This is a genomic window from Ancylobacter terrae (assembly GCF_045108345.1).
Lineage (GTDB): Bacteria > Pseudomonadota > Alphaproteobacteria > Rhizobiales > Xanthobacteraceae > Ancylobacter.
This window is the reverse complement of the sequence record NZ_JBJGXH010000003.1, coordinates 226,280-282,004: the sequence shown is the minus strand read 5'-3', so window position 1 is coordinate 282,004 and position 55,725 is coordinate 226,280. Positions and strand designations below refer to the sequence as shown.

Sequence of the window (55,725 nt, the reverse complement as noted above, 5' to 3'; positions counted from 1 at the left end):
CGTTCGATCGGGCGGCGCTGGCGCAGCGGCTGCGGGCGATGAACGTGGCTCTCGAGGTGGTCGCCGATGACGCCGGCTGAGCTCGTCGCCGCCCTGCCGGAGGGGCGCCTGCCGCCGGCGCTGATGCAGGTGGACGCCGCCGACCTGCTGCTGCTGTTCGGCGTCGGCTTCGTGCTGGCGGCGCTGCTCGCGTGGCTGGCGATCCCGTTCCTCGCGCGCCGGCCGTCGCGGCGGGCGCTCATCCGCGCCACGCGCGATCTGCCGCCGCAGGAGCGGGCGCTGGCGATCGGCCGGCTGCTGGGGCATCTGCCGCCGGAGCTTCGGGCCATGGCCTATGGCGGTACCGCGCCGCTGCCGCCGGAGGCGATCGAGCGGATCGCGCTGAAGGCGGGACGGCGGAGGGCGCGCCGGTGACCGCGGGCCTCGCCTTTCCTCTCGCGCTGCTGCTGCTCCCGCTGCCGCTGCTGATCCGCCGCCTGCGCGCGGGGCGGGCGGCGGTGACGGGCGCGCTGCGCGTGGGGCCGGGCGCCTTCGCCGCGGCGGTCCCGGCCGGCGGCGGCGGCGACTGCGCCGGCATGGTGCTGCTTTCCGCCGCCTGGATCGCGCTGGTGGTGGCGCTCGCCGGGCCGCAGGTGGCGGCGACGCGCGATCTCGTCACCGCCTCGGGGCGCGAGATCCTGCTGGCGCTCGACCTTTCCGGCAGCATGCTGAAGGAGGATTTCGTCCTCGACGGCCGGCCGCTCTCCCGGCTCGACGCGGTCAAGCGCGTCGCCGCCGGTTTCGTCGCGGCGCGGCGGGGCGACCGGATCGGCCTGGTGATCTTCGGTGACCGCGCCTATGTCGCCCAGCCCCCGACCTTCGACGTCGCCGCGGTGGCCCGCGCCATCGACATCGCGCAGGTCGGCATATCCGGCCGGTCCACCGCCATTGCCGACGGGCTCGGGCTGGCGACGCGGCGGCTGGCGGGCAGCGACGCCACCAGCAAGGTCGTCGTCCTGCTGTCGGACGGCGTCGATACATCCGGCAAGGTGCAGGCGACGGACGTGGCGCGGCTCGCCGCCGGCCATGGCGTGCGGATCCACACCATCGCGCTCGGCCCGGACGACCGCGCCGACCAGCCGGACGCGAACGACGCCGTCGACGCCGCCACGCTGCGCGAGATCGCCGAACTCGGCGGGGGCACCAGCTTCCGCGTCCGCACCATGGACGACCTCGAGGCGATGGCCGCGAGCCTCGACCGGCTGGAGCCGAACCCGATGCGGCGCCCGCCGCTGCGCTACTGGCGCTCGTTGTGGATGTGGCCCGGCGGCGCCGCGCTGGCGCTGGTGCTGCTGGTCGCGGCGTGGAGGGGGCGATGAGCGCGCTCGTGCTGCTGCGCCCGTGGTGGCTCGCCGCCCTGCCGCTGCTGCTGGCGCTCGCTCTATGGCAGTGGCGGCGCGGTGCCGCCGCCGGCGGCTGGGCGCGGGTGATGCCCCCGGCCATGGTCGCGGCGATGCGGGCGCTCGGCCATCTCGATGCCGGCGTCCCGCGGCGCGGCCTCGCGGCGCTGGCGGCGGCGCTGTGCCTCGTCCTCGGCCTCGCCGGGCCGGCGGTGCCGCGCGCGGATGCGCCCCTGCTCGCGGGCAGCGGCGCGATCCTGATCGCCATCGACATGTCGCCCTCGGTGGCCGAGGGGCCGGCGCTGGCCGATGCGCAGGCCGCCGCGGCGAGCCTCATCGCTGCCGTCGCGGGGCGGCCGGTCGGCCTGCTGCTCTATGCCGGCGAAGCCTACGAGGTCGCCGCGCCCACCGCCGACCCGGCGACGCTGGAGAGCCAGATCGCCGTGCTCGCCCGCGACACCATGCCGGGTAATGGTGGCAGCCGGCCGGCCGGCGCGCTGGCGCTGGCGCGGCAGATGCTGAGCGGCGGCGGCGAGGCCGACCTCGTGCTGATTTCCGACGGCGGCGGCTTCGACGATGCCGCGCGGGCCGAGGCCGGGCGGCTGGCCGGCGATGGCATCGACCTGTCCGTCCTGACGCTGGCGGGGGCTGCCGGCGGCATCGCCGATGCCGCCGCGATGGCCGATGTCGCGCGCATTGCCGCTCCCGCCCGCGCGCCCGGCCCGGTGCTGCGGCAACTGGCGCGGCGCGGCGGGCTCGATCGCGATCCGGCACTGGCAGCGTTGGCGTTCCTCGATCTCGGCCCCGTTATCGCCGCGCTGGCCGGCATCCCGCTGCTCGGGATGTTCAGGAGGCGCGCGTGAACCGCCCGGCGCTCATCGCCGCCGCCGGCCTCGCCTGCATCCTGCTCGCAGGGCCTGCGGCGTGGGGGCGCCTGGCGCTGCGGACTGGCGCACCCGGCCTCGCCGCCCGGCTGCTGGCGGATCCTGCCGCGCGTGGCCTCGCGCTTTACCGGGCCGGGGACGCCGCGGCGGCCGACGCCGCCTTCGCGCAGGCCGGGCGCAGCCAGACCTTCAACCGCGCGCTGACGCTGGCCGCGACCGGGCGCTATGCCCTCTCGGTCGCCTATGCCGACGCCGTGCTGTTCGCCAGCCCCTCCGACGCCGAGGCGCGCCGGGTGCGCGATCTGGTGGCGGCCATGATCCCGCCGACGCTTGGGGAATCAAGCGTGCCGGGGCGGCTGCCCGGCGCCGGCGGTCTCGGCCCGGCACCGCCGGCGGGCACCCCGCCACTGGCCGGCACGCCCGATCCCGCCTGGAAGAAGCCGATCGAGGTGCGCGGCCTCGCCGCCTCGGAGGCCTGGCTCGCCACGCTGGCCGATGACCCCGGCGAATTCCTGCGCCTGCGCCTCGCGCGCGAACATGAGCGGCGCGCTGGCCTCGGCCTGCTGCGGCCGGAGGAGGGCGAGCGATGGTGAGATGGGTCGCCCCGTTCCTGCTCGCCCTGCTGTTGTCTGCCCTGTTCGTGCCCGCCTTCGCCACCGGGGGGCGCGCCGACAGCCTGCGCCTGCTGCTGCCGCCGGACGCGAACCCCGTCGCCGGCGAGATGATCCCGGTAACGCTGCGCGGCGAATACACCAGCCGTATCGCGCTGGAGACGCTCATCTTTCCCGGCTCCGACGCCTATGACTGGATGCAGCTCGCGCGCGACCAGTGGCGGGACGAGGAGATCGGCGGGCGCACCGTGCGGGTGTTCGAGCGGCGGCTCGCCCTGTTCCCCCGCCAGGCCGGGGCGTTGACCCTCGGCCCGGTCACGCATCGTCTCACCGTGGTCGACGCGGCGGGCCTGCGCGCGCCGCTCGACGTGACGGCGCCGCCGGTCACGCTCGCCGCTGCGCCCTATCCCGGCGAGGGCGCGCCGCTCGCCGCCCGCCGCCTCGCCGTCGAGGACCGGCTGTCGGCCGAGCCGGGCGCGCTGCGCGATGGCGCGACGCTCACCCGCCGCGTCACCCTCACGGCGGAGGGGGTGCTGCCGCACATGCTGCCGCCGCGCCCGGCGATGCGCGAGCCCTGGCTCATCAGCTTCGCCGCCCCGGAACGGCGCGAGATGCGCCCCACCCCGGCCGGGCCGGTCACCACGGTGACCTGGGAGTGGCACCTGCGCCCGAAGACCGGCGAGCCGGGCGTGCTGCCGCCCGTCGCCATTCCCTGGTTCGACACTGCGTCGCGCCGGATGCGTACTGCCGAAATCCCCGCCATCCCCTTCGGCTATGCCAGCTTCCGCGACAATCGCAGCGGTGCCGCGCGGCTTCCGGCGGCGCAGGCATGGACGGGGCTGTTGGCGCTGGCGGCGGGCGTGCTCGCAGGGCTCGGCCTCGCCATCGCCGGGCTGGCACCGCGCCGCCGACGCGACCTCCTGCGGGCCTTGCAGCGGCTCTCGCCGCTCGACCCGACCCGCCGCCGGCTGGTCCGGCTCGCCCGGAGCGGCGATCCGCTCGCGCTCCGCCGCGCGGGCGAGGCCTATCTCGCCCGCCGGCGCTCGCTGGGGCTGCCGGTGAGCGGACATGAAACCGATGATCTCGACGCTTTCCTGTACGGACCGGCCGCCGGATCGGCAACGTTCGACCGGAAGGCGGCCGTCAAGGCCATTCTGCGTCACCGATCTTGCCCCTGAAGGATCTGGCGGCGGTGTCTCCGCATGGCGTTCGGCCCGCTCCTGCGGGCACGGATGGATGCTCCGGCGCCGCCTCGTCGAGACGCCGCGGCGCCATCGCTGCCGACAGGGCACGGTCGTCGCTCCGTAAAGCCGCTCCAGAACCGAAAACAGCGTTCGCGACACGATCATGTCGCCGAGAGCCTTGCGGATCGACCCGACCGGCGGCATCAGGATCGACGATACTCGTCCGAGCGCACCCATGGTCCCCGCGGGATATCAGCTCGCGTCGTCGCCCGGCGGCCTCGCATCGCTGATCAGCCAGGTTCGAAAAGCCTGCAGGGGCGGATAGTCCTCGCGGGCTGTCGGCCAGACCAGCCAGTAGGCCCCGGTTCCTTCCACCGAAGGTCGCAGCAGGGCGACCAGCCGTCCTTCCGCGAGTTCCGGCTCGACCAGATAGTCAGGCAGCAGGGCCACCCCCAGCCCGGCTATCGCCGACTGCATCATGGGCGCGAACTGGTCGAACAGCATGCCGCCGCCGTGCGGCGGGTTGCCTCCCTGCGCCTCGAACCAGATACGCCAGGCATTCGGCCGGGTTTCGAGTTGGAGCAGCGGCAGGCCGGCCATGTCCGCCACCCCGTGGACGGGATGGCGCGCGAGCAGGGCTGGCGCGACGCAGGCCGTCAGATGTTCGTCGAACAGCTTGATATGTCCGGCATCCCGCCAGTCGTCGACGCCGAAATGGATGGCGGCATCGAACCCTTCGGCAGCAAAATTGAACCGCTTGAGCCGGGTGGCGAGATTGATGGTGACGCCGGGATGCAGCAGCGCGAAGCGACCGAGCCGGGGAGCGAGCCAGCGCGTGCCGAACGCCGGAAGGATGGCGAGCGACAGGGCGCCCCCGCCGGGATTGGCGACGAACTCCATGTTGGCGCGCTGAACGAGATCCAGAGCGCGCGAGATGTCCCGGCCATATATCCGCGCCGCCTGGGTGGGCACGAGCCGCTTGCGGTGGCGATCGAACAACGGTCGGCCCAGCTGCTGCTCCAGATTCTGCACAAGGCGGCTGACCGCTCCCTGCGACAGATCGAGATCCCGGGCGGCGGCGGCCGTCGAGCCCGTACGCAGGACAGCCTCGAAGGCCGCGAGCAGGCTGATCGAGGGAAGAAAGCGGCGGGAGCGGGTCATGTTCGATGCATAAAGGTAATATTCGTGTTCATGGATTTCCTTGATTTCCAGGAAAATCATGTCATTTGGGCATGTATTACGGCGGATGTCATGTGCCGTTCAAGGCAGGCGCCTCATCCGGCGCCAAACCGACGTCCGCACCGGCAGATGCGGCCAGATCCGCGACACCCGGCCTGGTCGCTTCGGCTCGACGATCGGGGCGCGTGGATGTGCCGACGATCGGCGAGCAAAGGAAAGCGACTGGCTTCGGTCGCGCCGCAGCAACAGTGGCGAGCACACGGGACAAACTGCCGGCACCGCTGACCATGGCGGGCCTCGATAACGTCCGCTTTCAGCGAAGGATCGTGTCCAAGAGACCCGAACCGGGGATCGGCTTATCGGCATCCGATCTCGGTCAGCACGGTTCGCCGGCAAGACGTGTCCTGGGACAAGGTCATAGGCGAATGGGCACCAGCCGCTGCCCGGGGTCGGCTACAGAACCGCCCATCGTCCCTCAGAAACGCCAGGCCGCAGCGAGTGTCGGCCCATGCATGGTCGTGTTGTAGCGGAAAGACCCGGTACTGGACGTCGGGCTTGCATAATCCTCGTAGAGGTAGCGATAGCCGAGCGAGGTCGAGAAGCTCTCGGTCCACTTGTAGCCCATGCCCAGATAACCCGTGCTCGACAGCGTCGAGCCCACACCGAAGCCGCCTATGTCGGCGATGGCGGTAACGACCCATTTCTCGTTCATATTCCACTGGGCGAACAAGCCAATGGTGGGATCGATCCACCATTTCCGCTGGCTGCCGACGACAGATGGCAGGGATCCGTAGGAGTCGAAATCGACCGAGCCCTTCAAGCTCATGTAGCGAAGGCCCGCGGTCACCGCGATGTCCAGATCGGGCTCCCCGCTCGGCAGCATGTAGCCGACCGCGCCGGTTGCGATGGTCTGCGTGACACCGGCCTTGAGATAGCCGCCGCCATAGGCGTCGATGGTCCAGTCGTGCGAGAGCTCGGCGTAGACGAGATCGGCGATCAGCAGCCACGTGCCATTGTTGGCGAAGAAGGAGCCCATGACGGCACCATCCGGATCCTCCAGCACATCGGAGAACGGCACGTCGACGGAGGTCGTCGGCAGAGTGAACAGGCCCACATCGCCCTTCAGCGAGGTAGCCCACACATAGAACGACAACTGGTAGCGCCAGTCCGAGCCGGAGGCCTGAGCATCCGCAGAGGCGACCGGCGGCGTCGACATATCGGCAGCGTCGGCGGTGGCCGACACGAGGCTGGCGACGGCTATCAGAGAGGGAACGGCAGCCTTGCGCATGAACGCCCGGCAACGCGGAACAGGCGAATGGTTCTGCATCATTTCCCTACGGGACGGAAAAGGAGGTCGTCACTTTGAAGTGGCCTACTTCACATTGACCGACATGAACGTGAAAGGTTCCGCCTGCACGAAATCCTTCGCCACGTTGCCCGAGTATATGTTGCCGCCGGCGACGGTCAGTTTCTTTACCGGCGTTCCTGCCGAGAAGTCGAGATCGGCAAGGGGCACCCAGAACGTGTTGGGGCTGGTGGCGCTGTCGAAGAAATACACTCTGTTCTTCTGGTCCGCGACCGTCCGCCAGATCGTCGAGGCGATGTTCGGGGCGCCGGGCGTGGTGATGCCGAGCGGCACCGAAACCGAGCGCATGACGCTGAGGACGCTCGCGGCAGCCTGGTTCTGATAGCTGTGGTTCGGCACGGCCTTGATGTAGCCGGGGGCGATGCCGGTCGGGATCGCCCCGATGAGGAACGAAGCCCGGGCGAAGCGGTCTGCCGCGCGGTTCGTGCCGGGCAGGAAGGTCAGGCCGCCGATCTCCTGCCAATAGGCGTTCAGGGCGAGTTGCTGGTCGTAGCTCGGCGAATTGGTGAGGATTCGATACTGCTTGCCGTGATGGATGACGAGCTTGCCGCCGATATATTCGAAGATCGCGGAATCGCCGCTGGCGTCGGAGATGGCGAGGTGGAGTTGCGCCGTCTTGCCGTTGGGAAGCTGGTCCGTGACGACGCGGAACGGCTCCTTTTCGAGCACCGCGACCGCTTCGGCGACGCTGGCGAAATTGTCGAGCACATACTGCGCCCACAGCGCCATCGACAAGGCGGGCTTGCCTTCGGTCGTGCCGTAGTCCGACTCGGCGAGGAAGAGGAGATTCGCGACCAGCCCCTTCTCGTTCATGCCGTCGGCCGAACCGAGTTCGTAGCCGGACGCGACGACGCTGCCGTATTTCGAGGTCCATTTTGGCGTGTTCGCGCCGGCAGCGCCGTCCCGCGCGATCCCCCGCGGAAACGCCCAGAGGTTGGTATGCATGTCTTCCGCCCAGTCCATGGACCGGCCGGTTATGACGGTGTCGTCGGTCCCGATATAGACGGCACGGGTGCAGGCGGAGGCCGGCGAGAGGCTGATCGCTGAAAGGGCAACCACGGACATGATCGTCGCGAGCGAAACACGAAGACGGTTCACGGCGTTCTCCAAAGCCTGGACGAGGGTCGGCGCCTGAACCGTTGTGGAGCGCGGCACAGGCGAAACGGATGGCGCAGACAACATTGCCCCAGCGTCATCGCCCCAGCGTATATCGATGGGAAAGTCGACGTCGAGCGCACCGCCTTCCCAGGTCGGGTATCGCCTGGCCTGGTTCGGAGGCGACCCCTGCCTTCCTCACCCTGATTCCCCGGGGCTCAATCGGTTAGACGCGAAGGCGACGTGTCGCCTACTCGCTGATAACCTTGGCGAGGTAGACCCAAGTCGGCGCGGCGACGATGAAGCCGAGCACGCTCAGCGCCAGCGAGGACGTGCCTGTGCGGGTGTAGACCTGGAAACGGCTGGAGATGATGATTCCCGAAAAGGCAGGCGGAAGAGCGACGCTGAGCACCAGCATCTGGAGGATCTGCGAGTCGAGGCCGCCAATCCAGCCGGCGAGCAGGAACACACCCGGCATCAGGACAAGTTTGAAGAAGGTATTATAGGTAACTTCCCAGTCCAGCTCGATCGCATAGGCCGCCAGCGTCAGGCCGGCCGCGAAGACCGCGACGCTCGAATTCGCCTTGGCCAGAAGGTCGAAGGTCGGATCGACCTCCTCAGGCACCTTGATGCCGACCAGTACCAGCGCAACGGCGAGGACGGGTACCCAGACCACGGGCTCCTTCATGGCCGACACCAAAGCGTTGCTCTTGGCGCCATCCGCGGCCTTGTCGCCCCCACCGCCGGCGTGCAGCAGATAAAGGCCGATGGGAATGGTGACCGCGTTCACCACGATGGCGACGATCGCGATTACCAGGCCGGTTTCGACACCGGTCCCGTATAGCGGGTCGAGCACGGCGTAGCCGAGAAAGCCGATGGTGGGAGAGCCGGCGATCAGCGCACAAACCGCTCCCTCCGGCTTGGTGCGCTTGAAGAACCATTGAATGGTGAAATAGGAGAGCATGAACAGCGCCACCAGTCCGACGAAGGAGATGACGCTGAGCGTGGCATTCTCAACCAGCATCGCCCGGTCGGCGCGCACGATCGAGACGAACAGGGCGGCGGGCAGAGCGAAATCCAGCACCAGCTTGTTGAGGATGCGCGCCTGATCCGGCTCGAACCCGTGTCGCTTGCCGGCGGCGTAGCCCAAAGCCATCACGGCAATGATGGGTATGAGATCCGACACCAGCATCTTCGACATGAATTCTTCCATGGTCTCCCCCCTGCAGGACGTCGCGCTCGCCCGTGATGAAATAGTCGAAGCAAAATGTTGCGTGTGCGACGTAACGTCGGCGCACGATCGAGTCGTTCGTATCGAGGTAACGAGCGCACGCTGTCGTCCCGGTTACGGCATGACAGCGTGCACGTGTCGCGGAGCCCGAAAGCCAGGCGTCACCTTACGGCGCCGGCCTCACCCCTTGACGATCGTCTGGTAACCCTTGCGGAACGACGACATCAGCGGGTCACCGACGTCGAGGTGACCCTTCACCAGGGCGGGCGGGGTCAGCGCCAGCCAGTTGTTCAGGGAGACGTCCCGGTAAACGCCGGTGTGGAACACGTTCAGCACGCGGACCGGCTCGTCGCCGACGTTCTCGATGTAATGGGCGAGCGTCTTCGGCACATAGCCGACATCGCCGGCGACGTAGTCGAAGGTACGGGCATTGTCGACCGCGTCGAACACCGTCATGCGCGCCTTGCCGCTGATGTAGTACTGGATCTCGTCGGCATCCGGATGCCAGTGGATCTCGCGCATGCCGCCCGGATCGAGATCGATGAACAGCGCGGCGAGACTGGTGACCTCGAAATTCTTGCTGTCCACAACCGTGGTGGCGCCGCCGGGGAACTTGTTCGGGGTCAGTTCCGAAGCGCGAAACACATATTTGTCGGTGAAGTTCACCGCACCGAGCTCCGCGCGCACCTGAGCGATCGGGGCGGGGACGGGCTGGCGGAAAATGTACTTCTCATGCGGGGGGATGCCATCGAATGCGCTCACCGGCACGCCGAAATTCTTCGCCAGCACCTCGCGCGGCATGTGGGCGAACAGCTCGGTGACCAGCAGAGTCTGGTTCTCCGAGAAGTTGCCGTCGTTGAAGACGAGCACGAACTCGGTGCCTTCCTCGAGACCCTGAATGGCGTGCGGGAAGCCGGCGGGAGCGAACCAGAGGTCGCCGGGCCCGAGATCCTCGACGAGCGTCTGCCGCTGGTCGTCGATCAGGTAGAAGCGCACGCGGCCCTGGAGCACATAGGCCCATTCCGCTTCCTTGTGCCAGTGCATCTCGCGGACCACCCCCGCGGGCAGGCGCATGTCGACGATCGCGAGTTCCTGGAGCGAGCCCATCTCGCGCCGGGTGACCTCGCGCGCCCAGCCGCCATCCTCCAGCCGGTTGTGCGCCATGGCGAAGGGGAATTTCAGGTTGGGGATACCGCCATGATCGGTCGACGGCGGGAGCAGGATGTCGGGGTTCTGCGCCTCGATCGCGGGATTGCGCGGGCCGACAATATCGGCGCCCCGCGTGCCGCGGATCGGCTGTGTAAGTTCGCTCATCGATAGCTCCTCGTGACCGGATGGTTGGCGGCCGGCCCGGATGCCGTGGGCTCTCGGCCGCAGGGAGGTCGCACCAGAGGAGGTAAAATCGCAGCAGGTGCGAAAGCGGATCAATATCCCAAACAGAATACGCCGGGCATACCGAGTTCTCGCCGAGTATGATCGCCCAAGGCGTTATCGGGGCCGGACGGGGGCACTGGACTTCGTTACTTCTGTCGATAGCGTTAACGCGACGGGGGCAGTATCCGGAGCCACGGTCGGCTGGGTTCAGCAGGCGTGAAGGTCACGTCTGCCGGTCGCGCCCTGCGATCACCTCGATCCGGGAGAGCTGCAGGACCAGCTCCGCCTGTCGGTTGACGCTCAGCTTCTGGAAGACCTTCTGGAGGACGACCCTCGCGGTCCCCTCTGTGATGCGGAGCTTTTCGGCGGCTTCCCGGATGCCCGTGCCGCCACCGACGAGGCTTGCCAGCCGAGCCTCGCTCAGACTCAATCCAAAGACATTGCGGATGACAGCCGGATCGATGAATCCGGCTTTCTCCAGCGGCAGAACCAGCAGCAGATCCGTAGCGCTTTCCGTAAAACCGATCCGGTCCTGAGCTTCTCTGGCGATGGGAATCGACCATATCACGAGGCGGTGCCCGTCACGACTTTTGACGATCTGTGGGGACGGATGCTTTTCATCGGAACGACTTGCCGTCGAGCCGGACGTCAGCATGTGGCGCCGGGCGGCACTCCAGCTGTGTCGATCCAGTTGCGCGAATATGCTGTCGAAGTGCTGGCGCCCGTACCGGTTCGCGAGCACCGCCCGGCCGTCCGCATCGACCGCGAATATGCCGATATCCAGTGCATCCCACGCGCTCAGAAGCGTCGCTTCGTGCGACTGAAGATTGCTCAATCGCAGCGAGATCCGTAAAGCCTGCTCGACATGGCGACTGAACGCGCCGAGTAATTCCATCTGCCGGGAGTCGAGGAACGGACCCTTGTGCTTATCGCGATGGATGGCGAGCAGCACCGGTATGTCGAAATCGGGCATGATGGATGCGATCATGCACCAACCCAGCCCGGTCTTGGGAATATACTGGGCGTAGATCGGGTGAGTTTCAATCTCTGCGGGAGTCGCGACCATCTGATCGTTGAAGACATCCACGCCGCTGGCCAGCAGCATCGGCGCTCTGTGGGCGCGGATATCGTGCCGCCACCACTCCTCGTCAAAATATACCTTTGAAATGTGCTCGACGCCGGGAGAGTGGATGATGTCGACCGGCGCATCCCGGCTGACGAACATGATAAGTGCGCAGTCCGATTCGAAAAAGGCGGCCACCCGCAGCAGCGCCTCCGGCCATTTTTCCGGAACCAGGGCGGCCTCGTAAATCGAATGCAAAGCGTTGCTGAAATTCTTCATCACCGCTTCCCCTGCTGTCGCAACGATATAGTCCGGTCGAAATGCATGGTTTTTTGATTGAAAATCGATCTTGTTCGCACGCTCTACCGTGTGCTGTCTGAAACACTTTCATTTACCGCCCTAACATGCGTGACGTTGCTCCGGGTAGCCAGACCAGCTTGACGTTGGCGGGACCCTTGTGAACCCGCCGCGATAGGGGCGGCCGGCTGGCCATCTCCGGGGGATAACCGGGTCGCTGCCGGCTGCTTGCCGGTACTCCAGCGGAGGCTCCAGGGCTTTCACCCACAGCTTGTCCGGCCCTCCCTCGCACACATCATTCGGAAAATCCGAACGCTACTTATGATTTTTCGACATTGTCGAAGGCCGACCTGCCGTAGGAGCATCCGCGCAAACGCAAAAAGGAGTGCGGAGGATGCCGATGGGGCGCGACGAGATTTTCATTGATGGCCGCTGGGTGCGGCCAGTCTCCGGCGCCACGCTCGACGTGGTGAACCCGAGCACCGGCAAGGTCATCGGCCGCATCGCCCGCGGTGGCAAGGCCGACATCGACCAGGCCGTGACCGCGGCCCGCAACGCGTTCGAAGGCACGTGGGGCTCCATGGCGGCGCTGGAGCGCGGCCGGCTCCTCAGCCGGCTCGGCCTGCTCATTCTCGACCGGCTCGAGGAGCTCGCGGAGATCGAGGCGGCCGACACCGGCAAGCCGATGAAGCTCGCGCGCAACGACATCCGCGTCACCGCCCGCTACTTCGAATATTACGGCGGCGCCGCCGACAAGATTCACGGCGACACCATCCCGTTCCTGTCGGGTTATCAGGTCATCGTGCTCCGCGAGCCGCGCGGCGTCACCGGCCACATCATCCCGTGGAACTACCCGGCCTCCATGTTCGGCCGCACGCTCGGTGCCTCGCTGGCGGCCGGCAATGCCGCTATCCTCAAGCCCGCCGAGGAAGCCTCGCTCTCCTGCCTTCGCTTCACCGAACTCGCCGAGGAGATCGGCTTTCCCGCCGGCGTCATCAACGTGGTCACCGGCCTGGGCGAGGAGGCGGGCGCCGCCCTGTCGAGCCATGCCGGCATCGACTTCCTCTCCTTCACCGGCTCGCCCGAGGTGGGCACGCTGGTGCAGACCGCCGCCGCGAAGAACCACGTGCCCTGCGTCCTCGAACTCGGCGGCAAGTCGCCGCAGATCGTGTTTGCCGATGCCGACCAGGACAAGGCGTGCGAGGTGATCGTCGGCGCGATCGTGCAGAATGCCGGGCAGACCTGCTCGGCCGGCTCGCGCGTCCTCATCGAGCGCTCGATCTATGAGCCATTCATGCGCAAGCTCGCCGACCGCATGGGCTCGATGAAGGTCGGATATCCCGAGCAGGATCTCGACAGCGGGCCGGTTATCAACGCCGTGCAGCGCGATCGGGTGATGAGCTTCCTGGAGCGCGCGGCGCGCGACAAGGTCGAGGTGGTCGCGCAGGGCAAGATCCATCCCGATGCCAGCAAGGCCGGCTATTTCGTGCCGCCCACGCTGTTCGGCCTCGTGCCGCGCGAGCATGAACTGGCACGCGAGGAGGTCTTCGGCCCCGTGCTCGCGGCCCTGCCGTTCGACGACGAGGACGACGTGCTCCGCCTCGCCAACGGCACCGATTACGGCCTCATCGCCGGCGTGTGGACGCGTGACGGGGGCCGCCAGATGCGCATGGCCAAGGGCATCCGCGCCGGCCAGATCTACATCAACGGCTATGGCGCGGGCGGCGGCATCGAACTGCCGTTCGGCGGCTTCCGCAAGAGCGGCCACGGCCGCGAGAAAGGCTTCGAGGCCCTGAAGGAATACACCGTCGCCAAGACGGTGGTGATCGACCACAACAAGTGAAAAATCGACTGTCGTCTTCAGAAGAACAGAACGAAGACGACAGTTTCTGGGAGGAAATCATGAGGAAATTTCTTATCGCCGCTCTCGCGGCCGCCTCGCTTGTTGCCATCGCCCAGCCGGCGGCGGCGCAGAAGGCGCGCCTCGGCCATGTGTTCGCGCAGGGCAATGCCGCCGACGAGGCCAGTCAGATCTTCGCCAGGCTCGTGAAGGAGCGCAGCAATGGCGAGATCGACATCACGGTGTTTCCCAACAGCCAGATCGGCGGCGACGAGGCGCTGGGCCGCGACCTCAGCCGCGGCGCGGTCGAGTTCGCCTTCCTGAACGTCGGTTCGCTGACCGGGCTCGATCCGCTGCTCGACATCCACTACCTGCCCTACATCGCCACCAACAACCAGGAAGTCGACAAGATCTTCTATAACCCGGACGGGATTCTCCAGCGCACGCTCGGCGAGACCCTGGCCAAGCACAACATGGTGGCGCTCGCCTATTTCGAGCTCGACTTCCGCGCCGTCACCAACTCCAAGCATCCCGTGACCAATGCCCAGGACCTGAAGGACCTCAAGGTCCGCGTGCCGGGCTCGGCCTCCATCCGCAGCTTCTTCGAGGCCGCTGGCTCGCAGGCGGTGACGATGCCGATGCCGAACCTGTTCGTCGCCCTGCAGCAGGGAACGGTGGACGGCCAGGACAATGGCGCCAGCATCACCTACAATTCGCGGCTGTTCGAAGCGCAGAAGTACATGACGCTGACGAACCACGTCTATGCGATGGGCGCGATCACCGTCAGCAAGCGCTTCTGGGACCGGCTGACCGAGGACCAGCGCAAGCTCGTCAAGCAGGCCGCCGAGGAAGCCGCGAGCCAGGGCATCGCCCTCAACCGCGCCGCCAACGCCGCCTTCCTCGACAAGATCAAGGCCGGCGGCGTGCAGGTGCTCGTCCCCTCGCCCGAGGCGATGGCCGAGTTCGCGCGCATCGGCCAGATCGGCTGGCAGAAGCTCGAGTCGGTCTATGGCGCGGATCGCATCGCCGCGCTCAAGAAGGAAATCGCCGCGGCCCGGGGCGAGTAACAGTCATGGCCTATGACGAGACCTCGTCAATGACCGGCCACGACCCGGAGGCCGGTCCGGCGGCATCTCGAAGCACCAGTCCCCTGCTCGGCGCGCTCATGCGCGTCGAGCTCGTCCTGGGGCGGATGGAGAATGCGGTGGTCATCACGGCGATGGTGGTCGCCATCGTGGCAGTGGCGATGTCCGTCGCCATCCGGTTCTTCAACCTGCCGATCCCCGACACCGGCGAGTGGGCGATGGTTGCGATGTCGCCGCTCACCTTCATCGGCGGAGCGCTGTGCAGCCATCTGCATCGGCACCTGACGGCGGACATCGTCGAGATGCTCCCGCCCGGCCGGCTGCGCCGTTCCCTCGACGTGGTGGCGGCCGTGCTTTGCCTCGTCTTCGGCCTGTTCTTCATCGCGCTGGCCTGGGATCTGTTCGACTACGCCCGCCTCTCGGGCGAGCGTCTGATCGATCTCGGCACGCCCGTCGCGGTTCCTGCCGGCTTCGTGCTGGCCGGCGCGGCGCTGATGACCTTCCACTCGGCGCTCGACATCTGGCGCGCTTTGGAAGGCCGCGACCCTGGAGGGTACAATCCATGGCGTTGACCTTCGGCCTGATGGCCGTCTTCCTGATCCTCGGCGCGCCGCTCGCCGTCACCTTCGGCCTGGTCATCTTCCTGCAGATGGATGCCTTCGGGCTCTCCATCGCCGGGCTGAGCAACATCCCCTACGAGGAGATTTCGAGCTACCCGCTCGTGGCCATCCCGCTGTTCATGCTGACCGGCGAACTGATGAACCGCAGCGGCATGGCCGCCGAGCTGATCGCGCTGGCCGAGATGATGCTGCGCCGCGTCCGGGCGGCCTTCGGCTACATCACCGTCGCCGCGTCGGCGATGATGGGGGCGATCACCGGCTCCTCGGTCGCCACGGTGGCGGCGATCGGCGGCATCGTCAGCCCCGCCATGGCCAAGCGTGGCTATCCCAAGGGCTACATCGCCTCGCTCACCTCGTCGGCCGGCCTGCTCGGCGTGCTGGTGCCGCCCTCGATCCCGCTCATCCTCTACGGAGCCACGGTCGGCGTCTCGATCTCGCAGCTGTTCCTCGCCACGCTGGTTCCGGCGGCGCTGATGGCGATCCTGTTCCTCATCGTGCACAACGCGCTCTCGCGTCGCCTGCTGACGAACGGTGTCGAAGCGCAGCTGGAAGGCAGCGACCTGCCCGCCGCGGACAAGCCGAGGCGCCTCGTGCTGCTGGATGCGTCGTCGGCCCTGCTGCTCCCGGTCGTCATTCTCGGCGGCATCTACGGGGGCATCATGACCCCGACCGAAGCGGCGGCGATTGGCTGCCTCTATGCGGTCGGCGTCTCGCTGCTGCGGCGTCTGCTGACGGCGAAGGACTTCACCCGGGCCTTCCGTTCGGCGGCGATCACCGGCTCGGGCATTCTCATCGTCATCGCCATGACCGGCGTGTTCAACCGCGCCATGGTGCTGAACCAGGTCCCGCAGGACATCGCGCTCTGGGTCGCGACCTATATCGAGAGCCCGGTCGCCTTCCTGCTGATGGTCAACATCGTGCTGCTGCTGGTCGGCACCTTCATGGAGACCAACGCCTCCATCCTGCTGATGGGGCCGCTGCTGGCGCCGGCGGCGGAACGCTTCGGCATCGATCCCGTGCATTTCGGCATCATCACCGCGACCAATCTGGAGATCGGCCTGCTGACGCCGCCCATGGCCGCCAATCTCTATGTCGCGGCGCGGGCCGCCAATGCCCGGCTCGCCGACATGCTCCCCTACCTCGGCTGGTTCTTCGGCGCGGCGCTGGTCGGTCAGGCGATCATCACCTTCGTGCCGTTCGTGACCCTCTGGTTCCGCTATCTCTGAAAGACGTGTGATGTCCATGCTTGTGAAGGGCGAAACAATCAGCCTTCCCGAATTCTCCCGTGCCGCGGTGGTCCGCCGCTTCGGCGAGCCGGTGAAGATCGAATGCGTGCCGGTGCCGCCGGCCCCGGAACCGGGGGCGCTCATCGTGCGGACCACGGCCTGCTCGATCTGTGGCACCGACGTGCATCTCTCGCGCGGCAACCTCTCGCTGAATGTCGACCTGCCCGTCATCCTCGGCCATGAGATGGTCGGCCGGGTGGTCGCCATCGGCGCGGGAGCCGAGCGCGATAGCGTCGGTCAGACGCTCGCCATCGGCGACCGCATCCTGTGGACGCACACCGCCTGCGGCCACTGCTTCTACTGCACCATCGCCCGCCAGCCGACGCTGTGCGAGAACCGCCGCGCCTACATGTACGAGAACATCGAGAAGCCGCCCTACCTTCTCGGCGGCTTCTCGGAATATGGCTACGTGCTGCCGGAATCGGGCCGTGTCCGCGTGCCGGACAATCTCGACGACGGCGTCGCCAGCCTGTGCAGCTGCGCCTTCCGCTCGGTGATGAACGCCTTCGAGAATCTCGGCGGCATCGAGCCTTCCGAGCATGTCGCCATTCAGGGCGCCGGGCCGCTCGGCGTGCTGGCGGCGGCGGTCGCCCGGGTCAACGGCGCGCGCACCGTCAGCGTCATCGGCGCGCCGGACGCCCGCCTCGCCCTCGCCCGCGACTTCGGCGCGACGCACACCTTCACCATCGAAGGCACCACCCATGAGGAGCGCGTCGCGGCGCTGCGCGACATCACCGACGGGCGCGGACCCGACATCGTGATGGAGTTCACCGGCCACCCCAACGCCTTCGGCGAAGGGCTCGACATGGTGCGCAAGGGCGGGCGCTACCTCACGGTGGGCCAGCTCGGCAGCGGCACCACCACCTTCAGCCCGTCGACCATCGTGAAGAAGAACATCCGCGTCATCGGCTCCTTCTCCGGCGACGTGAAGTCCTACTGGAAAGCGCTGCAATTCGCCTCCGCCCATATCGACCATATCCCGTTCGGCAAGATGATCACCGGCCGCTACAGCCTCGACGACGTCAACACGGCGCTCGAACGCATGCATGCGCTGCAGGAGATCAAGCCGCTCATCGTGATGGAGTGAGGAGGCCGGCCATGCCACAGAGCATTGCGTTCACACCGGACCGGCGCGGCCCGCTCGACGGCGTGCGCATCGTCGACATGTCGCGCCTCGTCGCCGGCAACATGACGACGCATGTGCTCGCCGACTATGGCGCCGACGTCATCAAGATCGAGCGCCCCGGCAAGGGCGACGACCTCAGGAACTGGCGCGTCGAGGGCGTCGAGGTGTTCTGGAAGGTCTATTCCCGCAACAAGCGCAGCGTCGCCCTCGACATTCACCACCCCGACGACCGCGAGATGCTGCTGCGCCTCATCGATACGGCGCAGGTGCTGGTCGAGAATTTCGTGCCCGGCACGCTGGAGCGCTGGGGACTGGGGCCGGATGAACTGCTGGCGCGCAATCCCCGCCTCGTCCTCCTGCGTGTGTCCGGTTGGGGACAGAGCGGCCCGTGGCGCCTGCGGCCGGGTTTCGGGACCCTGGTGGAGGCGATGTCGGGCTGGGCGTTCATGAACGGCCACCCCGACAAGCCGCCCACCCTGCCGCCCCTCGCCATGGCCGACATGGTGGCCGGGCTGTACGGCGCGACCGCCATTCTCGCCGCGCTGCGCACGGTCGAGCAGGGCGGAGGCCCCGGCCAGGTGCTGGACCTCTCGCTGTTCGAGCCCATCCATTCGCTGATCGGAGCCGAGGCGGCGCAGATCCGCCTCACCGGCGCCCCGACGCCGCGGGCCGGCAACCAGTCCTCCCACACCGCGCCACGCAACGTGTATGCCTGCGCGGACGGCGCCTATGTGGCCCTGTCGGGGTCGATGCAGTCCATGGCCGAGCGCATCTTCGAGACCATCGGCCGCGCCGAGCTGAAGAGCGATCCGCGCTTCGTCGACAACGCCGCACGCGTCGCCCATCGCGACGAGCTCGACGCGATCATCGGGGCCTTCATCGCCACCCGCGACCAGGCCGAAAACCTCGCCCTGTTCGACGCCGCCGGGGTGACTGTCGGCCCCGTCTGCTCGGTGGCCGACCTGCTGGACCACCCCTTCGTGGAGGGCCGCGAGGCGATCGTCGAGCTGCCCGATCGCGATCTCGGCTCGGTGCCGATGCACAACATCATCCCGCGTTTTTCCGCGACGCCCGCCCCCTTCCGCCGCCCCGCGCCCGAGGTCGGCGAGCACACGGAAGAGCTCCGACACGAGCTCGGCATGACGCGCAAACAGCCCGCAGAGGTTTCCTGATGACCAGATCCGCCTCGGCATGGCGCTCCATGCTGTTCGTCCCCGTCCTCAATGAGCGCTTCCTGGCCCGGGCCGCCGAGCGCGATGCGGACTGCATCCAGCTCGACCTCGAGGACGCGATCCCGCCGGGCCAGAAGGCGGAGGCACGCCGCGCCGTGGCGGTGGCCGCCGAACGCCTCGCCGTGCAGGGCGTCGACGTGGTGGTGCGGATCAACCGGCCGTGGCGGCAGGCCATGGCCGACATCGAGGCCTCGATCTGCCCGCATGTGTGCTGCCTCACCCTGCCGAAGGTGCCCGACGCCTCGCATGTGCGCGCGATCGCCGAGATCATCGACGAACTGGAGCGCGAGCGGGGCATGACGCCGGGCCACACCCGGCTGGTGGTGATGATCGAGACCGCCGAAGGCCTGCTCAACATGCCGACTATCGCCGCGGCCCATCCGCGCGTCACCGGGATGATCGTCGGCGCCGAGGATCTGGCCGTCTCGCTCGGCGCCTCGCCCACCTATGACACGCTCTACATCCACAACGCGCAGGCGGTGGTCGCCGCGCGCAATGCCGGCATCCAGCCCATCGGCTTCGTCGGTACCGTCGCCGACTATGCCGACGAGGCGAAGTTCCGCCGCACCATCCAGCAGGCGCGGGAAATGGGCTTCACCGGCGGCTTCTGCATCCACCCCAGCCAGGTTCCCATCCTCAACGAGGTGTTCGCGCCCTCGCAGGGCGAGATGGAATGGGCGCAGGGTGCGCTCGACGTGTTCGAGCGGGCGCTGGCGGAGGGGCGGGGCGCTGTCACCTTCCGCGGCGCGATGGTGGATCTGCCGGTGGCCGATCGCGCCCGCGCCATCCTTGCCCGCGCCGCCGGCCTGGCCGATATGAGGGCGCAATGAGCGCGCGGCGCTTCACGGGCCTGGGGCGACATGGACCTTCGTGATCTGCGTGCCTTCGTGGCGATCGCCGAAACCGGATCGCTCGCCGCCGCCGCGAAGGTGCTGCACAGCAGCCCGCCCTCGCTGAGCGCGCGGCTGAAGGATCTCGAGGACGAACTGGGCACCGCGCTGTTCGAGCGCTGGGCGCGTGGGCTGCTGCTCACCGAGCAGGGCCGCGAGCTTCTCTCGCATGCCTATGCCATCCTCAAGCAGGTCGAGGACGCGAAGGCGAGCCTGCTCAGCCGCGAAAGGCCGCCCGTCGGCACGGTGCGCTTCGGCGTGCCGGGCTCGCTGGTCGGGTTGCTGACGGGGCAGCTCGTCGAGACCTGTCTCGCCCGCTTCCCGCAAGTTCGCCTGCGGGTGGTCGAGAGCATGTCCGGCTACATTGCCAGCTGGCTGCGCGAGGGCACGCTCGACGCGGCGGTGGTGTTCGGCGGCGGGGCCGCCACCGACCGCAGCGCCTCGCTGCGACCCATCGCCGAGGAGGAGCTCTATATCGCGACCTATGACCGGGCCGTGGTCGCGCCGTTTCTCAACGAGCGGGACGAGATCCGCATGCGCGACGTCCAGCATCTGCGGCTGGTGATGCCGGGTCCCGAGCACGGGCTGCGCGTGCTGGTGGAAGCGACGGCGCGGCGCCACGCGATCCCGCTCAACATCGCGATGGAGATCGACGCCTCGCCGCAGATCTTCGAATTGGTCCGCCGCGGCCATGGCGTGACGATCTGCTCGCACGCCGCGCGCCATCCCGGCTCGATCTCGAGCCTGGCCGGCCAGAGCCCGATCCATACGTTCCGCATCGTCGATCCGGGCTTCCGCCGCACCGTCTATCTGGCGATGCCGCTGAACCGGCCCTCCTCGCGCGCGACCATCGCGGTCGCCGAGGTGGCGGTGGAAACCCTGCTCTCGCTGGCCGCCACCGACGAGTGGAAAGCCAGGCGCCTGCGATAGCCGAGGCTTTGGCGCCGGCAAACGCATCCATCCCGTCCGCCCCCGCCGGATGTGTCCCTTCAAGCGATAACCGGAGATCGACCGATGACGGCTGAGCCGCTGCGCGTGGTGTTTCTCGACCGCGCCACCTTTCCGAACGACCTGTCCCTGCCGTCCTTCGCCTTTCCCAGCGAGGTGGTCCTGCATCAGGCGACCGCGCCCGAGGATGTCGGCGAACGCATCGCGCGGGCCGACATCGTCATCACCAACAAGGTGCCCGTCACCGCCGCCGCGCTGGCCGATGCGCGCCAGCTGCGGTTCATCGCCGTCGCCGCGACCGGCTATGACGTCATCGACCGCGAGGCATGTCGGGCGCGGGGCATTGCCGTGTCCAATGTCCGCAACTACGCGGTGAATACGGTTCCCGAGCACACATTCGCGCTCATCCTCGCCCTGCGTCGCAGCCTGCTGAGCTATCGCGACTCGGTGGCGGACGGCGCCTGGCAGCGCTCCGGGCAATTCTGCTATTTCGATTACCCGATCCGCGGTCTGGCGGGCGCAACCATCGGCATCATCGGCGACGGCGCGCTCGGGCGCGCGGTGGCCGACATCGCCCGGGCCTTCGGCATGCGGCCGCTGTTCTCCGCCTTCAAGGGGCGCACCGACATGGGGGCGCTCTACACCCCGTTCACGGAGATGCTCAACGTCAGCGACATCATCACGCTGCACGCACCCCTGACGGCCGAGACCCGCCACATGATCGCCGACGCGGAATTCGCGCTCATGGAGCGTCGGCCGCTGCTCATCAACACCGCCCGCGGCGGGTTGGTGGACGAAGCCGCGCTCGGGCGCGCTCTGGCCAGCGGGCAGATCGCGGGCGCCGGCTTCGACGTCGCCACCGTCGAGCCACCGGAGCCCGATCACCCGCTGATGAAACTGGTGGGCCACCCCAATTTCATCCTGACGCCGCACGTGGCCTGGGCGAGCCGCGAGGGCATTCAGGCCCTGCTCGACCAGATGGTCGAGAACATCAATCTCTTCGTCGCCGGCCGCCCGCGCCATCTCGTCTAGGACGTGGCGGGTATCGAGGCATCGCAAAACTGTAAGTCGAGCTCCGGAAATGGCGGCAGTGACAAGTTGAAACCGAAGGCGTCCGCTTCGTGCGGAACATTTCGATCTGTCCCGTGGCATGGGTGCGCAGCCTCCGCCCCCGGGCGGCGCAACTGACGGCACGTCGAGACGTGTCGACCGGCGAATCTGCACTGGGCGCAGGTTCGCGAATCCCTACATAGGGACGTTCGGATTATCGGAACGAAGGCAGGCCTGCTCCGAACGTTGGCGGCCTAGGTGTGCCCAGAGGTGGGCTGAACTGGCGGTTGAGAGAGTCGTGTGCGAACCCGTCTCACCGTTATTCCCTGCTTCGCAGGGAATTTGCAGCGAATAAGGCCTCTTTCTAGGTCGCTTTGCGAGTTTAGCATCGAGAATCGCAAGAGCATTCCGTCTCACGAAAGGTGGCGAGCAGGGAATATCCACCGCGTGCGGCGCTGGAGGATGACGGCCTGCTCGTCAGCGGCATTCTCCCTGTCGGGGACGGTCGGCCCGAAGGTCCGGACGGGGAGGGGGGCGAGGACATCTGAGCGCCGCCGCCCGGTTCCCGCCTCAGAGCTCGGCGCTGCCGGGCAGCTTCTCCGCGAGCGCATCGATGGCGAGGCGGACGCGCAACGGCAGATAGGGGGATTGCGGCCACAGCGCATGCGTCTTGAAGACGAGGCGCGGCAAATCGGCGAGCAAGGGCACCAGCGCGCCGGTGCGCACCCGGTCGCGGATCAGCCAGCAGGGCAGCCAGGCGAGGCCATGGCCCGCCTCGGCCGCATCCGCGATGGTTTCGAGATCGTCGAAGCGCAGCCGGCCCGGCGGCATAGCCTCGACCATGCCGCCGGGAAGCGGAAACGCCCAGCCCTTCGCGTGCCCGGCCCGGCCATAGTGAATGGCCTGGTGGGCGGCGAGATCCGCCAGGTTTTCCGGGCGCCCGTGCTGCTCGAGATAAGACGGGGCGGCACACACGCTCATCCGTTGCAGCCCGACCACCCGGGTCATCAGCCCGGTGCCATTGCCGATTTCGCCATTGCGGATGGCGAGGTCGAAACCGTCTTCCACCAGATCGACCAGGCGATCGTTGAACGATATTTCGAGCTCCAGCGCCGGATGGCGTCGTGTGAGCTGCGCCAGCACCGGTGCGACGCAGCGCCGCCCGAACAGGACCGGGGCGGAAACCCGCAGCCGTCCCGCCACCTCGCGGCGCCCCGAATCGAGCGCCGCCGCTCCCGCCCTCAGTTCGTCGAGCGCCCGCACGCAGCGCTCGTAATAGAGCTGTCCGTCCTCGGTGAGCGCCTGGCTGCGCGTGGTGCGGTGAAAAAGGCGCACGCCGAGCCGGGTCTCGATCCGCGCCACGGTCTTGGCGACCGCCGAGCGGGTGAGATGAAGCCTCGTGGCGGCGGCCGCGAAACTGCCGTCTTCAACCGCCGCCACGAACACGTCGATTCCGTGCAGGACGTCGCTCATTGTGTCCTCATGATCGCCAATCAGGAGATTTTATATCTCCACTGACGCCGATGCATCAACGATAAGGTTTCGCCTTCGGATCAGGGAAAGCGAAACGACGATGATGATGAAGCGCTGGGAAATGGACCGATTCGGTCGCGACCGGCTGTCACTGCGGCAGGTGCCGATCCCGTCGCCGGTGGCGGGGGAGGTGCTGGTGAAGGTGGCGGCGGTGTCGCTCAATTATCGCGACCGGCTGATCATCGAGGACGGTATGGGAAGCCCGCTCGCCTTTCCCTTCACGCCCGGTTCCGACCTTGCGGGCACGGTCGCGGCCACCGGCGAGGGCGCCTCGCGTTTCGCGCCCGGCGAACGGGTGATCTCCACCTTCTTTCCGGGTTGGATCGACGGTCTGCCGGCCGGGGATTCCGGAACCTTGCCCTATCAGTCGCTCGGCGGCGCCTTTCCCGGCGTGCTGGCGGAATATGTCGCGTTTCCCGAGGACTGGCTGGTTCGCGCCCCGTCGACGCTTCCGGATGCGCCGGCGAGCACGCTGAGCTGCGCCGGCCTCACGGCGTGGACCGCGCTCATCGAGCGCGGCCGACTGAAGCCGGGGCAGACCGTGCTGGTGGAGGGTACCGGCGGGGTTGCGCTGTTCGGCCTGCAGATCGCCAAGATGCAGGGTGCCGTGGTGATCGTGGTGTCCGGCAGCGCCGCCAAGCTGGAGCGCGTCCGCACGCTCGGCGCCGATCACACCATCGACCGGAGCGCCGGCGACTGGGTGGAGTCCGTGCGCGCATCGACCGCCGGGCGCGGAGCCGACCACATCCTCGAACTTGTCGGCGGGGCTCATCTCGGCCGGGCGGTGGAGGCGGCGGCGATTGGCGGCACCATTGCCCAGATCGGCATCATCGAGGGCTTTGCCGGTACGCTGCCGCTGGGGCCGCTGATGTTGAAGCAGGTGACGCTGAACGGTATCGGCATCGGTCATCGCCGCGCGCTGGAGGACCTCGTCGCCGCCGTCGACCGGACGGGCCTGAAGCCGGTGATCGACCGCGTCTATCCGCTCGCCGAACTGCCGGCGGCGCTCGACCATCTCGACCGGGGCCCCTTCGGCAAGATCGTCATTGCCCTCGCCTGACAGCCGGCCGCGCGGCGGCCGGCCTTCACCGCCCTAGCGCACGAAGACCCCGCGGGCGGCCTTCGGCGGGCCCTGCACGACCATGGAGGCGAGCAGCACGTGCCGCGTGCCCTCGATGTGATCGAGGATGGCCGCCCGCGCCGCCACGGCGTCCCGCTTGTCGAGCGCCGCGACGATGTCGAGATGGCTGGCATACTGGACCGGATAGGCCGTTGTCGCCTGCGCCTCGATGTAGAAGAAGCGCTCGAGCTCGTTCAGCATCTGCACGACGGAACGGTGCAGGCGCGTGTTGCGCGCCGCCATCGCCAGGCGCTCGTGGAACATGTTGTTGACGTTGTTGGATCGGTCCGGCTCCGCCCGGTAGACGGCATCGGAGATGGAGCGGGCGATGGCCCGCAGCTCGTCGACGTCCTGCGGCGTCGCCCGCTGTACCGCGAGGTCCATGGCGCCGCCCTCCAACACGATGCGCATGTCGAAGATCTCGGTGATGTCGGAGATCTTGATCGGCTCCACCATGTAGCCGCGCCGGGGATAGGATTTCACTAGCCCCTCGAACTGCAGCCGCAGCAGTGCCTCGCGAACGGGCGTCTTGCTCATCGCGAAGCGCTCGGCGATGTCGAGCTCGGTGAATTCGAGCCCCGGCTCCAGGGTGCAGGCCATGATCTCCCGGCGGATCCGGTGATAGGCCTGATCGGTCAGGGAGAGCTTGGCCGGCCGTGTCCGCCGGGCCTCGGTGGCCGCCGAATCGCTCATGACGATTTCCTCCTGATCCGCTGCCTATCCAAAACAGAACCGGCCCGCCGGGAAAATGGCGCGCTGCACAAAAAACGTGCTTGCGCAGCGCAGCATCATTCGTAGCATATCACTAAATATATCACGTGATAGGCCTCGGCCGTCACCATCGGCGCGGACGACCGGCAAGACGGCGGCGCGGGGAACAGTTGAGCGGAGAGCCGGCACGTGGGCAGCTACGTGATCAGACAGGTGTGCCTTGCCGCCGGCGTGCTGCTGACGGCCATCATCATCCTGTTCTGCCTCATCTATCTGGTTCCGGGCGACCCCGCGACCATCGCGCTGGGCCCGCGCGCCTCAGCCGAGCAGAAGGAAATGTTCCGCCAGCAGATGGGCCTTGACCAGCCGGTGCCGGTGCAGGCGCTGCGCTTCCTCGGCAATCTCGCGCGCGGCGATCTCGGCACCGACCTGCTCACCCGGCAGCCGGTGTCGACGCTGGTGCTGAGTGCGCTGCCGAAGACCATCGTGCTCGCCCTGGTCGGCCTCGGCTGGGCCATCCTGCTCGGCATTCCGCTCGGCTGCGTATCGGCGCTGCGCCCCAATGGCGCGATGGACCGGCTGATCGGCCTGTTCTCCACCGGCGTCATCGCCCTGCCCTCCTTCCTGCTGGCGATCTATGCGCTGATCCTGTTCGCGGTGGTTCTGGGCTGGCTGCCGGCCATGGGCGCCGGAGAGCCCGGCGACCTCGGCGACCAGATCGCCCATCTCGTCCTGCCCGCCTTCGCGGTCGGGCTCGGCTGGGTCGGGTATATCGCCCGGCTGGTGCGCGCCGCGCTGCTGGAGACGCTGCAGGAGAACCATATCCGCACCTACCGCGCCTTCGGCGTCTCGGACATGCGCATCGCGCTGCGCTTCGCCCTGCCGATCGCGATGATCCCGGTGGTGGCGGTGATCGGGGTGGGGCTGGGCAACCTGCTGTCCGGGGCGGTGCTGGTGGAGGTGGTGTTCTCCCGCCCCGGCCTCGGCTCGCTCGCCCACACGGCGGTCACCTCGCGCAACTCGCCGGTGCTTGTCGGCACGGTGCTGGTCACGACCTGCCTCTATGTCGGCGCCAACCTCGCCACCGACCTCATCGCGGCGCTGCTCGACCCGCGCATGCGCAAGGAGGGGTGAGCATGGCGCTGAGCAGCGAAATCGGGACGGCAAGCACGCCGGCAAGACCGGCCGCGACGCGCGCGGATTGGAGCGGGGCGCGGCGTTTCCTCGCCAACCCCGCCGGCGTCATCGCCCTCGTCGTAGTGCTGGGTCTGGTGATCTGCGCGGTCTTCGCCCCGTGGATCGCGCCCTATGATCCCGTGAAGATCGCCCCGCGCTTCCGCTTCGAGACGCCGTCCCTCGCGCACTGGCTCGGCACCGACCAGCTCGGTCGGGATGTGCTGTCGCGGGTGATCTTCGGCGCCGGCGTGGCGCTGAAGGTGGCGCTGTCGGGCACCCTGGCGGCACTGGCTCTCGGCGCCGCCCTCGGCATCGTCGCGGGACTGGGGCACCGGGCGGTAGACAGCGCGCTGCTGCTGGTGTGCGACGCCATGCGCTCGCTGCCGCTGATCCTCTTCGCGCTCGCCATCGTCGCGATCTACGGGCCCAGTCTCGCGACCCTGATCGGCATCATCGCCTTCTCCATGGCGCCCGGCTATTTCCGGGTGGTGCGCAACCAGGTGCTGGTGCTGCGCAGCATGGATTTCGTGGTCGCCTCGCAGTCCATGGGCGCCTCGGTGCCGCGGATCGCCGTGACCCACCTGCTGCCCAACCTGCTCGGCCCGATCATCGTGCTGATCGCCATGGACATTCCGGCGGTGATCGGGATCGAGGCGGGTCTCTCCTTCCTCGGCCAGGGCATCCAGCCGCCGGATCCGAGCTGGGGCACCATGCTGAGCGACGGCTACAGCTTCATCCGGCAGGCGCCGCATCTCGCCATTGCCGCCGGCCTGCCGGTGGTGGTTGCCACCGTCGCCTTCACCTTCCTCGGCGAGGCGCTGCGTGACGTGCTCGATCCCAAGAGCGGGCGGGGGCGCTGAGATGGCCGCCATCGTCGACCTGCGCGACGTCTCGATCACCTACGGCACCGTGCCGGCGGTGCGCGGCATCACCCTCGCGCTGGAGCGCGGGCGCATCCTAGGCCTGGTCGGCGAAAGCGGCTCGGGCAAGTCGAGCCTCGTCAGTGCCATGCTGGCGCTGCTGCCGAAGGGCGCCACGGTGGGCGGCCGGATCGAGCTCGACGGGCGCGACCTCTACGCGTTGCGCGAGGGCGAGCGGCGCGCCCTGCGCGGGCGCGACATGGCGACCGTCTCGCAGGACCCCTTCACCGCGCTGAACCCGGTCATCCGCATCGGCCGGCAGCTCGTCGAGTTCCAGCACCGCCTGACCCATCTCTCGCACGGTCAGAAGCGGGAGCGGGCGCGGGAGATGATCGCCCGGGTCGGCATTTCCGACCCCGCGACGCGGCTCGAACAGTACCCGCATCAGCTCTCGGGCGGGCTGCGCCAGCGTGTCGCCATCGCCGCCGCGCTGCTGGTGCGGCCGAAGCTGCTCATCGCCGACGAGCCCACCACCGCGCTCGACGCCACCACCGAGGCCGAGGTGATCGAGATCATCCGCGACATGCGCGGCGAGGTGGATGGCTCGATCATCCTGGTGACCCACGACATGGGCGTGGTCGGCCGGCTCTGCGACGACGTCGCCGTCATGTATGCCGGCGAGCTGGTGGAAAGCGGGCCGGTCGAGGCCGTGCTCGGGCGCCCGCAGCACCCTTACACGCGCGCCCTGCTCGCCTGCGATCCCGCCCGGATCGAGACGCCCTCGCGCCACCTGCCGACCATTCCCGGCACGGTGCCGAGCCCGACCGCGCTGCCCCCAGGCTGCATCTTCTCCACCCGCTGCCCGGAAATGCGGCCGGTCTGCCGCGTAGAGAAACCCGGCTACGCCCCGGTCGGCGCGTCCCGCGCCGCCTGCCATTTCGCGGGGGTGGCATGACGGCGCTGCTGGAGGTGAACGATCTCGTCGTGCGCTACCCGTCCGGCTCGCTGCTGGACCGCCTCCGCGGCGAGCCCCGCGACGTGACGGTGCTCGACGGCGTCAGCCTGACGCTCGGTGCGGGCGAGACGCTCGGCCTGGTCGGCGAGAGCGGCAGCGGCAAGACCACGCTCGGCCGCGCCATCGGCGGGCTGACGCCGATGGCATCGGGCTCGATCACCCTGGCCGGCACCAGCGCCACGGGCACGAAGGACGTGTTCTGGCGGGAGATGCGCCGCCAGGTCGGTTTCATGTTCCAGGACCCGATGGCCGCGCTCGATCCGCGCATGCGGCTCGCCGCCTCGATCACCGAGCCGCTGGCGGTCAACGGGACCGGCCGCGCCGAGCGCCGGCGCCGTGCGGGCGAACTCCTCGCCGAGGTCGGCCTGTCGCCGGACTTCGCCGCCCGCTTCCCGCACCAGATATCGGGCGGGCAGGCGCGGCGGGTGACCGTGGCCCGCGCGCTGGCGCTGCGCCCCAGGCTCGTCATCGCCGACGAGCCCACCGCCGGGCTCGACCTCTCCGTGCAGGGGGAACTGCTGAACCTCTTGAACGCTATCCAGGCGGCGTCCGCGGTCAGCTTCCTGTTCATCACCCACAATCTCGCGGTGGCCCGCCACGTCACCGACCGCGTCGCCGTCATGTATCTCGGCCGCATCGTCGAGAGCGCGCGCACGGCGGACATCTTCGCCAGCCCGGCGCATCCCTATACCCGCGCCCTGCTCGCCGCCCATGGCCGCGACGGGGCGCCGGCGCCGCTCAAGGGCGAGATACCCGGCCTGAAGCGACGCCCCGACGGTTGCGCGTTCCACACCCGCTGCCCGCTCGCCGTCGACCTCTGCCGGCGCGAAGCGCCCGCCGAGCGGCTTGTCGGTCCGCAGCATCAGGTGCGCTGCCATTTTCCGCTGGCACAGGCCGGCGGTGCCGTTCCCGACGCCTCCCCGATTTCCCTCGAACCCGCCCGGAGCACGCCATGAAGTCCCCCGTTCTCGATCGCCGGCAATTGTTGAAGACGCTCAGCGCCGCCACGCTCGGCGCGGTCGGCTCGAACCTCATCGGCGCCGGCGCCTCCTTCGCCATCGAGGGCAAGACGCTGAAGATCCGCAACGACGGCGACATCCGCAATCTCGACCCGGCCACGCGCGGCGGCTGGTACGACGAGACGGTGATGTTCGCCATCTTCGCCGGTCTCGTGCAGTTCAAGGCCGGCGACGAATGGGGCTGGCAGCTCGATGCCGCCGAGAGCATCGACGCCACAAACCCGCTCGCCATTGCCTTCAAGCTGCGGCCGGGCCTGAAATGGACGGGCGGCTATGGCGATGTCACCGCCGAGGATGTGAAGTATTCCTACGAGCGTTTCGCCGACCCGAAGGTGAACGCCGTCTATGCCTCGGACTGGGCGGCGCTCGACAAGGTCGAGGTCACCGGCAAGCTGACCGGCATCATCCGCCTGAAGAAGCCGTTCGTGCCGCTGTTCACCTCCACCCTGCCGCACGCCTCCGGCCTCATCGTCTGCAAGGCGGCGGTGGAGAAGAATGGCGGACTGATCACCACCGATCCGCTCGCCACCTGCGGGCCCTATGTGCTGTCCAAGTGGCAGCCCAAGGAGCGCATCACGCTGACGCGCAACCCCGACTGGCCGGGCCCGAAGCCCTATTTCGACGAGATCCAGCTCTACCCGCTGGCCGACAAGGTGGCGGCCGAGACCGCGTTCGACGCCGGCGATCTCGACGTCAGCCAAATCAACATCTCCTCCATCGATGCGCGCCGGAAGAAGTCGAAGGACGTCCTCACGGTGAAGCCGGCGCTCGCCTACACCTGGATGGGCATGAACATCGAGAACCCCAAGCTGGCCGACGTCCGGGTGCGCCGGGCGATCCAGCGGGCGATCAACGTGCCCGAGGTGATCGAGGCCACTTTCGGCGAGGCGGTGCAGCCGGCCTTCGGCGTCATTCCCCCGCCTTTGCTCGGCGCCCGCGACAAGCTGCTCTACCCCTATGATCCCGCCGCCGCCAAGGCGCTGCTGGCCGAGGCCGGAGTGAAGGACCTCAAGATCAAGGTCGAGTTCGGCACCGACGCCGACCTGCTGGTCGCCGCGCAGGTGATGCAGGCCCAGCTCGCCGAGGTCGGCATCACGCTCGACGTGCGCCAGATGGACGGGGCGACCCTCACCGCCCAGCAGCAGGACGCCAAGGGCGGCACCTGGAAGGATGTCGAGCTGTTCTTCGTCACCTTCACCACCGCGCCGGATCCGAGTTGGGTGACGGAGTGGTTCAAGTGCGACCAGGTCGGCGTCTGGAACTTCCAGCGCACCTGCGATGCCGGCTGGGACGCCGCGAATGCCAAGGCCTCGGAGGAGGCGGACGCGGAGAAGCGGGCGGCGATGTATGTCGACCTCCAGGACAAGCTGGAGGAGACCGGCGCCTATGTCTTCCTCTACCACGGCGTGAACGCCTGGGTGTCGCCGAAAACGCTGAAGGGCGCCTGGACGCCGGACGGCCAGTGGGCGCTGCTGCGGGAATTCGCCGTCAACTGATCGAAGTGCCCGGCAGGGGCGACCCTGCCGGGATCCCGCCCTCGCGTCCGGTCCGGCCGGGCGCAAGGGCGCCATTGGCGTCGCGTTCATGACCATTGCTGCACAAGAACCTTTCCCGAGCTGGCGGCACAGGGCCGGGCGCGCGCTGCGCAACCCGCTCTACCGGCGCTATTTCCTCGCCCAGATGCCCCTCGTCGTCGGCTCGTGGATCCACTCCATCGCCATCGGCTGGCTGATGTGGCGGCTGAGCGCCTCGCCCTGGCTGCTGGGCCTGCTGGCGCTGTGCGACCTCGGCCCGACCTTCTTCCTCGGGCCGCTGACTGGCACGGTCGTCGACCGTCTGGATCGCCGGCGCCTGCTGGTGCTGACGCAGGCGGCCTATGTCGTGCTGGTCTCGCTGCTGGCCTTCCTCACCCTCGCCGACCGGGCGAGCGTCGAGACGGTGCTGCTGCTGACCCTCTCGCTCGGCGTCCTCGCGGCGTTCGACAGCCCGGCCCGGCAGGCCTTCGTCGCCGAACTGGTGGGCCTCGACGACCTGCGCAACGCCATCGCGCTGAATTCGATGCTGTTCAACGCCGCGCGGCTGGTCGGCCCGGCGGTGGGCGGGGCGATCGTCGCCACCTTCGGCGAAGGCTGGTGCTTCATCCTCAAGGCGCTCGCCTATCTGCCCATGCTGGTCCTGCTGATGCGGATCCGTGTGCCCGCCGCGGTCCGGCCGGTGCGCGAGTCGTTCCTGACGGAGATGCGGGCGGGCTTCGCCTTCGTGCGCGGCCATCCGAGCGCGGCGCGGATCCTCGTCCTCGTCGGCATCTGCAGCTTCACCAGCGTGCCCTACTTCTCCTTCCTGCCGGTGCTGGCCGACACCATGCTGAAAGCCGACGCCAGCGTCGCCGGCATGCTGATGAGCATCACCGGCGTCGGCTCGGTCATCGCCGCGGTGACGCTGACGGTGTTCGACCGGCTCTCCATCCTGCGCCTCTATCCCGCCTGGTCGGCGCTGCTGCTGGGGCTCACCCAGACCGGCATCGGCCTCTCCACCAGCCTGCCCGTCACCGCCGCCCTCGCCCTGCCGATGGGCTTCGCCATCCTGTCGCAGAACCTCGCCTCGAACACGCTGCTGCAGCAGTTCAGCCCGCCCGCCTTCCGCGGCCGGGTGATGGCGATGTACGCAATGATGATGCTGGGCACGGTGCCGTTCGGCTCGCTCATCGTCGGCGCGGTCGGCGACCGGCTCGGCATGCCCTTCGCCTTCATCGCCGGGGGCATCGCCTGCTCGGCCGGCGCACTCGCTCTCGCGCTGCTGCCGCGCCCGCCGGAGAAACCGGCCGAACCCCTCCCCGCCTCTCCCGTCGCATGAAAGACCGCACCATGGACAACGCCTATCTCCATGACGAGCCCGCGCCCTATGAGCAGATCGCCATCACCCTGTCCGACGGCGTGGTGCTCACCGGCCGGTTGTGGCGGCCGGAACAGCCGGCGGCGGACAAGGTTCCGGTGGTGCTGGAATGGATTCCCTACCGCCAGTCGGACAACACCGCGATCGGCGATTCCATGGTGCACGGCTATTTCGCGCAGAACGGCATCGCCTCGGTGCGGGTCGACCTGCGCGGCAGCGGCAATTCCGAGGGGCTGCTGTTCGACGAATATCTGAAGCAGGAACAGGACGATGCCTGCGAGGTCATCGCCTGGCTGGCGGCGCAGGAGTGGTGCAACGGCAAGGTCGGGATCATCGGCATCTCCTGGGGCGGCTTCGCCGGCCTCCAGATCGCCGCGCGCCGCCCGCCGGCGCTCAAGGCAATCGTCACCTGCTGCTCGACCGATGACCGCTACGCCGACGACGTCCATTTCATGGGCGGCGGCCTCTTGATCGACGGCATGCAGTGGGGCGCCGGCCTGTTCGCCCAGCTCGGCCGGCCGGCCGATCCCGCCCATGTCGGCGAGCGCTGGCGCGACATCTGGCTGAACCGGCTGGAGAACCTCACCCCGCCGCTGGCGAGCTGGTTCGCGCATATGGAGCGCGACGCGTTCTGGAAACACGGCTCGGTCTGCGAGGACTACGGCGCCATCGACTGCGCGGTCTACGCCGTTACCGGCTGGGCGGACGGCTATTCCGACCCGGTGCTGCGGCTGATGCAGAACCTCAAGGGTCCGCGCAAGGGCTTGATCGGCCCCTGGACGCACATGTACCCGAACTGGGGCGTGCCCGGCCCGACCATCGGCTTCCTCGATGAATGCATGCGCTGGTGGCGGCACTGGCTACTCGACGAGCCGACCGGCATCATGGACGAGCCGATGCTGCGGCTGTGGGTCGGCGAGGATTTGAAGCCGCATCCGCGTTTCCCGCAGATCGGCGGTCGCTGGATCGGCGTGCCGGGCTGGCCCTGCGAAGGCGCGCCGCTCGCGCTGCACCTCGACGACCGCATGCTGGCGCCCGAGCCCGCCGTCAGAGCCGCCGCGGTGCGGGTCGATACGCCCCAGCACCTCGGCGCCTATGCCGGCGAATGGTGCCCGCTCGACGGCGGCGGCGACGGACCGGAATTCCAGGCGGACAACCGGCCCGACGACGCGCTGTCGCTGTGCTGGGACACGCCCGTGCTCGCGGCGCCGGTCGAGATCGTCGGCATCCCGCGCCTCACGCTCGACATTGCGATGGACGGCGCGCGGGCGACCGTGATCGTGCGGCTCAACGAGATCGCGCCCGACGGCACCTCCGCGCGCGTCACCTTCGCCATTCGCCGCGTGAGGCGCCCGCAAGGGGTGGCGGCGGGCGAGCGCTTCGCCTGCGAAATTCCGCTCAAGGGCGTCGCCTACCGCTTCCGGCCGGGAAGCCGCATAAGGCTGGCAGTCTCGACCACCTACTGGCCGATGGTCTGGCCGGAACATCGCGATGGGGCGATCACGCTCTATCCCGACGCGACCGCCCTCCTGCTCCCCGGCATGCCCGAGACGGCGGTGCACGACCTGCCCGGGTTCAGCCCGCCGGTCTCGGCGGCGCCGATCCCGTCCGAGGACATCGAGCCGGGAGACATCATCCGCCGCGTCACCTGGGATGCGACCAGCGGCGCCAGCGAACTCGTCAACACCAACCAGCGCAAGACCTGGAAGCTCGGCGAGCTGACGCTGGGCGGGCGCGGCCTGCACGGCTATGCGATCCTGCCGGACGATCCGGCCTCGGCAAAGGCGTGGTTCGAGAGCGTCCAGCGCTATGAGCGGCCCGGCTGGGCCATCCGGCTGGAAACCCGGACGGATGTGTTCTGGGAGGATGGCAGGCTGATGCTGGAATCGGACTACAAGGCCTTCGAGAACGGCGCGCCGGTGTTCTCCCGCCATTGGCGCCACGGCTTCGACTACTGAGCGGGCCGCGCGGCCGGCGCGTTGCCGTCCCGGCGGAGCGCCGGGCGTCTTGAAAGGCCGCGCGGTTTCGCCCCATCTGTCGCGCCGGGTTTTCCTTGCCAGCGACGTGATACCATGACCACCCAAAAGCGCAACGACGGGCGCCACCGAGAGCCGCTCCTCCCAGCCAGGGAATTGTGGCGCGGAAAACTCCAGCTTCAAACGGTCCAGTTTTCAGGGATCAGATCACACCGGACGCGCCACCCGCTTCTCCGTCATGGACATCATGCGGGTCCGCGACGGGCGGATCACCGATCACTGGACCGTCGCCGACGGCGGCGGGCTGATGGCGCAGATCCGCGGCGACCGCTGAACCCCTTCCCATTCCGTGGCTGCGCACCAGCGACCGCGTATCTCTCAGCCCCTGAAAGGACTGGACCCATGTTGAACACCCTGTCCCTCGCCGGCAAGGCGGCCCTCGTCACCGGCGGCTCCCGCTCCATAGGCGCGGCCATCGCCAAGCGCCTCGCCGCTGATGGCGCCGCGGTCGCCATCACCTATAGCGCCTCGCCGGACAAGGCTGCGCAGGTGGTCGCCGGTATCGAGGCGGCCTGCGGCAAGGCCATCGCCATCGAAGCTGATGCAGGCAAGCCGGAAGCGGCGCGCGCGGCGGTGGCGAAGACCGTGGAGGCGTCGGCGCCATCGACATCCTAGTGAACAACGCCGGCCTCGGGCTTGGCGGACAGATCGAGGACATCTCGTTTGAGACCTATGAGCGGATGATCGCCGTCAACGTCACCGGCGTGTTCGTTGCGACGCAGGAGGCGGTGCGCCACATGACGGCCTGCGGACGCATCATCCAGATCGGCTCGTCCATGACACGCTATGCGGCCTTCCCCCACCGCCTCGCTCTACACGCTCACCAAGGGCGCCGTCGCCGGCTTCAACCGCAGCCTAGTGCGCGACCTCGGGCCGAAGGGCATCACGGTGAATACCGTGCATCCCGGCCCGACCGACACCGACATGAACCCGGCGGATGGCCCGGTGGCTAAGATCGTCGGCCCCGGCATGGCGATCGGGCGTTACGGCCAGCCGCACGAGATCGCCGGCGTCGTCGCCTTCCTGGCGAGCCCCGAGGCCGCCTTCGTCACCGGCGCCGAGATCGTCGCCGATGGTGGGCTGACCGCCTGAACACGCCCCACGCGCAAAGGACCATTCCCATGCCGAGCATCGGCATCATCGGCGCCGGCAACATCGGCCGCGCCTTCGCCATCGCCCTTGCCCGCAACGGCATCTCGGCCATCCTTTCCAACAGCCGGGACCCGAAGAGCCTAAAGGAGGCGGTCGCCGCCATCGGCCCGACCATCACGGCCGGCACCCGCGAGGACGCCGCCGCGCAGGATATCGTGCTCGTCGCGGTGAACTGGTCGAAGCTGCCGGGAGCACTCCACGGCCTGCCCGACTTCGGCGGGCGCATCGTCATCGACGCTAACAACCCGATCGAGGCGCCGCTGTTCAAGCCGGCGGAGCTCGACGGCCGCACCTCATCGGAGGTGTTCGCCGACCTCGTGCTCGGCGCGCGTGTGGTGAAAGCGTTCAACCATCTCCGGTCCGGCCTGGTCGAATTCCTGAAACGCCTTCGCCACGGATGACTGGTTCGGGATGGTCAGCATCCGCATCCATCGCCCGAGCACGCGCAGGGCGTTCACCGCGTTGAATGATTGGGAACCGCCGCTCACCTGCATCACCGCGAGCGTCCGGCCTTGGGTGGGGCGAACCCCACTCACCTCCAGCGGTATCCAGTCGATCTGGCTTTTGAAGATACCGGTGATGGTCCCGTGCCGCTCTGGGCTGCACCACACCTGGCCCTCAGACCACGCCGAAAGTGCACGAAGTTCCTGCACCTTGGGGTGATCGGACGGCACACTGTCGGGCATCGGCAGGCCGCGTGGATCGAAGATTTGGGTCTCGGCGCCCATGCGCTGTAACAATCGCGCGGCTTCCTCCACGAGCAGCCGGCTATAGGAGCGCTCACGCAGCGAGCCATAGAGCAGCAGTATGCGTGGCGGGTGGGTCGAGGGCTCGCGGCCAGCCAACTTGGCGTGGTCCGGCAAGTCGAGATGGGCCACGTCCAGGGCGGGGAAGGTGTCATCGGATAGCATATCGGACGGCATGACGAGACCTATGCGGGTTGGACAGCCCGACGGGACAGTGCCGCCGCGGACCAGAAGCCGAGCGCGAGCACGAGCGTGCCGGCCAGAAGGGCGAGCAGAACCGCGTCGTACGAGCCCGAAGCGGACCAGAGGAGCGCGGCGCCCAGGGGCGCGACGGCCCGACTCACCGAGGCGGGCGCGGTCAGGGCGCCGTTGACCGCCCCATAGGCTTGCCGCGTCAGCATCTCCGGCACGGCGAGGCCGCGTACGATGGTCATGATGCCGTTCGCGGCGCCGTACATCGCGGCCACGATGGCGATGATCGCGAAGTGCGGCGGTAGTTCCAGCGCGAGCAGGGCGAGCGGGAACACCATCACCACCGCGCATCCGATGATGCGCACCGAGGCCCCCGGGGCGAGCAGCCAGATGGCGAGCCTTCCCGCGACCTGCGCCGGGCCGATGATGGCCATCGCCGCGACCACGGTCGTGCTGTCGAAGCCGCGCTCGCCGAGCAGCGGATACAGGTGGAAGGTGAAGGCCGAGAAGGTCGCCGCATAGGCGGCGAACGCCGCGGCTAGTGCCCAGAACACCGGCTGGCGCATAGCCCAGCCTACGACGGAGGTACCGGACCACAAGCCGTGCTGCGCGCCCATGTGCGACCCTGTCGGATGATCCCGCTCGGGACGGATGGCGCCGGCGTAAAGCGCCGCGCAGAGCATCATGTTGATCCCGCCGAGCACCATCAGCGTGTGCCGCCAGCCATAGAGGTCGAGCAGCAACTGGACCAGCGGGATGAACACCGTGGACGCAAAGCCGCCCCACAAGGTCAGGGCGGTGATGCCGGCCCGGGCATGACCCGCTCCCGCCCGGCGGGCGACGACGGCGAAGGCGGGCTCGTACAGCGTCGCTGCCTGTAGGGCGCCGATGCCGGCCGCGCAGACGTAGAAGACGAGCAGGCTGGCGGCCTGCGACCATGCGATGAGTAGAGCGCCCGCGAGGACCGAGCCGCCCGCCATGACGAGACGCCCGTGGCCTCGGTCGATGGCAGCGCCAACCGGGTAGGCGGCGACGCCCGCAAGCGCCAGCCCGAGTGTCGCGGCGCCGTAAAGCTCCGTCTTGGAACAGCCGAGGTCGAGCCGCATCGCCTCCGCGATCAGCGGAAAGCTGTAGTAGAGCGAGCCCCACGAGCAAATCTGCCCGATGCCGAGCCCCGTGATGAAGATGCTTCGCGGACTCGGCGGCCTCGTCTCCACCGAGGTCATGACGGGCGTGCGGGCCGCTGGGCCGGGTGTTCGGCCGGGCGCCGCTCGTACCAGTCCTTGGACCGGTTCACGAGCCAGACCACCGTCAGCATCACCGGCACCTCGATCAGCACCCCCACGACGGTGGCTAGAGCCGCGCCGGACTGGAAGCCGAACAGGCTGAGGGCCGCAGCCACCGCAAGCTCGAAGAAGTTTGACGCCCCGATGAGCGCCGAGGGGCCAGCGACGCAATGCTGCTCTCCGCTTATTCGGTTGAGCAGGTAGGCGAACCCGGCGTTGAAATAGACCTGGATCAGGATGGGCACCGCCAGCAACGCGATGACGAGCGGCTGAGCGAGTATTTGCTCGCCCTGAAACCCGAACAGCAGCACCAGCGTCGCCAGCAGCGCGACCAACGACAGCGGCTGGAGGCGAGCAAGAAGGCGGGGGAGAGCCGCTTCGCCGCCACGAGCAAGCAAGCTCCGGCGGAGCGCCTGTGCGAGGAACACCGGCACGACGATGTAGAGCGCGACCGAGAGCAGCAGGGTGCCCCACGGCACGGTAATGGCGGAGAGACCCAGCAGCAGCCCGACCAGCGGTGCAAAGGCGAACACCATGATGGTGTCGTTTAGGGCCACCTGAGACAGCGTGAAGTGTGGCTCGCCCTTAGTGAGGTTCGACCAGACAAACACCATGGCGGTACAAGGCGCGGCGGCGAGGATGATGAGCCCGGCAATGTAGCTGTCGATTTGATCGGCGGGCAGATACGGCCGGAACAAGTAGCCGATGAACAGCCAGCCGAGAGCCGCCATGGAGAACGGCTTCACCGCCCAATTGATGAACAGCGTGACCCCGATGCCGCGCCAGTGCTGCGCGACCTGTCCGAGAGCGGAGAAGTCGATGCGCAGCAGCATCGGCACGATCATCAGCCAGATGAGCGCGGCCACCGGCAGGTTGACCTTAGCGACCTCTGCTGCGCCGACGGACTGAAACAGGCTGGGGAAGAGATGGCCCAGCGCGACGCCGGCAACGATGCAGAGACCAACCCAGATGGTCAGATAGCGCTCGAACGTCGACATGGAGCCTCAGAGCATGATGCGGCGGGTGAGAAGCGGGGCGGTGGCCGGGCAGAGCGAGACGGCTTGCGCCGACTGCCGGATGGCATCAGGAGCCGCCTCGCGTGCTGACGCTACGAAGCCGAGCTTCTCGAAGTAAGCCGCCGCCGAGGTTGTGAGCAGCCACGCCGTGCGGCCTCCGAGGTCGAGCGCCCGGCTCATGAGCAGCAGCGCTATGTTGCGGCCGATGCCCCTGCCGCGTGCGGATGGCACGACGAGCAACGAGCGGAGCAGGATATCCTGTCCGTTCGCCTCGAAGCCGCCATGGCCGACCAGCGTACCGCCGAGGGTGCGGAAGCTGTAGAACCGCCCCGATGAAGAGCGCAGGTCGTCGGTCGGCAGGTCTGCGTCACGTAGTGCCTTGGCCAAGCGCGGGTCGGTTGCTGCCACCTGCTCGTCGCGTAGGAAGGGGCTTCCGTCGTCCTTGTCGAGGTCGGCACTCGGAACCACGGGCAGCACATCCAGAACCGTTTCGGATGGCCGGCACAGCTTGACCCCGAGAGGGGTCACCACGATTGGCCGGTTGATGAAGATGGGGTGTTCCTTGATCGCCGCGAGCAAGGGCGCATCGTCCAGCGCCGGATTGTCGAGCCCGATTTCCTTGAACGGCGTTCCCCGCTCGCGCAGAAGGCTCCGCAGCGGCCAGTTCATGCGGCTCGCAAGCTTTAGGAGCAGGGCCGGCGCGGGCGGCGTCTTGAGATATTCGACAACGTGCGGCTCGATCCCGGCATGGCGGATCATCGCCAGCGCGTTGCGCGACGTGCCGCAATTCGGGTTGTGGTAGACGACGACGTCCATCGTGTTCACGCCACGTCCGGCCGCCGAGCAGTCCCGCCCTCAAGCTGGCCAATTTCACGTAGCTTCGTGCCGAGTGCGACATTGTCGAGGCTCTTGAGCGGCAGGGCGCTAAAGATTGAGATGCGGTTCCTGAAATAGCGGAACGCGTCGGCGAAGGCGGCTTCCTGCTGGATGTCCGAGCCGGCTACCGCGGCCGGATCCTCGATGCCCCAATGCGCGGTCATCGGCTGTCCCGGCCATACCGGGCAGGCTTCGCCGGCGGCGTTGTCGCAGACGGTGAACACGAAATCCATGACCGGCGCACCGGGCGCGGCGAACTCGCTCCATGATTTGGATCGGAGGCTATCCACCGGATAATCGAGGCTTTGCAGCGTCTTGATGGCGAGCGGATGCACTGCGCCCTTTGGCTGGCTGCCTGCTGAGTGAGCTCGGAACCTGCCCGCGCCGAGCTTCGTCAGAATGCTCTCGGCAAGGATGGATCGGGCGGAGTTGCCCGCGCAGAGGAACAGCACGTTGTAGATGCGGCCGGAGCCGATGGCGTCAGTCATGGACTGGCTCATTCTTGGCAGTGGCGGGAGGGCAGCAGGGCGACAGTTCCGCAAGCAGCGGCGCACATACTTCGGGCCGGCCGGCGCAGCAGTTCTGCACGAGGAAGCTCGCGAGCTCGCTCACGGCGACGAGGCGGGCGCGATAGATGATCGTCCGGCTGTGGCGTTCGGCGGCGATCAGACCGGCCCGCGACAGCACTGCGAGGTGGGTCGACATGGTGTTGTGCGGCACCGCAAGCCGCCGGGCGACTTCACCGGCTGGCAAACCTTGGGGCTCATGCTCGATCAGCAGCCGGAACACGTCGAGGCGCGTTGGCTGTGCGAGCGCGGCAAAGGTGAGGATAGCTTGTTCCGAGTCCATATGTCGACATTGATCGACATATGGACTCAATGCAAGACTGGGATCTGACGACAGACCGATTGTTGAGAATTTACGGAGGGGCGCTTACGAGAACGGTAGACGAGGTCGACGCGCTGCTAGCCTGAATTGCGGAGCTGAATAAGGGGTCTATGCGCCAGAAGCGGAAGTCCATTGCGGCGACGACGAACAGCCGGTTTGGGGCCGTTGGCGGACCAGCGGCTTTGGCTGCCGTTGTGCGGATAGTGGCCGTTCTGCAGTCGCCTCCATCGGCCAATCGTCACCGCAGCAGCGAACTTCTGCCACTGGCGTGAGGCGGCCGCATGCGGGGGTGAGCGACTATGCTTTCACCGCGCCGGCCGTCAGCCCCGCCACAAAATGCTTCTGCATCAGGAAGAACAGGCAAACCGGCGGCAGCGCCGCGAAGAGGGCCGCAGACGAGATGAGGTTCCACGCCGTGAGCCACTCGCCCTTGAGGCCGGCGATGCCGAGGGTCAGCGGCTTGGCGGAATCGCTCTGCACCAGCACCAGCGCCCAGAAATAGTCGTTCCACACGAAGGTGAAGATCAGCACGGCCAGCCCGGCCAGCGCGGGGCGCAGCAGCGGCAGGACGATGCGGTGCAGGATCTGCATCTCGGTGGCGCCCTCGATGCGAGCCGCCTCGAACAGCTCGTTCGGCAGCGATATGATGAAATTGCGCAGGAACAGCGTGGCGAAGCCGGTCTGGAACGCGGTGTGGAACAGTACCAGCCCCCACACGGTGTCATAGAGCCCAACCCCCAGCACCATGTTGCGCACCGGGATCATCAGAATCTGATAGGGGATGAAATTGCCGCCGATGAACATCGCGAACAGCAAGGTACTGCCCGGGATGCGGTATTTCGCCAGCGCCACCGCCGCCATGGTGGCGAGGATCAGCACCAGCATCACCGTCGTGCCGGTGACCGTCACGCTGTTGAGGAAGAAGCCCCACATGGGCGAGGTCGCGAACATCTCGCGGTAATTGTCGACCAGCGCGAAACGCGACGGCGCGCCCCAGTAATTCCCCTCCAGGAGATCCGACTGCGAGCGGATCGCCGTCATCATGATGGCGAGGAGCGGCAGCATCCACACCAGCATCGCCGCATAGAGCGCCAGGCGATAGCCCAGGCGCACCCCGGCGGAGCGTTCGGTGACGGGAGTGGGATACATCAGGCGCCCCTCTGTTCGCGACGCAGCGTGTGCCGCAGGAAGAAGGCGATGTAGATGCTCATGATGAGGAACAGCACCGTGGCGATCGCCGCGCCATAGCCGGCGCGGTAGCTGAAGATGGTGGCGTCGTACATCTGGTAGGCGAGGACGGTGGAACTGCCATAGGGCCCGCCCTGGGTCATCACCGCGATAAGGTCGAAATTCCGCAGCGAGCCGATCACCGTGATGATGGTCGCCACGAAGGAGACGGCGCGCAGCTGCGGCAGCACGATATGGCGCAGCAGTGTCCAGCCGGAGGCGCCGTCGATGCGGCCAGCGGCGATCAGCTCGCCGTCGAGCTGGGAAAGCCCGGCAAGGAACAGCACGAGGCAGAAGGCGGTCTGCGCCCACAGCGCGGCAAAGACGATGCCGAAGGTGACGAAATGCTCGTCCGAGAGAATGGCGAAGGGCTCGAAGCCGAAGAACCGCATCACGATGGCGAGGATGCCGAAGGTCGGGTCGTAGAACCAGGTGAACACCACGCCGATGATGACATTGGCCAGCACCAGCGGGATGAAGAACACGGACTTGACGACGCGCATCTCGCCGAGCGGCTGGTTGAGGAACAGCGCGAGAGCAAGCCCGAACACCGGCGCCAGCAGGAACAGCACGATCCAGATGATGTTGTTCTTCAACGAGGTGAAGAACTGCGCATCCGCGAACAGCTCCCGGTAATTGTCCAGCCCGACGAAGGTGGCCGGACCGGTGCCGTCCCACTCATAGAAGCTGATCGCGATGCTCTGGAGGATCGGCCAGACGATTATCATCAGGAACAGCGCCAGCGGCAGCAGCAGCAGGAGGATCGGCGTCAGCCAGGACTGGTTTCGGCGCCAGATGCGCAGCATGGGAACCTCGGGCGGGAAGGGACGGGTCGCCCCGTCGACAGAGGGGCCCGCCGCGGCGGGCCCCCGTCGGGTCAGTTGAAGATGCGCTTGCGGGCCGCGTCCAGCCGATCGAGGATCGCGTCCTCGCGGTCGGGCTTGGCCAGGAACTCCTGGAAGCCCTTCATGCCCACCTGCGCCATTTCCGGGTCGGTGTCGCGGTCATAGAACTGCGACGAACCGGCGGAATTGCGCACCTGCTCCATCTGGACCGAGGCGAAGTCGTTCGGGTCGATCTGGATGTCGGTGCGGGCGGGCACCACCGAACCACCCTTGGCGAAGGTGGACAGGTTTTCCGGCTGGGCCAGGAAGGCGAGGAACTTCAGCGCCAGCTCCTTGTTCTTCGCCCCCTTGGGGATGCCGACGCCATTGATCGAGACCTGCTCGATATTGGGCACGGAAGGGTCCACCGTCGGGAACGGGAAGAAGCCGATGTTCTTGCGGGTTTCCTCAGGGAGCGAGGTCAGCACGTAAGGACCGAGCAGATACATGGCCGCCTTGCCCTGGGCCAGGAACGGAATCGCTTCCTGCCAGCCATAGGACGAGGCGTTGTCGAGGAAGTACCCCTTCTCGATCGGCACGCGCCAGGTGTCGAACACCTTCTTCATGCGAGGATCGGTATAGCTTTCCTTGCCATCCATCAGGCCCATGTAGAAATCGAGGCCATTGATGCGCTTGGTGAGATAGTCGAACCACAGGGCATTGGCCCAGAGATCGCGCGTGCCGATGGTGAACGGCACGATGCCGGCGGCCTTGGCCTTTTCGGCGATAGCCATCAGCTCGTCCCACGTCTTGGGCGGTTCGACACCGAGTTTGGCGAAGACGTCCTTGTTGTAGAAGAAGCCCCACGTGTTGAAATTGGTGGGCATCATGTACTGCTTGCCGTTGTCAGTAACGGCAGCAAGGAAGGGGGCCATCGGCTTTTCGAGGTTGTTCTGCTCGTAGAAGCCGCTCATATCCGCGAACAGATCGCGCTTGGTGAAGGCGCGCATGCGGGCGCCGGTGAACCAGAACGCGACATCCGGCGGGCTGGCGACCAGGAAGTTGCGGATCGACGTCTTGTAGGATTCGACGTCGCTGTAGTTCACCGTGACCTTGACGCCCGGATTGGCAGCCTCGAAATCGGCGACGATCTTGTTCATCGCCGCCTTCTGGCCGGCGCCGCTGCGATCGGTATTGATCACCAGCGTTTCCTGCGCCGCCGCCGGGGTGGCGAAGGGATGGAGCAGGCCACAGGCCAGAGCGAGCGCACCCGCCCCCATGATCAGGGCGCGACGCGGCAGGGAAAGCGTCATTGTCATTCCTCCGTTGCTGGGCCGGTTTCGATCTCGCATCCGCATTTCTCGGGACGCTTCAAATTCGCGGCAAGGGTGCGGCCCATCGCTTGTCGCGCCTTATGTTGACGAAGTCAAAACTTACTTATCGATAAGTTAATTTCCGGCCGTGTTGACCCCGTCTGGGAAGCGGATCAGCTGACGCGGCGCCCCGTCGTCCGGTCGAATAGATGCACCTGTTCGGCATCCGGCAGCACGCGGATCTTTTCTCCCGCGCGAACCGCGACCCGACTGCGGAACAGGCAGTTGAACTCCGCCCCGCCGACGCGGACCAGAACCTCCGTCTCGGAGCCGGTCGGCTCGACGACCACCACGTCGGCCTCTATCCCGGCCTCGTCGAGGCGGAAATGTTCGGGGCGCACGCCGTAGACCGCATCACCTTGCGGCGCCGCCTTCCACCGCGCGCCCGCCGGCAATGTCATGCCCTCGCCCGCACGAAACCCGCCATTCTCGAAGCGGCCTTCCAGGAAGTTCATGCTCGGCGAGCCGATGAAGCCTGCGACGAACCGGTTGTCGGGCATGTCGTAAAGATCGAGCGGTGCGCCGATCTGCTCGATCGCGCCGTCACGCATCACCACGATCTGGTCGGCCATCGTCATCGCCTCGATCTGGTCGTGCGTGACGTAGACCGTGGTTGTCTTGAGCCGCTGCTGCAGTTCCTTGATCTCCGCCCGCATGGCCACGCGCAGCTTCGCGTCGAGGTTGGACAGCGGCTCGTCGAACAGGAACACCTGCGGGTCCCGCACGATGGCCCGGCCCATGGCGACGCGCTGGCGCTGCCCGCCCGAGAGTTGGCGCGGATACCGGTCGAGCAACGGCATGAGGCCAAGAATCTGCGCGGCTTTCTCGACCCGCTGGCGGATTTCCTCCTTCGGCACGCTGCGCAGCGACAGCGCGAAGGCCATGTTCTCGTAGATCGACATGTGCGGGTAGAGCGCATAGCTCTGGAACACCATGGCGATGTCGCGGTCCTTAGGCGACACATCGTTCACGACCCGCTCGCCGATGCGGATCTCGCCCGCCGTTGCCTTCTCCAGTCCCGCGATGGTGCGGAGCAGGGTCGACTTTCCGCATCCCGAAGGGCCGACGAGGATGACGAATTCCCCGTCCGCGATGTCGACCGACACGCCTCGCAGGATGTGGGTCTCCCCGAACTTCTTGTGGACGTCGCGGATGGTCACCGATGCCATGAAGAGGGTCTCACGATCTTGGGTCCGTCGCCCGAGGCAGGCGTGGCGCTGCGTTTCCAGCGCGCCTCTTGTGCCTTCGTCAGGCCGGCGCTCGGTCAGAGAGCTAGCATTGACCTCGGAGGCGGTCAATGCAAAGTTACTTATCGATAAGTAAGTTTATGGAGAGCCCGCCGTGCCCGCCACCGCAACGACCCTGCTTTCGCCCGCCGGCGCGCTGGCTCCCGGCCTCTATGGCTATGACGACCTGACCGAGGGCGCCTTCTTTCTGACCTCCGGCGTCACCGTGACCGAGGCCCACATCGTCGGCTATGCCGGCATTTCCGGGGACCTGTTCGACGTACACATGGACGACGACTTCGCGCGCGAACAGGGCTTCGCCGGCCGCATCGCCCACGGCCTTCTGGGGCTCGCCCTGATCGACGGGCTCAAGACCCGTTGCCCGGTCAGACTGCAGGGCATTGCGACGTTGTCGTGGAACTGGTCGTTCAAAGCGCCCGTCTTCATCGGCGACCGCATCGCCGCGCGCTTCGAGGTGGCGGCCAGGCGCGAAACCCGCCGCGAGGACCGAGGCATCGTCACCTTCGACGTTAAAGTTGTGAACCAGAGCGGCATGGTGGTGCAGGAAGGCCAGACACTGCTGATGATGGGGGGACGAGAAACGAGGGCCGGTGCGTTGGCTTGACCGATTGCCGCCGCTTGCTCATCTGTTTGCAGCACGCGAACACGACGCGTTTGGGGGAGTTACCAGTCGATGGCGCGCAAGACCGACGGAGAAACCGCGGCGACCAGCCGCCTGTCCATGCGCGACAACATCAAGAAGGTGGCGACCGAACTGCTGATCCGCCACGGTTATCACGGCACCAGCTTCCGGCACATCGCCGACCGGCTCGACATCACCACGACCAACATCCACTACCATTTCGGCAACAAGGAGAAGCTGGTCGAGGAGGTTGTGCGCGACTACGTCACCAGCACCTGCGCCAAGCACAAGGCGATCTGGGAAGCGCCGGATCATTCGCTGCCGCAGAAGCTGATGGACGTCGCCGTCTTCAACCGCACCCGCTACAAGGCGTTCAACCGCGGCCGCAAGAGCGGGCAGCCCTGGAGTCTCATCGGGCGACTGCGGCTGGAAGGCGAAGTGCTGAGCCCGGGCGCGCGCGAATCGCTCACCTCTTTCACGGACAATGTGCATGCCGCTGTCCGCGTCGCGGTGCAGATCGCCTATGACCGCAGCGAACTGGTCAGCGACGCGCCGCTGGACGACATCGCTTTTCTCCTGGTGAACATCGTCAACAGCTCGTCGGTCTTCACCCAGGACGCCGGCAATTTCGAGCGGCTGGAACAGTTCTTCGAGGCCTTCTCGCGGGTGATCATCTCCGCCTACGCGCCGACGAGCCGGCCGGACGTCGCGGCCCAGTAACGTCCGGCGCGGTCCCGGCCCGCCGCCGTGCGGGGCTGCGCACTCCCCGCGTCATTCTCCCCCTTGCGCCGAAGAGTCGCCTTGGGGGAGGCGCCGCCGCTGCGAAGGCGTGTGAAACACAGGGTTGCGGATCGCCGGATTCTGACTTACTGATAAGTAAGTTTAAGGGCAATTGGTGCCTTCCATCCTTCTGGAGTTCTGGGATGAAGATCCTCACGGCGTCGGCCGCAGCGGCGCTCGTGCGCGATGGCGACACGATTCTCATCGGCGGCTCGGGGTCCGGCCATGCCGTGCCAGAAGCCCTTATCGCCGCCGTCGAACAGCGTTTCCTTTCGGAGCAGCAGCCGCGCCGCCTCACCACGATCCATCCGGTCGGTCTCGGCAATCGCGCCGAAGCGGGCGCCTCGCGTTTCGCCCATGAGGGCCTGATCCGCCGCGTGGTCTGCGGCACCGTGGTCGATGCGCCGCCTCTCGCCGCGCTCGCGAGCCGCGACGCCATCGAGTGCTACACGCTGCCACAGGGTGCGCTGTCCCAACTCATCCGCGAGATCGCGGCCGGCCGGCCGGGGCTGCTCACCCATGTCGGGCTGCACACCTTCGTCGATCCGCGGCTCGCCGGCGGAAAGCAGAGCGGGGCGTGTTCTGAGGACCTCGTCGAGCTGGTGACGCTGAAGGACCGCGAATGGCTGTTCTACAAGCCTTTTCCCGTCGACGTCGCCTTCCTGCGCGGGACCACCGCCGATGAGGACGGAAACATCTCGATGGAGGACGAGGCGATCTTCGGCGAGATGCTCTCCATGGCGCAGGCGGCGCGGCGCTCGGGAGGCCTGGTGATCGTTCAGGTCAAGCGCCTCGCGCGGCGCGGGACGCTGCCGGCCAAGTCCGTGAAGATCCCCGGCATGCTCGTTGACGCCGTGGTGGTCGATGCCGAGCAGAAGCAGACCTACCAGACCTTCTTCGACCCGGCCTTTGCCGGCCAGCTCCGAATGCCGCTCGACGGCTTCCCGCGGCTGCCGCTGGACGAACGCAAGATCGTCGCCCGGCGCTGCGCCATGGAGCTGCGGCGCGGCGCGGTCTGCAACATCGGATCGGGAATCTGCACCGGCATCGGCCTCGTCGGGGCCGAGGAGGGGTTGCTGGACGAGGTGGTGCTCACCAACGAGCAGGGGCTCATCGGCGGCGCGCCGGCCTCGGGTCTCGACGCGGGTGCCTCGCGCAACTACTGGGCGATGATCGACCAGCCCTATCAGTTCGACTTCTATGACGGGGGTGGGCTCGACATCGCCTTCCTCTCCGCGGTGGAAGTGGACCGTGTCGGCAATGTGAACATCAGCCGCTTCGCCGGCCGTGTCGTCGGGATCGGGGGCTTCGTCAACATCAGCCAGAACGCGCGGACTATGGTGTTCGGCGGCACCTTCACCGCCGGCGGGCTCAAGGTGCGGGCCGAGAACGACGAACTCGTCATCGTCGAGGAAGGAAAGCACCGCAAGTTCGTCGAGGCGGTCGAGCAGGTCGCCTACAGCGGCCCCTATAGCCGCTCGCGCGACCAGAACACGCTGTTCGTCACCGAGCGCGCCGTGTTCCGCACCGGCGAGGACGGGCTCGAACTCATCGAGATCGCACCCGGCATCGATCTGGAACGCGACGTCCTCGGCCAGATGGCCTTCGTGCCCCACATCTCGCCGACGCTGAAGCGCATGGATGCGCGTCTTTTCCGCCCTGAGCCCATGGGGATCGCGGCCGAAATGCCCGGCGAATGGCGCGTGCATGAGCGGCTGCGTGCCGCGTCCTGAACCTTCAGCAGGGGAAACGTCATGACCACGACCACGACGGGCTCTTCCGGCCTCGCCCTTTCGCTTCCACGCGCCGACGGTACGTTGGAGACGTACCGTCTCGTGGGTACGCCGCTGTCGGCTGAGCCGCCCGAGCGGCCTTTCACGCGCATCGCCTATGCCGCCGGCCACGTGGTCGTCGACCCGCTTGCCCCGGTCGACCCCTGGGAGAGGGCCGCCGTGGACTGGGACCGCACTCTTGCTTTTCGCGAGCATCTGTGGAGCCTCGGGCTCGGCATCGCCGAGGCGATGGACACCGCTCAGCGCGGCATGGGTGTCGACTGGCCGACCTCGCTCGAACTGATCCGGCGGACCAGCGCGGCCGCCGGTCCCGGTCGCCTAGTCGTCTCCGGCTGCGGCACTGATCAGCTCGCTGCGAACGACGCACGCTCCCTCGACGACGTCGTGCGCGCCTATGAGGAGCAGATCGAGGCGATCCAGGCCACCGGCAGCCGTATTGTCCTGATGGCTTCGCGCGCGCTCGCCCGCGTCGCGAGGGGACCTGACGACTATTTCACCGTCTATGGACGCCTGTTGCGGCAGGTCGACCAGCCCGTCGTGCTGCACTGGCTCGGAGACATGTTCGACCCTGCGCTTGCCGGCTACTGGGGAAGCGATGACATTCCAGGCGCCATGGATGTGGTCGCGGACATCATCGCCGACCAAACGGCAAATGTCGACGGCATCAAGATATCCCTGCTCGACGCGGCGCACGAGGTTGCGCTCCGCCGCCGCCTGCCGGATGGCGTGCGGATGTATACGGGTGACGACTTCAACTATGTCGGGCTCATTGAGGGTGACGGCACCCATCACTCGCATGCGCTGCTGGGCGCTTTCGATGCCACAGCGCCGGCCGCCTCCGCCGCGCTCGGTCGCCTCGCGGCGAACGATGTCGAGGGCTATCGCGCGCTCCTCGAGCCGACCGAGGCGCTCTCGCGGCACCTGTTCGCTGCGCCTACCCAGTTCTACAAGACCGGCGTTGTCTTCATGGCCTATCTGAACGGCCATCAGGATCATTTCACCATGGCCGGCGGGCTGGAGAGTGCGCGCTCGGCCCCGCATCTGGCCGGGATATTCCGCCTGGCCGATGCCACCGGCTTGCTTCGCAACCCTGATCTGGCGCTGCGGCGGATGAAGGCGGTGATGGCAGTGCGCGGAGTGGGCGCGTGAGCATGTCTGATCTGCCCGATATTGCCGGTCTGCCGCTTCCCCTCTCGGGAGCCACCCGGCTCTACGCCATCGTCGGGGATCCGATTGCGCAGGTGGGCTCGCCGGGCTTGTTCAATGCTGCGTTCCGGCGCAGGGGCGTCGAAGCCGTCCTTGTCCCATTTCACGTGGCGCCCGCCTATCTCGCGGACCTGGTCCGCATGTTCCGCATCACCCGGAACTTCGACGGGCTGGTCGTCACTGTCCCCCACAAGATCGCGATTGCGAAATTGATCGACGATGTCGCCCCGATGGGGCGCCGCATCGGTGCGGTGAACGTCATCCGCAAGAGCGGCGCCCGGCTTGTCGGCGACAATTTCGACGGCGTCGGCTTCGTGAGAGGCCTTCACGACAAGGGACACGCATTGGCCGGCCGCTGCGCGCTCATTATCGGGGCCGGCGGGGCGGGCCGCGCGGTGGCGCACGCGGTCCTCGACGAGAAGCCGGCGCAACTCCGCCTGTTCGATGTCGATGCCTCCCGGGTCGAGGGGGTGGTCGCCGAACTCAGGCAGGTCAGCCCCCACCTCGATGTCGGCGTCGGCGACCCCGATCCTTCCGGTTTCGACGTGGTGGTCAACTGCACCTCGATTGGCATGCGCTCGAGTGATCCATTTCCGCTCATGATCGACCGCCTCGCTGCCGAGACGCTGGTGGTGGACATCATCCTCAAGCCGGCGGTGACGCCACTGCTATCGGAAGCCGCCCGGCGCGGCTGCGCCACCCATGCCGGCGCCCATATGCTGGAAGGGCAGGTGGAGGCCATCTGCGAGTTTTTCGGGCTCACAGGCACATGAGGCTGACGCCGGAACGCTGCTCGATCAACACCGCGACGCTCGGCTACAAGGAGCCGATCTGCCGGGTGATCGACACGGTTGCCCGCCACGGCTTCGGCGCCATCGCGCCATGGCGCCGTGAGGTCGAGGGCGGGGACGTCGTCGCGATCGCCCGGCAGATACGCGAGGCGGGCCTCTCGGTTTCGGGATACTGTCGCAGCTCGTACCTCCCCGCCGAGGGAATCGCCGAGCGGCAGGCTCGGTTCGAGGAGAACCGACGCGCCCTCGCGGATGCCGCGACCCTTGAGGCGAAATGTTTCGTCATCGTCGCCGGCGGGCTCCCCGGAGCGAGCCGCGATATCGACGGTGCCCGGGCGCAGGTCGAGGAGGGCCTCGTCCGCCTGCTGGCAGAAGCGCGCGCGCTCGGCGTGCCCGTTGCCATCGAGCCGCTGCACCCGATGTACGCGGCCGATCGCTGCTGCGTGAACACGCTGGCGCAGGCACTCGATCTCTGCGCGCGTCTCGACCCGGACCATGAAGGCGGTATCGGCGTTGCGCTCGACGCTTATCATGTCTGGTGGGACCCCGACCTCGTCGCCGGCATAGGACGCGCCGGGTGCGAGCGCCGGCTTGACGCTTTTCACATTTGCGACTGGCTGGTTCCGACCACCGATCTTCTAATGGATCGCGGCATGATGGGCGATGGCGTCATCGATCTCGCCGCCATGCGCCGCAATGTGGGGGCCGCCGGTTTCGCCGGGTATGCCGAGATCGAGATATTCTCGAGTCGGTGGTGGTCCATAGACAACGAGGAAACGCTACGGGTGTGTGTGGATCGCTTACGCACCTTATAGCGGAATGTATGCTTGGATGACGTAATTGACGTCCGGTGGCAAGATTCGGCAACACACACCTCGGGTGTCTCAACAACGTCGCTGCCAAGAAGAAAGCATTGCCCCCGAGATTAAGGTTCGGGCGGCTAATCTAGCCGTTGCGGCCGCTTTCGACGCTACGTCTTAAGTTCCGCCTTACGGCGCATCCATGCCCCGTAAGGCGGAAGCAGCAACGTCTGGTCTCAGGAAAACGCAGGTCCAATCGCTACGGCCGAGATGGCGGGGCGCGAAGCGGACATATCGCCGTTGAATGCCCCGGGGGCCGGAATTGACCCAAAGCGCGGTTGGGAAGGTCTTCTGTCAGTGGGTGCTCTCACTGGCTCGTACCGCGTCGGGTCGCTAGATGCTGACGGGCCGACGGGCCGCTATTCCTAAATGAAGGTGTCGCGATTTATTCGGTCTGAATCTCGCTCGATCCTGTCGGCGCGGCCTCGTCCTCCTCCCCCCAACGGGGAAAGACCTTCAGGTCGAGGTCGAACAGATCGAGCACCCGCCCGATTGTATGGGTGACCATGTCGTCCAGAGACGCCGGCCGTGAATAAAAGGCCGGCACCGGCGGCGCGATGATGCCGCCCATTTCCGTCACCGCCAGCATGCTCTTGAGGTGGCCGGCGTGAAGCGGCGTCTCACGCAGCATCAGCACCAGCCGACGGCGCTCCTTCAGGCAGACATCCGCTGCCCGGCTGATGAGCCCGGACGTCACGCCATGCGCGATGTCGCTCATGCTTCGCACCGAGCAGGGCGCCACGATCATTCCCATCGTCCGGAACGAGCCGCTGGAAATCGGCGCGGAAATGTCGCCGGGGGAATAGACGACATCCGCGAGCCCGCGCAGTTCCTCCGCGGTCATGTCGGTTTCATAGGCGCGCGTCATTTCGCCGGCCTTGGAGACGACGAGATGGCTCTCGATCTCCAGATGCCGCAGGGCTTTCAGCAGGCGCACGCCGTAGACGATGCCGGTGGCGCCGGTAATGCCGACGACCATCCGCCGGGGTACGTTCCCCATGTTCACGCTCCCCAGTGCATCATGCGGGCGTGGAGCCGACATGCCGGGGATCGAAGTTCGAGGGGGCGGCGGGCCGGGCCTCGAAGGCGAAGGGGCGATCGGACAGCGTGTAGCGATACCAGGGTGCGTCGTTCATGCGGCCGAGCTTGTGACGCAGCCCGCCAAAAGCGCCGTAGATCCGCCGGTAAGGCTGGCCGTGGAAATGGGCGAGGATATCCAGCCACGCCCGCGGCTCAGCTGCGATGAAGGCTTCCATCTGGCGGGCAATCTCTTCCTCGGAGAGCGGGACGACGCCGTCCGGCGGGTCGCCGAGATCGGTGACCGCGCTCTTGATGAACTCGTCCGGGTTCCAGCCCGCGCCCATGGGCTTAGTGCAATCCATGCCGATCTTCGAGGCAACGCCCGGTTCGGCGCATTTCGGGTCCACCGTCATGGTGTTGCAGTCCTTGAGGATGACGGTGTCGCGGTCGGGCATGTAGCGGAAGGCCATGGCGGCGAGCACCGCCTGGTCGTCCCAGATGTCGACGTCGTCATTGAACACCATCGCCACCTTGGGCAGGCCCTGCTTGGAACAGGTGAGCATGAGGCCGAGCGCCTGCTTGGCGTCGCCCGCGCCCAGCGGGCGGATCTTGGCATAGGCGATGTTGGACAGGCCGCCCGCCGGGCTGCGCACCTCCACCACGTCGATTCCCGCGAGTCGCAGCGCGCCATAGAGGTCGGCCTCGATGGCGGGAAGCTGCAGCATGTTGTCGGTGTACCAGGGATGCATGCCGCCAATGGTGCAGTGCTGGTAGATGGGATTTTTCCGATAGGTCATCGCCTTCACCTTGAGGCGATAATTGTGCTTCATCCCGCCGCCATACATGCCGGTGAATTCGCCATAGGGGCCCTCGTCGAAGCTGAGCCCTTCGGTCGCCATCAACTCGCATTCCAGCACGAGTTCGGCATTGGCCGGCACCAGCACGTCGATGGTCTCGCACTTCACCATCTTCGCTGGCGCGCCATAGAAACCACCGAGCACCTCGAAATCGTCGGTGTCGCCGGGGACGCCGACCAGAGCCGAGATCTTGTCGAGGGTCGGGCCGCCGATGACCATGGCGACTTCGAGATTCTGCCCCTTCGCGGCCGCCGCCATGGCGTGAATGCGCTGGCGGTGCGAGGTGCAGGTCATGTCGACCGACTTCTCGTTCTTCGACCGGAACATCGAGCGGTAGATGCCCCAGTCATACACCCCCGTGTCAGGATGCTTGCTGATAAACAGGTTGTCGTTGGTATAGGCGTGGCCGTCGCGGTCATGGTGAAGGAACAAGGGCAGCCGGGTCAGGTCGACCTCGTCGCCGGTGAGGATCACCTCCTTGCACGGCGCGGTGTCCACGACTTCCCACTTCGCGCGCGACTTCGCCCGCTCGACCATCTTGCGGCCGGTTTCGGTTCTGTCGCACTCCATCGCCCAAGCATACATGTCCTGGTTGGAGTAGGCATTGGCGAGGAACGAGAATTCGCAGTCTTTGACCTTCTCGATCAACACGGCCTTGGTCGGGTTGGCCTCAAGCGTCCTGGGGATCTGGTCGACGCGGATTTCGTCGGTGACGCGGACGAGAAACCCTGCGGCCTCCATGGCCTGGACGAAGTCGGGGAGCGACTGCTGGGACGCCATTGTCGGATGCTCCGTGGCCGGTTCAGGAAAAAGCCGGATCGGCAACGCCCGATTCGACATAGTCGCGCAGGTGATCCATCAGCGCGCCCCAGAGCGTGTTGCACTTGATGAAATTGGCCTCGTCATGCGGCCAGCCGCCATGAGTCACGCGCAGCCGGATCCGCCCGTCCGGCGCCGAAGCAAGCGAGAAGCTCGCCGTGGTGCCCACGGCATCGCCGGGACCTTTGGTGCAGGTCCACAGGATATCTTCTGCATCATCCCGGTCAATCCTCCACAAGAATTCGGGTCGACCAGTATACTTCAGATGCCAGGAGCCGCCGACGCCACCTTCTCCTTCGACATGAGGAGTATTCCATCCACGAAGCCCCTCAGGGGTATTTATAGCCTTGCGTACTTTGTCGCCACTTGCCGAAATCAGTATTTCATGCTTCAATGAATGTTCAATGGCCATTTGGCCCTCCATAGACCTTCGTCATACTGACCTGAATGGCGCGCGATGCAAGCGGTCAAACTGCGTCGTCCGGCCCGCCACTTCCCTGCCCCCGCGCATGCTCACGCCTCGCGCTCCACCCGCCGGCCGGCAAGCAGCGCGAGAAGCCAGCCACCAAGAGCGATTGCCGCGAGAGCGACGGCGGCGCCCAGCGCGGCCTCGGCGAGCCGGTCGATCAGCAAGGGAGACCAGGCGAGGTTGCGACCGAGATTGCTCATGCCGATAGCCAATGGCGTGATGAACAGCAGCGCGATCGCGTAATTGCGGGCCAAGAACAGTTCGGCAACGGCCTGACAGAGCGCAATCATCAGAATGAGGGCGAGCGGGCCGGGCTGCTGCGCGAACAGAAGCGCGGCAATGGCAACGCCGCCCAGCGTGCCCGACAGCATGTGGATCGCCCGGCGCATGGCATCGGCGGGCGTGAGGGCGGGCATCAGGGCGGATGCGGCGATCGGCGCCCAGAACGGATGACCCATGCCTAAGGCAAGCGCCAGTCCCCAGGCGCCCACCACCGCCAACGCCGCGATCAGGATGACGACGGCATGGCGAAGCCGATCGAGCCTGTTCAGGCCCGCCCGCGCCCTCTCCCGCACGCTTCGGACCAGCGAGCGTGCGCCAATCGCACCTTCCCCTTCCGGCACGGTGAGCAGCACAGCGAAGCCGGCCGCTCCCGCGCCTACGGCGACGGCCGGCAGAAACGCTCCGCTCTCGAGCGGAATGCCGGCCACGACGAGCAGCACGAGAATGAAGAAGATTTCGCCGCGCGGCACCCACCCCATCAGGGTGCCAAGCGTCCCCGCTCCCACCACGACAGCCGCGAGCAGAAGGAAGAGCACCCAGTGCGGCCCCTGAGCCACCGAAAAGGCCGCGGCCACGGTGAGGGTGAGCACGAGCGCGACGCCCGCGACGGCCTGGGTTTCGATCCGCTGCCGGGCGTTTTCACTGTGGCCATAAAGTGAGGTGAGAGCGCCGAACGCTGCGTAAACCGCATAATGGAGTGTCTCGGCATAGTATATAAATACCAGCGGGACCGCTACCGAAAGGCCGACGCGAAAAGCTGCCCTCCAATCCCCTGTCTTTACCTTGAAAGAAAAGCTGCGCATTAATCGCGAACCCGCAGGCGTCGAGAACGGTGGAACATGCCTTACCAAGACTTGCGCGCCTTCCTTTCCACCCTGCGTCAGTCCGGAGAACTTGTCGACGTTACACGCCCCATTGCCTTGCAGTATGACGTCGCCAAGGCTCTCGCCAAGAGCAGTGCGGCGGATGGGCCGGCGCTCCTGTTCACGCGGAACGGCACGGATTTTCCCCTGGTTGCTGGTCTCTACGGCAATCGCCAGCGGGCACTGATCGCCTTCGAGGCGACCGAAGCGACAATTCACGAACGCGTGACCGCCGCTATCGATAATCCCATCGGTCCCGTCGACTTCAACGGACAGGCCCCCTGCCAGGAAGTCATCGTGTCCGGCGATGCCATCGACCTCAACCGGCTGCCCGTTCCGACCTACAGCCCCAGGGATGGCGGGCCCTACATCACCGCCGGCATCGTCGTCTCCGAGGACCCCGACACAGGCATTCCGGACATCGGAAACTATCG

At 67.2% G+C, this 55,725-nt stretch carries 52 protein-coding genes and 3 pseudogenes (2 of these 55 only partly in view); 33 read left to right on the top strand and 22 right to left on the bottom strand.

Going from position 1 to position 55,725, the window contains the following annotated elements; all coding sequences use genetic code 11:
* The 6 genes in view from ACEUEL_RS17855 to ACEUEL_RS17830 are tightly spaced (each overlapping or abutting the next) and all read left to right on the top strand, a layout consistent with a single transcriptional unit that may run on beyond the window.
* Positions 1–80, top strand: the end of a protein-coding gene (locus ACEUEL_RS17855) for a DUF58 domain-containing protein (RefSeq protein WP_405708069.1). 760 nt of this gene lie to the left of the window's left edge; the window shows 80 of its 840 coding nt (coding positions 761–840); the start codon falls outside the window, past its left edge; its stop codon occupies positions 78–80.
* Entirely contained in the window at positions 67–414 is a 348-nt protein-coding gene (locus ACEUEL_RS17850; RefSeq protein ID WP_405708067.1) for a hypothetical protein, read from the top strand. The genes ACEUEL_RS17855 and ACEUEL_RS17850 overlap by 14 nt, the downstream gene beginning before the upstream one ends.
* Positions 411–1,358 (top strand): VWA domain-containing protein, encoded by a 948-nt coding sequence (locus ACEUEL_RS17845; protein ID WP_405708064.1) that lies wholly within the window; start codon positions 411–413, stop codon positions 1,356–1,358. Before ACEUEL_RS17850 ends, ACEUEL_RS17845 begins: the two co-directional genes overlap by 4 nt.
* Positions 1,355–2,242 carry a VWA domain-containing protein gene (locus ACEUEL_RS17840; protein ID WP_405708061.1) on the top strand — a complete coding sequence of 296 codons (888 nt, stop codon included), beginning with the start codon at positions 1,355–1,357 and terminating at the stop codon, positions 2,240–2,242. The genes ACEUEL_RS17845 and ACEUEL_RS17840 overlap by 4 nt, the downstream gene beginning before the upstream one ends.
* Positions 2,239–2,856, top strand: a complete 618-nt coding sequence (locus ACEUEL_RS17835) for a hypothetical protein (RefSeq protein ID WP_405708058.1) — start codon at positions 2,239–2,241, stop codon at positions 2,854–2,856. The genes ACEUEL_RS17840 and ACEUEL_RS17835 overlap by 4 nt, the downstream gene beginning before the upstream one ends.
* A complete protein-coding gene (locus tag ACEUEL_RS17830; RefSeq protein WP_405708055.1) occupies positions 2,850–4,052 on the top strand; it encodes a hypothetical protein in 1,203 nt (400 codons plus the stop codon). The genes ACEUEL_RS17835 and ACEUEL_RS17830 overlap by 7 nt, the downstream gene beginning before the upstream one ends.
* 258 nt (positions 4,053–4,310) lie before the next feature.
* On the opposite strand, the gene ACEUEL_RS17825 is transcribed toward ACEUEL_RS17830, so the two are convergent.
* The 6 genes from ACEUEL_RS17825 to ACEUEL_RS17800 form a co-directional block, all read right to left on the bottom strand.
* Positions 4,311–5,219 carry a LysR family transcriptional regulator gene (locus ACEUEL_RS17825; RefSeq protein WP_405708053.1) on the bottom strand — a complete coding sequence of 303 codons (909 nt, stop codon included), beginning with the start codon at positions 5,217–5,219 and terminating at the stop codon, positions 4,311–4,313.
* A gap of 493 nt (positions 5,220–5,712) precedes the next feature.
* Positions 5,713–6,453, bottom strand: a complete 741-nt coding sequence (locus ACEUEL_RS17820) for a hypothetical protein (RefSeq protein ID WP_405708050.1) — start codon at positions 6,451–6,453, stop codon at positions 5,713–5,715.
* 156 nt (positions 6,454–6,609) lie between these two features.
* Positions 6,610–7,668 (bottom strand): linear amide C-N hydrolase, encoded by a 1,059-nt coding sequence (locus ACEUEL_RS17815; RefSeq protein ID WP_405708448.1) that lies wholly within the window; start codon positions 7,666–7,668, stop codon positions 6,610–6,612.
* A 280-nt stretch (positions 7,669–7,948) separates the two neighbouring features.
* Positions 7,949–8,899 carry a transporter YfdV gene (yfdV, locus tag ACEUEL_RS17810; RefSeq protein WP_405708048.1) on the bottom strand — a complete coding sequence of 317 codons (951 nt, stop codon included), beginning with the start codon at positions 8,897–8,899 and terminating at the stop codon, positions 7,949–7,951.
* Positions 8,900–9,109: 210 nt separating this feature from the next.
* Entirely contained in the window at positions 9,110–10,243 is a 1,134-nt protein-coding gene (locus tag ACEUEL_RS17805; RefSeq protein WP_405708045.1) for a cupin domain-containing protein, read from the bottom strand.
* A 283-nt stretch (positions 10,244–10,526) separates the two neighbouring features.
* On the bottom strand, positions 10,527–11,645 hold the full coding sequence (locus ACEUEL_RS17800; RefSeq protein ID WP_405708043.1) for a helix-turn-helix transcriptional regulator: 1,119 nt from the start codon (positions 11,643–11,645) through the stop codon (positions 10,527–10,529).
* Between the two features lie 412 nt (positions 11,646–12,057).
* Here ACEUEL_RS17800 and ACEUEL_RS17795 point away from each other — a divergent pair, with 412 nt between their 5' ends.
* The 9 genes from ACEUEL_RS17795 (at position 12,058) to ACEUEL_RS17755 (ending at position 21,722) form a co-directional block, all read left to right on the top strand.
* A complete protein-coding gene (locus ACEUEL_RS17795; protein ID WP_405708040.1) occupies positions 12,058–13,506 on the top strand; it encodes an aldehyde dehydrogenase family protein in 1,449 nt (482 codons plus the stop codon).
* Between the two features lie 59 nt (positions 13,507–13,565).
* On the top strand, positions 13,566–14,570 hold the full coding sequence (locus tag ACEUEL_RS17790) for a TRAP transporter substrate-binding protein (RefSeq protein ID WP_405708037.1): 1,005 nt from the start codon (positions 13,566–13,568) through the stop codon (positions 14,568–14,570).
* Between the two features lie 5 nt (positions 14,571–14,575).
* Positions 14,576–15,160 (top strand): TRAP transporter small permease, encoded by a 585-nt coding sequence (locus tag ACEUEL_RS17785; protein ID WP_405708034.1) that lies wholly within the window; start codon positions 14,576–14,578, stop codon positions 15,158–15,160.
* Entirely contained in the window at positions 15,151–16,434 is a 1,284-nt protein-coding gene (locus tag ACEUEL_RS17780; RefSeq protein WP_405708031.1) for a TRAP transporter large permease, read from the top strand. The genes ACEUEL_RS17785 and ACEUEL_RS17780 overlap by 10 nt, the downstream gene beginning before the upstream one ends.
* A 10-nt stretch (positions 16,435–16,444) precedes the next feature.
* A complete protein-coding gene (locus ACEUEL_RS17775) occupies positions 16,445–17,581 on the top strand; it encodes a zinc-binding dehydrogenase (RefSeq protein WP_405708028.1) in 1,137 nt (378 codons plus the stop codon).
* An 11-nt stretch (positions 17,582–17,592) separates the two neighbouring features.
* Complete coding sequence (locus tag ACEUEL_RS17770) at positions 17,593–18,792, top strand: CaiB/BaiF CoA transferase family protein (RefSeq protein ID WP_405708025.1); 1,200 nt, start codon at positions 17,593–17,595, stop codon at positions 18,790–18,792.
* Positions 18,792–19,682, top strand: coding sequence for an HpcH/HpaI aldolase/citrate lyase family protein (locus tag ACEUEL_RS17765; protein WP_405708022.1), 891 nt, complete (start codon positions 18,792–18,794; stop codon positions 19,680–19,682). The genes ACEUEL_RS17770 and ACEUEL_RS17765 overlap by 1 nt, the downstream gene beginning before the upstream one ends.
* Before the next feature lie 30 nt (positions 19,683–19,712).
* Positions 19,713–20,672 carry a LysR family transcriptional regulator gene (locus tag ACEUEL_RS17760; protein ID WP_405708019.1) on the top strand — a complete coding sequence of 320 codons (960 nt, stop codon included), beginning with the start codon at positions 19,713–19,715 and terminating at the stop codon, positions 20,670–20,672.
* An 84-nt stretch (positions 20,673–20,756) separates the two neighbouring features.
* The gene (locus tag ACEUEL_RS17755; RefSeq protein ID WP_405708016.1) at positions 20,757–21,722 is read left to right on the top strand and encodes a D-2-hydroxyacid dehydrogenase; all 966 of its coding nucleotides are present in this window, start codon (positions 20,757–20,759) and stop codon (positions 21,720–21,722) included.
* Positions 21,723–22,310: 588 nt separating this feature from the next.
* Here ACEUEL_RS17755 and ACEUEL_RS17750 read toward each other — a convergent pair.
* A complete protein-coding gene (locus ACEUEL_RS17750; RefSeq protein WP_405708013.1) occupies positions 22,311–23,213 on the bottom strand; it encodes a LysR substrate-binding domain-containing protein in 903 nt (300 codons plus the stop codon).
* Positions 23,214–23,334: 121 nt separating this feature from the next.
* Between ACEUEL_RS17750 and ACEUEL_RS17745 the strand changes: the two genes are divergently transcribed.
* Positions 23,335–24,333, top strand: coding sequence for a zinc-dependent alcohol dehydrogenase family protein (locus ACEUEL_RS17745; RefSeq protein WP_405708011.1), 999 nt, complete (start codon positions 23,335–23,337; stop codon positions 24,331–24,333).
* A gap of 33 nt (positions 24,334–24,366) precedes the next feature.
* On the opposite strand, the gene ACEUEL_RS17740 is transcribed toward ACEUEL_RS17745, so the two are convergent.
* On the bottom strand, positions 24,367–25,086 hold the full coding sequence (locus ACEUEL_RS17740; protein ID WP_405708008.1) for a GntR family transcriptional regulator: 720 nt from the start codon (positions 25,084–25,086) through the stop codon (positions 24,367–24,369).
* A 207-nt stretch (positions 25,087–25,293) separates the two neighbouring features.
* Here ACEUEL_RS17740 and ACEUEL_RS17735 point away from each other — a divergent pair, with 207 nt between their 5' ends.
* The 10 genes and pseudogenes from ACEUEL_RS17735 to ACEUEL_RS17690 all read left to right on the top strand — a co-directional run.
* Positions 25,294–26,238, top strand: coding sequence for an ABC transporter permease (locus tag ACEUEL_RS17735; RefSeq protein WP_405708005.1), 945 nt, complete (start codon positions 25,294–25,296; stop codon positions 26,236–26,238).
* 2 nt (positions 26,239–26,240) lie between these two features.
* Complete coding sequence (locus ACEUEL_RS17730; protein ID WP_405708002.1) at positions 26,241–27,140, top strand: ABC transporter permease; 900 nt, start codon at positions 26,241–26,243, stop codon at positions 27,138–27,140.
* 1 nt (position 27,141) lies between these two features.
* Entirely contained in the window at positions 27,142–28,095 is a 954-nt protein-coding gene (locus ACEUEL_RS17725) for an ABC transporter ATP-binding protein (protein WP_405707999.1), read from the top strand.
* Positions 28,092–29,111 carry an oligopeptide/dipeptide ABC transporter ATP-binding protein gene (locus tag ACEUEL_RS17720; protein WP_405707996.1) on the top strand — a complete coding sequence of 340 codons (1,020 nt, stop codon included), beginning with the start codon at positions 28,092–28,094 and terminating at the stop codon, positions 29,109–29,111. The genes ACEUEL_RS17725 and ACEUEL_RS17720 overlap by 4 nt, the downstream gene beginning before the upstream one ends.
* Positions 29,108–30,670 carry an ABC transporter substrate-binding protein gene (locus ACEUEL_RS17715; protein WP_405707993.1) on the top strand — a complete coding sequence of 521 codons (1,563 nt, stop codon included), beginning with the start codon at positions 29,108–29,110 and terminating at the stop codon, positions 30,668–30,670. The genes ACEUEL_RS17720 and ACEUEL_RS17715 overlap by 4 nt, the downstream gene beginning before the upstream one ends.
* 88 nt (positions 30,671–30,758) lie before the next feature.
* Positions 30,759–32,027 (top strand): MFS transporter, encoded by a 1,269-nt coding sequence (locus ACEUEL_RS17710; protein ID WP_405707991.1) that lies wholly within the window; start codon positions 30,759–30,761, stop codon positions 32,025–32,027.
* Between the two features lie 11 nt (positions 32,028–32,038).
* On the top strand, positions 32,039–34,024 hold the full coding sequence (locus ACEUEL_RS17705) for a CocE/NonD family hydrolase (RefSeq protein WP_405707988.1): 1,986 nt from the start codon (positions 32,039–32,041) through the stop codon (positions 34,022–34,024).
* Between the two features lie 217 nt (positions 34,025–34,241).
* A pseudogene (locus ACEUEL_RS17700) lies at positions 34,242–34,376 on the top strand (ester cyclase); the annotation flags it as partial.
* A gap of 68 nt (positions 34,377–34,444) precedes the next feature.
* A pseudogene (locus ACEUEL_RS17695) lies at positions 34,445–35,194 on the top strand (SDR family oxidoreductase).
* Positions 35,195–35,223: 29 nt separating this feature from the next.
* Positions 35,224–35,625: pseudogene (locus ACEUEL_RS17690) on the top strand (NADPH-dependent F420 reductase); the annotation flags it as partial.
* On the opposite strand, the gene arsH reads toward ACEUEL_RS17690, so the two are convergent.
* The 10 genes from arsH to ACEUEL_RS17640 form a co-directional block, all read right to left on the bottom strand.
* On the bottom strand, positions 35,548–36,177 hold the full coding sequence (gene arsH, locus ACEUEL_RS17685; protein WP_405707985.1) for an arsenical resistance protein ArsH: 630 nt from the start codon (positions 36,175–36,177) through the stop codon (positions 35,548–35,550). The pseudogene ACEUEL_RS17690 and the gene arsH overlap by 78 nt on opposite strands.
* Positions 36,178–36,185: 8 nt before the next feature.
* The gene (locus ACEUEL_RS17680) at positions 36,186–37,418 is read right to left on the bottom strand and encodes an MFS transporter (protein ID WP_405707982.1); all 1,233 of its coding nucleotides are present in this window, start codon (positions 37,416–37,418) and stop codon (positions 36,186–36,188) included.
* Positions 37,415–38,476: an ACR3 family arsenite efflux transporter gene (gene arsB, locus ACEUEL_RS17675; protein WP_405707980.1), complete on the bottom strand. Its 1,062-nt coding sequence runs from the start codon at positions 38,474–38,476 to the stop codon at positions 37,415–37,417. The genes ACEUEL_RS17680 and arsB overlap by 4 nt, the downstream gene beginning before the upstream one ends.
* A gap of 6 nt (positions 38,477–38,482) precedes the next feature.
* The gene (gene arsN2, locus ACEUEL_RS17670) at positions 38,483–39,310 is read right to left on the bottom strand and encodes an arsenic resistance N-acetyltransferase ArsN2 (protein WP_405707977.1); all 828 of its coding nucleotides are present in this window, start codon (positions 39,308–39,310) and stop codon (positions 38,483–38,485) included.
* 5 nt (positions 39,311–39,315) lie between these two features.
* Entirely contained in the window at positions 39,316–39,858 is a 543-nt protein-coding gene (locus ACEUEL_RS17665; protein WP_405707975.1) for an arsenate reductase ArsC, read from the bottom strand.
* Complete coding sequence (locus ACEUEL_RS17660) at positions 39,851–40,219, bottom strand: ArsR/SmtB family transcription factor (RefSeq protein WP_405707972.1); 369 nt, start codon at positions 40,217–40,219, stop codon at positions 39,851–39,853. Before ACEUEL_RS17660 ends, ACEUEL_RS17665 begins: the two co-directional genes overlap by 8 nt.
* Before the next feature lie 336 nt (positions 40,220–40,555).
* Positions 40,556–41,407 (bottom strand): carbohydrate ABC transporter permease, encoded by an 852-nt coding sequence (locus ACEUEL_RS17655; protein WP_405707969.1) that lies wholly within the window; start codon positions 41,405–41,407, stop codon positions 40,556–40,558.
* Entirely contained in the window at positions 41,407–42,291 is an 885-nt protein-coding gene (locus tag ACEUEL_RS17650; RefSeq protein ID WP_405707966.1) for a carbohydrate ABC transporter permease, read from the bottom strand. Before ACEUEL_RS17650 ends, ACEUEL_RS17655 begins: the two co-directional genes overlap by 1 nt.
* A 71-nt stretch (positions 42,292–42,362) precedes the next feature.
* On the bottom strand, positions 42,363–43,622 hold the full coding sequence (locus tag ACEUEL_RS17645; protein WP_405707963.1) for an ABC transporter substrate-binding protein: 1,260 nt from the start codon (positions 43,620–43,622) through the stop codon (positions 42,363–42,365).
* A 173-nt stretch (positions 43,623–43,795) separates the two neighbouring features.
* On the bottom strand, positions 43,796–44,851 hold the full coding sequence (locus tag ACEUEL_RS17640; RefSeq protein WP_405707961.1) for an ABC transporter ATP-binding protein: 1,056 nt from the start codon (positions 44,849–44,851) through the stop codon (positions 43,796–43,798).
* A gap of 172 nt (positions 44,852–45,023) precedes the next feature.
* Here ACEUEL_RS17640 and ACEUEL_RS17635 point away from each other — a divergent pair, with 172 nt between their 5' ends.
* The 6 genes from ACEUEL_RS17635 to ACEUEL_RS17610 all read left to right on the top strand — a co-directional run bounded on the left by ACEUEL_RS17635 (position 45,024) and on the right by ACEUEL_RS17610 (position 50,936).
* Positions 45,024–45,533: a MaoC family dehydratase gene (locus tag ACEUEL_RS17635; protein ID WP_405707958.1), complete on the top strand. Its 510-nt coding sequence runs from the start codon at positions 45,024–45,026 to the stop codon at positions 45,531–45,533.
* Between the two features lie 69 nt (positions 45,534–45,602).
* Positions 45,603–46,271, top strand: coding sequence for a TetR/AcrR family transcriptional regulator (locus ACEUEL_RS17630; RefSeq protein WP_405707955.1), 669 nt, complete (start codon positions 45,603–45,605; stop codon positions 46,269–46,271).
* A gap of 203 nt (positions 46,272–46,474) precedes the next feature.
* On the top strand, positions 46,475–48,064 hold the full coding sequence (locus tag ACEUEL_RS17625; RefSeq protein WP_405707953.1) for an acyl CoA:acetate/3-ketoacid CoA transferase: 1,590 nt from the start codon (positions 46,475–46,477) through the stop codon (positions 48,062–48,064).
* A 21-nt stretch (positions 48,065–48,085) separates the two neighbouring features.
* On the top strand, positions 48,086–49,273 hold the full coding sequence (locus ACEUEL_RS17620) for a dihydrodipicolinate synthase family protein (RefSeq protein ID WP_405707951.1): 1,188 nt from the start codon (positions 48,086–48,088) through the stop codon (positions 49,271–49,273).
* A gap of 2 nt (positions 49,274–49,275) precedes the next feature.
* Positions 49,276–50,103 carry a shikimate dehydrogenase family protein gene (locus ACEUEL_RS17615; RefSeq protein WP_405708445.1) on the top strand — a complete coding sequence of 276 codons (828 nt, stop codon included), beginning with the start codon at positions 49,276–49,278 and terminating at the stop codon, positions 50,101–50,103.
* A gap of 65 nt (positions 50,104–50,168) precedes the next feature.
* Positions 50,169–50,936 carry a sugar phosphate isomerase/epimerase family protein gene (locus ACEUEL_RS17610; RefSeq protein ID WP_405707949.1) on the top strand — a complete coding sequence of 256 codons (768 nt, stop codon included), beginning with the start codon at positions 50,169–50,171 and terminating at the stop codon, positions 50,934–50,936.
* A 430-nt stretch (positions 50,937–51,366) separates the two neighbouring features.
* On the opposite strand, the gene ACEUEL_RS17605 is transcribed toward ACEUEL_RS17610, so the two are convergent.
* From ACEUEL_RS17605 to ACEUEL_RS17590, 4 genes are all read right to left on the bottom strand, one after another.
* Entirely contained in the window at positions 51,367–51,981 is a 615-nt protein-coding gene (locus ACEUEL_RS17605) for a UbiX family flavin prenyltransferase (RefSeq protein WP_405707947.1), read from the bottom strand.
* Between the two features lie 19 nt (positions 51,982–52,000).
* Positions 52,001–53,638 carry a UbiD family decarboxylase domain-containing protein gene (locus ACEUEL_RS17600; protein WP_405707944.1) on the bottom strand — a complete coding sequence of 546 codons (1,638 nt, stop codon included), beginning with the start codon at positions 53,636–53,638 and terminating at the stop codon, positions 52,001–52,003.
* A 22-nt stretch (positions 53,639–53,660) separates the two neighbouring features.
* Positions 53,661–54,089, bottom strand: a complete 429-nt coding sequence (locus tag ACEUEL_RS17595; RefSeq protein ID WP_405707941.1) for an SRPBCC family protein — start codon at positions 54,087–54,089, stop codon at positions 53,661–53,663.
* Positions 54,090–54,190: 101 nt separating this feature from the next.
* On the bottom strand, positions 54,191–55,231 hold the full coding sequence (locus ACEUEL_RS17590) for an FUSC family protein (protein WP_405707939.1): 1,041 nt from the start codon (positions 55,229–55,231) through the stop codon (positions 54,191–54,193).
* Positions 55,232–55,267: 36 nt separating this feature from the next.
* Here ACEUEL_RS17590 and ACEUEL_RS17585 point away from each other — a divergent pair, with 36 nt between their 5' ends.
* A protein-coding gene (locus tag ACEUEL_RS17585; RefSeq protein ID WP_405707938.1) for a UbiD family decarboxylase crosses the window boundary here: on the top strand, positions 55,268–55,725 show its start. Its footprint extends 901 nt past the window's final position; only the first 458 of its 1,359 coding nucleotides appear in the window; its start codon is at positions 55,268–55,270; the stop codon falls past the right edge of the window.

What these genes read in the sequence shown, in the direction of transcription:
- ACEUEL_RS17850 (WP_405708067.1), top strand. Translation starts at nt 67, where the DNA reads ATGACGCCGGCTGAGCTCGTCGCCGCCCTGCCGGAGGGGCGCCTGCCG.
- ACEUEL_RS17840 (WP_405708061.1), top strand. Translation starts at nt 1,355, where the DNA reads ATGAGCGCGCTCGTGCTGCTGCGCCCGTGGTGGCTCGCCGCCCTGCCG.
- ACEUEL_RS17830 (WP_405708055.1), top strand. Translation starts at nt 2,850, where the DNA reads ATGGTGAGATGGGTCGCCCCGTTCCTGCTCGCCCTGCTGTTGTCTGCC.
- ACEUEL_RS17825 (WP_405708053.1), bottom strand. Translation starts at nt 5,219, where the DNA reads ATGACCCGCTCCCGCCGCTTTCTTCCCTCGATCAGCCTGCTCGCGGCC.
- ACEUEL_RS17820 (WP_405708050.1), bottom strand. Translation starts at nt 6,453, where the DNA reads ATGTCGACGCCGCCGGTCGCCTCTGCGGATGCTCAGGCCTCCGGCTCG.
- ACEUEL_RS17815 (WP_405708448.1), bottom strand. Translation starts at nt 7,668, where the DNA reads ATGTCCGTGGTTGCCCTTTCAGCGATCAGCCTCTCGCCGGCCTCCGCC.
- yfdV (WP_405708048.1), bottom strand. Translation starts at nt 8,899, where the DNA reads ATGTCGAAGATGCTGGTGTCGGATCTCATACCCATCATTGCCGTGATG.
- ACEUEL_RS17805 (WP_405708045.1), bottom strand. Translation starts at nt 10,243, where the DNA reads ATGAGCGAACTTACACAGCCGATCCGCGGCACGCGGGGCGCCGATATT.
- ACEUEL_RS17800 (WP_405708043.1), bottom strand. Translation starts at nt 11,645, where the DNA reads ATGAAGAATTTCAGCAACGCTTTGCATTCGATTTACGAGGCCGCCCTG.
- ACEUEL_RS17795 (WP_405708040.1), top strand. Translation starts at nt 12,058, where the DNA reads ATGCCGATGGGGCGCGACGAGATTTTCATTGATGGCCGCTGGGTGCGG.
- ACEUEL_RS17790 (WP_405708037.1), top strand. Translation starts at nt 13,566, where the DNA reads ATGAGGAAATTTCTTATCGCCGCTCTCGCGGCCGCCTCGCTTGTTGCC.
- ACEUEL_RS17785 (WP_405708034.1), top strand. Translation starts at nt 14,576, where the DNA reads ATGGCCTATGACGAGACCTCGTCAATGACCGGCCACGACCCGGAGGCC.
- ACEUEL_RS17780 (WP_405708031.1), top strand. Translation starts at nt 15,151, where the DNA reads ATGGCGTTGACCTTCGGCCTGATGGCCGTCTTCCTGATCCTCGGCGCG.
- ACEUEL_RS17775 (WP_405708028.1), top strand. Translation starts at nt 16,445, where the DNA reads ATGTCCATGCTTGTGAAGGGCGAAACAATCAGCCTTCCCGAATTCTCC.
- ACEUEL_RS17770 (WP_405708025.1), top strand. Translation starts at nt 17,593, where the DNA reads ATGCCACAGAGCATTGCGTTCACACCGGACCGGCGCGGCCCGCTCGAC.
- ACEUEL_RS17765 (WP_405708022.1), top strand. Translation starts at nt 18,792, where the DNA reads ATGACCAGATCCGCCTCGGCATGGCGCTCCATGCTGTTCGTCCCCGTC.
- ACEUEL_RS17760 (WP_405708019.1), top strand. Translation starts at nt 19,713, where the DNA reads ATGGACCTTCGTGATCTGCGTGCCTTCGTGGCGATCGCCGAAACCGGA.
- ACEUEL_RS17755 (WP_405708016.1), top strand. Translation starts at nt 20,757, where the DNA reads ATGACGGCTGAGCCGCTGCGCGTGGTGTTTCTCGACCGCGCCACCTTT.
- ACEUEL_RS17750 (WP_405708013.1), bottom strand. Translation starts at nt 23,213, where the DNA reads ATGAGCGACGTCCTGCACGGAATCGACGTGTTCGTGGCGGCGGTTGAA.
- ACEUEL_RS17745 (WP_405708011.1), top strand. Translation starts at nt 23,335, where the DNA reads ATGGACCGATTCGGTCGCGACCGGCTGTCACTGCGGCAGGTGCCGATC.
- ACEUEL_RS17740 (WP_405708008.1), bottom strand. Translation starts at nt 25,086, where the DNA reads ATGAGCGATTCGGCGGCCACCGAGGCCCGGCGGACACGGCCGGCCAAG.
- ACEUEL_RS17730 (WP_405708002.1), top strand. Translation starts at nt 26,241, where the DNA reads ATGGCGCTGAGCAGCGAAATCGGGACGGCAAGCACGCCGGCAAGACCG.
- ACEUEL_RS17725 (WP_405707999.1), top strand. Translation starts at nt 27,142, where the DNA reads ATGGCCGCCATCGTCGACCTGCGCGACGTCTCGATCACCTACGGCACC.
- ACEUEL_RS17720 (WP_405707996.1), top strand. Translation starts at nt 28,092, where the DNA reads ATGACGGCGCTGCTGGAGGTGAACGATCTCGTCGTGCGCTACCCGTCC.
- ACEUEL_RS17715 (WP_405707993.1), top strand. Translation starts at nt 29,108, where the DNA reads ATGAAGTCCCCCGTTCTCGATCGCCGGCAATTGTTGAAGACGCTCAGC.
- ACEUEL_RS17710 (WP_405707991.1), top strand. Translation starts at nt 30,759, where the DNA reads ATGACCATTGCTGCACAAGAACCTTTCCCGAGCTGGCGGCACAGGGCC.
- ACEUEL_RS17705 (WP_405707988.1), top strand. Translation starts at nt 32,039, where the DNA reads ATGGACAACGCCTATCTCCATGACGAGCCCGCGCCCTATGAGCAGATC.
- arsH (WP_405707985.1), bottom strand. Translation starts at nt 36,177, where the DNA reads ATGCCGTCCGATATGCTATCCGATGACACCTTCCCCGCCCTGGACGTG.
- ACEUEL_RS17680 (WP_405707982.1), bottom strand. Translation starts at nt 37,418, where the DNA reads ATGACCTCGGTGGAGACGAGGCCGCCGAGTCCGCGAAGCATCTTCATC.
- arsB (WP_405707980.1), bottom strand. Translation starts at nt 38,476, where the DNA reads ATGTCGACGTTCGAGCGCTATCTGACCATCTGGGTTGGTCTCTGCATC.
- arsN2 (WP_405707977.1), bottom strand. Translation starts at nt 39,310, where the DNA reads ATGGACGTCGTCGTCTACCACAACCCGAATTGCGGCACGTCGCGCAAC.
- ACEUEL_RS17665 (WP_405707975.1), bottom strand. Translation starts at nt 39,858, where the DNA reads ATGACTGACGCCATCGGCTCCGGCCGCATCTACAACGTGCTGTTCCTC.
- ACEUEL_RS17660 (WP_405707972.1), bottom strand. Translation starts at nt 40,219, where the DNA reads ATGGACTCGGAACAAGCTATCCTCACCTTTGCCGCGCTCGCACAGCCA.
- ACEUEL_RS17655 (WP_405707969.1), bottom strand. Translation starts at nt 41,407, where the DNA reads ATGTATCCCACTCCCGTCACCGAACGCTCCGCCGGGGTGCGCCTGGGC.
- ACEUEL_RS17650 (WP_405707966.1), bottom strand. Translation starts at nt 42,291, where the DNA reads ATGCTGCGCATCTGGCGCCGAAACCAGTCCTGGCTGACGCCGATCCTC.
- ACEUEL_RS17645 (WP_405707963.1), bottom strand. Translation starts at nt 43,622, where the DNA reads ATGACGCTTTCCCTGCCGCGTCGCGCCCTGATCATGGGGGCGGGTGCG.
- ACEUEL_RS17640 (WP_405707961.1), bottom strand. Translation starts at nt 44,851, where the DNA reads ATGGCATCGGTGACCATCCGCGACGTCCACAAGAAGTTCGGGGAGACC.
- ACEUEL_RS17630 (WP_405707955.1), top strand. Translation starts at nt 45,603, where the DNA reads ATGGCGCGCAAGACCGACGGAGAAACCGCGGCGACCAGCCGCCTGTCC.
- ACEUEL_RS17625 (WP_405707953.1), top strand. Translation starts at nt 46,475, where the DNA reads ATGAAGATCCTCACGGCGTCGGCCGCAGCGGCGCTCGTGCGCGATGGC.
- ACEUEL_RS17620 (WP_405707951.1), top strand. Translation starts at nt 48,086, where the DNA reads ATGACCACGACCACGACGGGCTCTTCCGGCCTCGCCCTTTCGCTTCCA.
- ACEUEL_RS17615 (WP_405708445.1), top strand. Translation starts at nt 49,276, where the DNA reads ATGTCTGATCTGCCCGATATTGCCGGTCTGCCGCTTCCCCTCTCGGGA.
- ACEUEL_RS17605 (WP_405707947.1), bottom strand. Translation starts at nt 51,981, where the DNA reads ATGGGGAACGTACCCCGGCGGATGGTCGTCGGCATTACCGGCGCCACC.
- ACEUEL_RS17600 (WP_405707944.1), bottom strand. Translation starts at nt 53,638, where the DNA reads ATGGCGTCCCAGCAGTCGCTCCCCGACTTCGTCCAGGCCATGGAGGCC.
- ACEUEL_RS17595 (WP_405707941.1), bottom strand. Translation starts at nt 54,089, where the DNA reads ATGGCCATTGAACATTCATTGAAGCATGAAATACTGATTTCGGCAAGT.
- ACEUEL_RS17590 (WP_405707939.1), bottom strand. Translation starts at nt 55,231, where the DNA reads ATGCGCAGCTTTTCTTTCAAGGTAAAGACAGGGGATTGGAGGGCAGCT.